The sequence below is a fragment of the Sulfurospirillum tamanense genome, from assembly GCF_016937535.1.
Taxonomy (GTDB): Bacteria; Campylobacterota; Campylobacteria; order Campylobacterales; family Campylobacteraceae; genus Sulfurospirillum_B; species Sulfurospirillum_B tamanense.
Genome location: NZ_JAFHKK010000021.1, coordinates 1 through 45,893, shown reverse-complemented (window position 1 = coordinate 45,893; position 45,893 = coordinate 1). Strand labels below are relative to the sequence as shown.

Sequence of the window (45,893 nt, the reverse complement as noted above, 5' to 3'; positions counted from 1 at the left end):
GAGTTTGTGAGCAAAAAATACCTTGGTTTTCGCATCAAGTATGCAAAAGACAATGAGATTTCCCAGATTGTGCAGAGCTTTAACAGCTTGATTGAGACCTTGGAACATACCATCACCGACGCCAAGCACTCTTCCAATGAAAACGCGTCGGTTTCCCATGAGCTGAGTTCCACGAGCATGCAGATTGGAAAAAATGCGGAGCAAAGCAGTGTGATTGTGGAAAAAACCATCCAAGACATCGAGGCGATTAAACGGTTTGTGGAGGAGAGTGCGACCCTTTCAACCCAAAGTAAAGAGACCATGAACACCGCCCAACGCCAACTCGAAGGAGCGAAGGGCGAGATTACAACCCTGCGCGATGAGATGGAGCAAGCCAGTGTCGCCCAAACGTCTTTGGCGGAAAAATTGGAGCAAATGAGCGTGGATGCGGAGCAGGTGAAGCAGATTTTGACCGTCATCAGCGACATCGCCGACCAGACCAATTTGCTTGCGCTTAATGCGGCTATCGAAGCGGCACGCGCCGGAGAGCACGGGCGTGGGTTTGCCGTGGTGGCGGATGAGGTGCGAAAACTCGCAGAACGGACGCAAACGAGCCTAAGTGAGATTAACGCGACGATCAACGTCATTGTCCAGTCCATCGTGGACTCTTCGGGCGAGATGACCCATAACGCCAAGGGCGTGCAAGGGTTGCTTGCGGTGTCAAATGGCGTGGAGACGACAATCTTGCAAACGGCAAAACTCATGGAAGAAGGGGTAGTTTCTGTGACAAGCAGTGCGAGCAACGCGGTGAAAATCGCCAAAGATACGGACAAAATCGTCGGCATGGTAGCCAACATCAACACCCTCACAAGCCAAAATGCGCGCAGTGTGGAAGAGATTGCCTCTGCAGCAGACCACCTTTCGCGACTTTCTGAAAACCTCAACACCAAGCTCAATCAGTTTCAAAGCTAAGTTTACATGTAAGGGAATTCCCTTACATGTAATGGGTTTATTTTTGCAAGAAGTGTCCATTTTTTAGCACCTTTTTTACCCCTTTGGCGTGCTATACTTCGCCTTATTTTAAAGGAAATACATGCGCGTTGGAGTCATCGGAGCGGGTGGGGTTGGGGTTGAACTGGTGAATTACTTGTTGACGTTGGGCAATGTGCGAGAAATCGTCCTAGTCAACCGCAACAAGGAAAAAGCTCTTGGTGAAGTGGCGGATTTTTCGTACGTGGAGTCTTTTACCTACGCGCGCAACACCCATTTGCACAGTGGGAGTTACGCAGACTGTGCAGGGTGTGATGTCATCGTCATTACCGCGGGCGCACAGCTCAAAGGCAACCAAACCAGAGACGAACTCTTGGGTGAAAACGCCTTGCTCATCCGTGAGATTGTCCGCACACTCCACACCCACGCACCCCACGCTATCCTCGTCATGGTGACCAACCCCGTGGATGTGCTGACACACATCGCCTACAAAGAAGGGCTGTATCCAAGGGAGCGGCTCATCAGTGCGGGCACCTTGGTGGACACAGCGCGGTTTATGAAGATTGTCAGTCAAAAAGTGGGCATCGACCCTAAAAACATCAACGGCTACATCCTCGGCGAACACGGCAAAGGAAGCACATTGCCGTGGAGCATTTGCAACATTTGCGGGCTGGATGTAGACACCTTTTGTTCCCTTAATGGCTTGCCACCGCTTGATCGCGCGCAGATTTACCGCGATGTCATCAACGCGGGCTACGAAGTCTTTCACAAAAAAGGCAACACCAACCACAGCACCGCCGCAAGCGTTTTTCGCATCATCCGTGCCATCACCAACGACGAACACTCCGTACTTCCTTTGGGCGTTTATCTGGAGGGCGAATACGGCTTGCATGACGTGGTGCTCAACGTCCCTGTGGTCATCACCCGCAAAGGGGCAAGTAAAATCCTCAACTACAAACTCCTCCCCGAAGAACTCGAAGCTTTGCATGAGAGTGCTAAAAATATGCAAGCCATGGCAGCAGGAGTGTAAAAAACGCCACAAAACACCCAATCTCAATGAAATTTCATCCTACATGTATATAATAGACTTCTTACAAAGCCCAGTAAAAAGGTGCCCATGCTTAAAGTGATGATTATCGAAGATGAGCCTCTTATCGCTTTAAATCTGACCAAAATGTTGGAGAATAAAGGGTTTGAAGTGACGGGTCATGCGGGGAATTTTGACGAGGCTTGTGCGCTTTTTCGCGCTAACAAACCCCATGTTGTCTTAAGCGACATCAAGCTTGAAAACAACGAATCAGGCATAGACGTGGTCAAGCACCTCAAAAAAATGGGCGATTTTTGCGTCATCTACCTCACCTCGTACGGGGATGATGAGATGGTCGAAAAAGCACTGGACACCCATCCTGCCGCGTATATCACAAAGCCGTTTAAGGAGATCGACCTCAACGCCGCGCTCAAACTTGTTGCTACGAACCTTAGGAACAAAAACGTAAATCCGGATTTTACCTACAACAAAGAAACGCGGATGCTTTTTTACAAAAACCAACACATCATCCTCTCCAAACAAGAGTCCGACCTCTTTCACCTGTGCTACCTTAGCAAAGGATTTTTCGTCTCCATGCCTAGCATAGAGTACTACATTTGGGGCGATGCGCCTACGAGCACCTCCACCAGAAGAGGGCTGATTCACCGCTTGAGAAAAAAACTAAACCATGCGATTTTTGAGCACTCTAGCGGGCTTGGCTGCAAAGTGGACGGGCTAGCATGAGAACCCTTCTTTGCCTGTTGCTTCTGTGGGTTCACGCGTATGCCGCCACCTCCCTAGCGGAAAAATCAGCCCAACTGCACCTTAGCGAAGAGGAAAAGCAATGGATCGCCGAACATCCTCGCATCGTCGTGGGGATGGACCCTTTGTATGCGCCCTATGAGTGGGTGGACAAAGAGGGTAATTATATTGGCGTAGTGGTAGATTATATGCGTGAGCTTGAAAAAATACTTGGGTTACGTTTTGACATACTGAAAGATAAATCTTGGGAGGAGGTATTGGCGCTGGCGAAAAAAGGGGAGCTGGATATGATTACAAGTATTGTAAAAACGCCAGAACGTTCAACCTATCTGACCTTTAGCGAACCTTACCACAACGCGTCTACTATTATTGTCGACAACGGGAAAGGGCCGTTTGTTGGGAGTTTGAGACAACTCGCCAACAAACGTGTTGCCATTGAGCGGGGCTATTTTATGGAAGAATTTATGAAAAATAAATACCCCACCATCCTCCTGGTACCTGCGTCTAGCACCAAAGAAGCCCTAGAGATGGTAGCGGGTGGATTAGCCGATGCGTATGTGGGCGACGCAAACCTCGTGGATTACGTCATCAAAAAAAACCATTTGAACACCCTGCGTTTTTCGGGTCAAACCGAATACGTTAGCCACCAAGCATTTGCCCTTACCAAAGGAAACGAACCCCTTGCTCCCATTTTGACAAAAGCGATGGCGACTATCCCCAAAGAAGAATTTGACGCCATGTTTGAGCATTGGTTAAGTCTCGACCACGGGATAAGCGGTGCAACACTGACGAAATATGGCCTGTTTATTGCACTAGCATTTGCGCTGGTGGGGTATTGGATTTACCTATTGCGGCGGGAAGTTCGCCAACGCAAACACGCAGAGGAAAAACTCAAAACCAGCGAAACCCTTTACCGTGAGCTTACCGAAGATGTCACCGATGTGATTTGGAAAACCAATAGCGACCATTTTCTCACCTACATCAGCCCTTCCGTGGAAGAAAAACTGGGCTTTAAACCCGAAGAGTTGGTAGGCCGCCATGTTTTTGAAATGTTTACGGATGAGGGCATCGCTATCGTCATGGAGCGCATCAAACAAAGGCAAGAGAGCAAAGAAGCGGCGGTCAATGACCTCCACTCGATCTTTGAAGTGCAACACAGGTGCAAAGACGGTTCGTTCATCTGGGGCGAAGTGGTCTCAAAAGCCGTGTATGACAAAAACAATGCCATCGTCGGCTACCACGGCGTCAGTCGTGACACCACGGCGCGCAAAGAAGCCGAAAGAGAAAAAGAGCTTTTGTATCGAGAACTTGACCATCGGGTTAAAAACAACCTTCAAGTGATTGCGAGCATCGTTTCGTTGCATTCCTTGCAAAAAGACACCTCCCAGTCCTTAGAAGACATCCACAACACCATCGCCGCCATCTCCCTAGCCCACGACAAACTCCGCCAAAACGAAACCCACAAAACATTGGAAGTCAAACACTATGTCACCGCTTTGCTAGACAACCTTTTGGCAAGTTCGGTGCTAGACATACAAAAAGAGGTGCATTCGCCTGAATTTTACCTAGGCGCCCACCACTCCATCACCCTTGGCATCATCATCAACGAGTTTGTCAGCAACGCCATCAAGTACGCTTTTAGGGGCATAGCTTCACCCAAAATCACCGTAACTATCAGCCAAGACGAGGCGTGCATCCGTGTTTTAATCTCAGACAACGGCATAGGTTTCAACGAAAAACCGCAACGTTTGGGCATCGGGATGGACATCATCACTACCCTAGTCAAAAACAAATTCAAAACAGACGCGAAGTTTTTTCACAACAACGGAACCTCTATGGCACTAACAATCCCTTACATGTAAGGGATTTGTGTAGCCTAAAGCTCACCCACAAGCTTTTCTAAAATCTCTCTTTTTGCATCATTTTTTTAAGCCCCACATCGGCGCTTGAACCATTTTCAAAATTACTTATCGTGGCTCTTGAGATGTGCAAATGGGTCGCCATGATGGGTTGGGAAATATTTTTGCTTTTGCGTAGTCGTGAGAGTTCTTGGGCTAATTCTTGAAAATCCATACAAGGCCTTTTTGTATAAAATAGTAGTCATTTTATCAACAAGTAGGCACTATGTAAAGTATTTTATACAAAAATAAACGCAACGTAACTGTTTAGCCTTACATGTAAAGAGTTATGAACATTTACATGTAAGGCTAACATTACACCGAAAAAGGCATCGTGGCTATTTTGACGTCATATTTAAGCAAATCCTCAGTTTCATCAAACGCGCTTCAAACGCGCGTGTATTATAATTGTTGCAATAATCACTAAAGGCGTTGCGATGAAATTTTCTCTGGACTACAGCTCTCGCTTTCGTATCTTAAAAGGTGGCAAGATAGCACTGGTGGTGAGTGCTGTTGTTGCTAGTGCTTCTTTACTCCAAGCCGCTCCAAGTGGCGGTGTGGTGACCAGCGGAAGCGCAAACATCACCCAAAGCGGTGCTGTGACGACCATCACCCAAAGCACCCAAAAAGCCGCCATCAACTGGACAGATTTTAGCATCAAGGCAAATGAAACCGTCAACTTTGTGCAACCTAGCGCCAATGCTATCGCCCTTAACCGTGTTGTTGGCAATGAACGCAGTGTCATCGACGGTGCACTGAGCGCCAACGGTCAAGTGTGGCTTTTAAACAGTAACGGCGTGCTCTTTGGCAAAAACGCTTCCATCAACACCGCAGGACTGTTAGCCACTACCTCTTCCTTGAGCGATGCTGATTTTAACGCAGGAAACTACACTTTTAGCGGTGCTTCTAACAACGCCATCCTCAACCTAGGTACCATCACCATCTCTAGCGAAGGCTATGCCATCCTTTCAGGCAAAGAGGTGCAAAACCAAGGAAGCATTCATGCCCTAAGGGGTGATGTGCATCTTGTGGGTGCTGATACGGTGAGCATTAACCTCAACGGCAACTCTTTGCTTAACCTCACGGTAAACAAAGGAGTCCTAGACGCCCTTGTTAAAAACAGCGGCTCCATCCAAGCAGACGGCGGAGAAGTGTACCTCACTACCAATGCAGTGGACGAACTGCTTAAAGGTGTGGTAAATAGCACAGGCATCATCGAAGCTAGGTCGCTTGAGGATGCTAAGGGGAAGATTGTGTTGTTTGCCCATGGGGGAAGTGCGCATGTAGATGGCACTCTTGATGCCTCTGGTGGGTTTATCGAGACTTCGGGAAAATCTTTACATGTAGAAGATAGCACTATCATTAAAACCGCAAAATGGCTCATTGACCCAGATAATATCACTATCGAATCCGCAGGCGGAGGCGTAGGTGGCGAAAGTGTGAGTGCAACAGCCATTCAAAATGCACTAAGCACAGCTGATATAGAACTTCAAGCAGTTTATGACATCACCGTCAATGAAAACATTACATGGGCAACGGCCACACAACTTAAACTCACCGCAGGGGATGAGATTTACGTCAATGCCGCCATTGAAAACACCAACACCACGAACGGCGGTGTTTACTTTAATGCCGCCAATGTCCGAGATAAAGTCATCTTTAATGCAAACGGTAAAGTCATCATCCACAATGTCAACCAACTCCAATGGATGAATCAAGCACTGGCTGGAAAGTACGAACTAGGAAGCGATATAGACGCAAGTGTGACTTCTGGCTGGAATGTTGGAGATCATGATAATAATGCTGGCACAGCAAATGTTGCAATGGGTTTTGTGCCTATCGGAGATAATGTCAACCGTTTTTCAGGAAGCTTTAATGGGTTAGGACATACTATCGCGGGCTTATTTATCAATCGCCCAACCACAAGTGGTGTTGGATTCTTTGGCTATATAAATAATGGTGCCACGATACAAAATGTTGGCGTTACTAGTATAGATATAACAGGCATATCGAGCGTCGGTGGGCTTGTGGGGTATATTCATTCTGGAACCATCAACAACAGCTATGCTAGTGGAAATGTTATGGGTAAAAATCCTAGTTCTTATGCTGGTGGGCTTGTGGGATATATTCTTTCTGGAACCATCAACAACAGCTATGCTGGCGGAAGTGTTAGGGGAGATGGTGGGGGTATCGGCGGGCTTGTAGGAGGTGGTTCTGCAACCATTACAAATAGCTATGCCACTGGGAGTGTTACAGGAACTGACTACCTTGGTGGACTTATGGGGTTAACTGCTAGTACTGTAACCATTACAAATAGCTATGCCACTGGAATGGTTACGGGAAATGAGGGAGCTTCCCATGTCGGTGGACTCATGGGAAGAAAAGAAGGTGGAGTTATCACAAACAGCTTCTGGGATACACAAACCACAGGGCAAGCTACTTCAGTAGGAGGCGGTGTGGGTAAAACCACTGCGCAGATGCAAACATTGTCCACATTTGCGGGTTGGGATATAACAGGCACCGATGGAGCCTATCCAACGCTCACCTTGGGTGGGGCGACCATTTGGACAATGTCTCCTATAAATCTTTCCTATTCCCTAAGCACCCAAAACCACACTTATAATGGCAGTATTTATAATCTTGCAGATTTTTGGAGTGCCTCGTCCATCTTTGGTGCAAGTTACGCTTCATGGGTATTGGGAACTGACTACACCTTTATCTATGATAGCAGTAGCACAACAGGGTTTAAAAATGCAGGAACCTACAGCAATATCACTATCGATATTCTTAAAAGCGGGTACACAGAAGCGGGCATTGGGAATACCGCAGGAGCGCTTACTATCGCTCAAAAAGCACTTACCATCTCAGGAATCACCGCAAGTAATAAAACCTACGATGGACTCTTAACAGCAACAGTTAATACTGCCAGTGTTGCCAAAACTGGACTTATTGATGGGGACACATTAACCGTCTCTTCATCGGGAGTCTTTACTGATAAAAATGCAGGAACAGGGAAAACGGTCACGCTCACCAACACTTATGCAGGAGCTGATAAAGATAATTACATCATCACCGACCAAACAACTGCCACAGCAGATATCGCCCAAAAAGCACTTACCATCTCAGGTATTAGTGCAAGTAATAAAACCTACGATGGACTCTTAACAGCAACAGTTAATACTGCTAGTGTTATCAAAACTGGACTTATTGATGGAGACACATTAACCGTCTCTTCATCGGGAGTCTTTACTGATAAAAATGCAGGAACAGGGAAAACGGTCACGCTCACCAACACTTACGGGGGAGCAGATGTCAATAATTATGCCATCACCGACCAAACAACCACCACAGCAGATATCGCTCAAAAAGCACTCACCATCTCAGGTATTAGTGCAAGTAATAAAACCTACGATGGACTCTTAACAGCAACAGTTAATACTGCTAGTGTTATCAAAACTGGACTTATTGATGGAGACACATTAACCGTCTCTTCATCGGGAGTCTTTACTGATAAAAATGCAGGAACAGGGAAAACGGTCACGCTCACCAACACTTATGCAGGAGCTGATAAAGATAATTACATCATCACCGACCAAACAACTGCCACAGCAGATATCGCTCAAAAAGCACTTACTATCTCAGGCCTTGTAGCTGATAATAAAATCTACGATGGCACGACCAGCGTGGTGATGACCAACTGGGGAAGTTTATCTGGGTTGGTTGGAACGGAAACCCTTACGCTAGGTCACGGTACGGCTAGTTTTGAGAATGCTGAAGTGGGAAATAGTAAAACCGTCACAGCCATAGACTACACGCTAAGCGATGGAGACAATGGAGGAGTTGTAGGTAATTATCTGCTAGCACTTAATACAGCTACTACGACAGCAAATATCACTAGTGCGACACCAACACCACAACCTAATCCACAACCAACACCACCCACACCCGACGTATCCCATATTGAAAACGGTACCGCTAGCCTTGTCTCTACTGCCTTTGTGCAACAGATGCAACAAAGTCCCCAAGCCTTTGCACCTGTAGTAGCGGCGAGTGGCCCTTTGCCTTTTTGGGGAAATGGAAACATTGCTATCATCAACGGGGGTGTACGATTGCCTGATTATGTTGACCAAGAGGAAACAAGATGAAACCTACAACTACCCTATTGCTTTGTGTAACCACCGCCCTTTTGGCCGCGCCTCCGCGTATTGGGGACATTGAAAAACAGCTCATCGTGCCTAAGATTGTCCAAGAAAAAGAAGGGGTCAATAACGAAATCCCTGACCTCTCCCCGACCCCTTCTAGGACCACGCCCACAGCACAACCTAGCGGGGAAGCGACGGTGTTTATCGCGCGCATTGTGTTTGAGGGCAATGCGCACATCCCAAGTCAAGAGTTAGAAACCTTAGTGCAAGACTCTCTTGGAAAAGCACACACCTTTGAAGGGCTTAAAAGCATCGCTTCGACGGTAACTGCGCACTACAGAAGCAAAGGGTACTTTGTCGCAAGGGCGTATGTTCCCCAAGATGCCATTGCCGAGGACACCCTTACGCTTGCGGTGATTGAGGGAAACTATGGTGCCTTTACCCTCTCCAACACTTCCCTAGTCAACGACACAAACGTCCAAGGGCTGCTTGATGCAGTCAAAGAAGCCAACATCATCAGTGTCAACACCCTAGAACGCGCCATGTTACTCATCAACGACACCCCCGGTGCCAAGGTCACCAAGGCAGACATCATGCCAGGAGCGCTTGTAGGCACCAGTGACTTTTTAATCCAAGCAGAAGCGACTGCTCCTTACACAGCCTATGCCATCGGGGATAACTACGGAAGTAGATACACAGGAAAGTACCGCCTCAACCTTGGGCTTAACGCCCTTTCACCCTTTGGGTATGGCGATAAGCTAAGCCTCAATGGCGTGCTTTCCTCCACAAGTGATTTGAAAAATGGCAAAGTGGCGTACAACTTTCCTCTTATGAACAATGGCTTAAGAGGAGAACTGAGTGCGTCGCACACCACTTACTCCTTAGCCAAAGAGTACAAAGCCCTGGATGCCCTAGGCCATGCCACCACCCTTGAAGCAAAGCTTTCGTATCCACTCATCCGCACCCGTCAAGAAACACTCAACCTCTCCATGGGCTTTGCCCACAAAAAGATGGAAGATGAGATACAAAGTGCCAATGTCAAAACCCCCAAAGAGTCCAATGCCCTCACTCTTGGCGGAGACTATACCCGCACGGGACTTTTCTTGGGGCTTAATGCTAACACGACGGTTTCGCTTGCCCTTACTCATGGGCGTTTAAACATCAATGAGACCATCGCCAAAGCCCAAGATGCGGCGGGAGCCAAGACACAAGGGTCATACTCAAAACTAGCAGGAAGCATCGAACAGTCGGTTTACTTTAACCCAACCTACTCCCTCACCACCAGCCTTCGGTTTCAACATGCCCTAGGCGGCAAAAACCTTGATGGGTCAGAAGACTTTTCCTTGGGAGGTGCGTACGGGGTGAGAGCCTTTCCTGATGGCGAACATAGCGCGGAAAATGGCTACATCTTGGGCGCGGAACTCTTCTACGCACTGCCAAGTGTGCAGGGCATAAGCCACCGTGCTAGCCTCTTTGCAGACACAGGCTACGCCAAGATGCAAAACAGCCTCAGTGGTAGCAAAAGTTCAAGACACCTAAGTGACATAGGCGTAGGGTACCAAGCGGCGTTCAAAGAGTTTTTCACTAGAGTCCAAGTCGCTAGAGTCATCGGGGGAGAGAAAGTGCAAAGCGAACCTGAACGCAATACTAGGGTGTTAGTACAGGTGGGGTGGATATATTAGGGGGCTTTACATGTAAGGAAAAAGCCTTACATGTAAAGGGTTTGCTTAAAGCGTAGCAGGCCCTTTACTGCTTGTGTTTTTTTGCTTTGAAACGAGGTGTATTAACGTTCTTAAGGCTTCGTTGACTGATTTTGTGTCTGGAAATATTTTGCTCACATCGCTGTCGAGCTTGACGATATTTACCCCTTGTTCATACGCTTTCACGTATTTGCCTCTTACGCCTTTGCTAAAATCATATTCGTCAAGCATCTCTTTTTGTTTTTTCATTTTAACACTCCTCGTAAAAGAATTTCTCTTTGCTTGTTGCTCTTCTTGCACTGATAATCCGAATCGACGCACTTTTTTCCAAATGGACGACAACCAAGGTGTTGTTGATTGCTGATTTGCCTATCAAAATCAGTCTATTTTCGTCGTCGCTATGGAGTGGGTCGTCGATAGTGATAGAGAGCTCATCCCCAAAAGCTGTACTTGCTTCTTCAAAAGATATGCCATGTTTTTTCAAATTTGATTTTGCTTTTTTATCATCCCATTCAAAATTTATAGCCACATTCATACCTTGTCTGTTGATGCATTATTATAATGAGTTTTCTCTTAATACACCAGCCAAAACACATTTTGCACCACAATCACCCTTACATGGTAACCCACACCACCCCTGCTCCAATGCCCACAAGCCAGACCATCAGCACGCTTGCTAGTAAAAAGGGTTTTGCGCCCATGTGGCGGAGGGTTTTGGTGTGGGTGTTTAGTCCAAGAGCGCACATGGCGATGCTAAGTAGCATCGTATCCACCTCTAAAAGCACCTGTTTAAAAGGCACCTCTATCGCCGAATTTAGCGCCACCATCCCTAGGAAAAAAAGCGCGAACCACGGAAACGCCTCCCGCACACCGCCGTTTTCGCCCTTGCTTTTAAAGACGAACAACAACACAAACAGCACAGGCACCAAAAACATCACCCGTATCATCTTCACGATGACCGCTACCTCGGCGGCTTCTTTAGGGAGTCCCGCCCCCGCACCCACCACGTGTGCCACTTCGTGCAAGGTACCACCCGTTATAAGCCCTTGGACAAAGGGATTTCCCACGCCAGAGAGCGCCCACGGGTACACAAGCATCCCTAACGTCCCAAACAGCACCACCGTCGCCACAGCTGCCACCACTTTTTCACTCTGGCTACGCATCACCGACTGCACCGCCAAAACCGCCGCGGCACCGCAAATGGCACTCCCCGCCCCGATGAGCAAGGCACTGTGTCTGTCTAGGCCCATTTTTTGCCCCAAAAACCACCCAAGGCTTAGGGTACTTGTCACCACCAAAAGAGCCAACCCTGCCCCCGCAAAACCCACATGCCACACTTGCTCAAGGCTAATGTGAAGCCCGTACAGCACGATACCAAGGCGCAACAACTCTTTGGTGCCAAGTTTTAGCGCCCCACTTTGCCCTAGCCACGTGCCAAGGCGCGGAAGCACCGCACTTGTAGCCATCCCGCCAAGGACCGCAGTGATGAGCGGGCTAACGTGGTAGCCTTGCGCAGTGAGCACAAGGGCAAGTCCACCCCAAAGGCCGCTTAAGAAAAATAACACTATCAAACCGCGCCAAAACATTCTTGTTTTCCTTTACATGTAAGGAGGTGAGACGTTTTCCAACACCCGCAAGAGAGACTTTATCCCAATGGGCCAAAGCGTTAGCTTTGGGGTACCCATTGTGGATAACGCGTCTCGAAATAGGGTGAATCCAAACGTCTTTTGAAAGGCAATTGTAGCACTTGGGATTTTATAAGTAAAATATATTTATTTTGTTAAAATCATTTAAAATATAAATGGAAATTCTTATGACCCTCAAACAGATTGACCACTTTCTCACCCTTGCGAACCTTGGGCACGTTACCCACAGCGCGCAAGCCCTTGGCATCTCCCAATCTGCCCTTTCCCTCTCCCTCAAAGAGTTAGAGCGCGACCTTGGCGGGGCGCTGTTTGAACGCCAAGGCAAGCAACTGTTTCTCAACGACCGAGGGCGTCTTTTTCATGCCCAAGCGACCCCACTCCATGCCAAACTTTCCGCGCTTGCGGCTACCTTGCGCCAAGGAGATTTTTTTCATTTGCGCCTTGCGGTGAGCCAAAGCATCGGGACTTATTTGCTTCCTTCCATGCTCTTAGATTTCTCCCACACCCATCCCAATGCCCGCTTTGATTTGCGCATCGAGAACTCTGAAACCATCATCGCCAAGCTTCTTGCCCACGAGAGTGACGCGGGGTTTGTGGAGGGCAAGGTTCCCCAGGGAGACTTTTGTGTAACACCTCTTGCCACGGATGAGCTCATCGTGGTTTGCGGAGACAAAACCCTTGCCAAAACTCCCGTGTTCATCGACACGTTAGCCTCTTTACCGTGGATTTTGCGCGAAAAGGGTTCGGGCACCAAAGAGGTCTTTGAAAACGCACTTCCCCAAGGAGTACGGCCCAAAGTTGCCCTTGAAATCAACAGCAACGAAGCCATCAAGGAGGCCCTCAAAGGACGCAAAGCCCTCTCGTGCCTCTCCCGCTTTGTGGTGCAAAACGAACTCAAACAGGGCACCTTATTTCACGTGCCCCTCATTAACCTCACCATTTCGCGCACCCTCTCCCTCCTCTTTCACCCCACCCAGAACCCCCGTTTTTTGGTCTGGAAAGCGGCAATGGAGGCTGCTTTTAAAAGCAAATTTCAGCCAAGGTAAAGCATTTTTGCCGCTCTTTATCTTTAACGCGCTACAATCTCCCATCACAAATCACCCCAAGGAGTTACCCATGAAGGTTTTTAAACCCCTTCTTGCGTGTGCTGTTTGCGCCCTCGCGCTTGGCGCGAACGCGAGCGAACGCATCACCCTCAAAGCCGCCAAAGCCGCCTCTTCTTACTACCAAATGGCCGTGCAAGTGGGTGAAACCATCACCCAAGCCACCAACAACGCCTTTTCTATCACCATCGAAGAGAGCCAAGGTTCTGTGCAAAACGTCAAAGAAGCGCGCCGACGGGGCGGAAACTACCTCTTCACCACACCTCCGGGTCTTGTCAACCTCGCTCAAGCGGGAAAAGGCATGTTTGAAAAAGACACCCCCAGTGACTACGCTTCCATTCGCTCACTCTTTCCTTTTCCTTTCATCACCATGCACTTTGTCGTCGCTAAAAAATCAGGTATCCAAACCTTTGAAGCACTCAAAGGCAAATCGCTACTCATCGGCAAAGGCAGTTTTGGTGCCAATGAAGCACAAAAATACATCGAACTTTTTGGGCTTAAAGAGGATGTCAAACTCATCGACGCTGAACTCTCAGGCGCTGTAACTGCCCTTAAAAACGGTCAAATCGACGGTTTTGCCACGTCGGGTTCCTACCCCGCACCCAATGTCATCGAAGCGGCGGCGAGCATGGACATCCACATCCTCTCCATGAGCGATGCGCAAATCGCCCTTACCAAGCGCGACAAACTTGTCATCCCCGCTGGCACCTACGCGGGTGTTGAAGAAGACTTTAGCACCACCACCTTGCCTGTCGTGCTTTACACCACCACTCAAATGAGCGAAGCGACAGCCTATGCCCTCACCAAAGCCTTTTGGGAGTCCAAGCCTCGCCTTGAGCACCAAAACATTTGGTGGAAAGCCATTACACCTGAGTTGCTTGGCACCTTTTACGCCCCCTTGCATCCTGGTGCGCTTAAATACTACCGTGAAATCGGTGCAACCATCCCCGAAGGACTCTACTAGTCCATGCGCTTTTCACTTAAAACGTGCGTGGTGGCAACCCTCGCATTTCTTACCGTTGGGTTCCACCTCTACATCATCTTCACAGGCTTGCTTCCCAACCTCGTCACCCGCCCTTTGCACCTCGCACTGGTGCTTCCGTGGGTCTTTTTACTCAGCGAACAGCCCAGCTCCGCCGTTGCGCGTTACAGCGGCTACGGGTTGCTGACTCTTGGGCTTGGGGCGAGTTTTTACATTGTCTTTTTTCACGAAATGCTCAGCGACCAGTACGGGTATTTGGAAACGCCTTTGCAGTTTGGCATTGCCCTTGTGTTGCTCCTTGTTGTCCTTGAAATGGCGCGGCGTGCCATCAAGCTTGCCTTGCCTCTCACCGCCGCCATTGCGTTGGCGTATGGGATTTGGGGGCACCATATCCCTGGGCAGTTTGGGCATCAGAGCATCCCTATTGAGAGTTTTTTAGGCACTCTTGTCATCGCTGAGGGCGGCATTTACGGTTCTTTAACAGGCGTTTCTGTTAATGTGGTCGCCATCTTTGTCATCCTTGGCGCCTTTGTGGGCGCGGGGGAAGGCGGGACAGCCTTCATGTCCATGTCTACCAAACTCGCGGGCCGTTTGCGTGCGGGCGCGGCCAAGGTCTCGGTCTTGGCTTCTGGGTTTTTTGGCTCCATCTCAGGCTCCGCCTCGGCCAATGTCGCCTCCACGGGTGCCTTTACCATCCCCGCCATGAAACGCCTTGGCTACCCGCCCTCGCTAGCAGGTGCAGTGGAAGCAGTGGCCTCCACGGGTGGGCAAATCATGCCCCCGCTCATGGGCGCGGGCGCGTTTATCATGGCCGAACTTTTGGGCACCAAGTACGCCAACATCATGGCCGCGGCCATTTTTCCTGCCTTGTTGTTTTTCTTCACGGTGTGGATTGGCATCGATGTGTTTGCCAGAAAATACAACCTTGTGGCCATGAACAAAGAAGACATCCCCCAAACACGCCTTGTTTTACAACTAAGTCCTTTTTTCATCCTCCCTTTTGGCGTACTCCTTTATGCCCTTTTGGGGCTAGGAAAAACCCCGCAACTTGCCGCGGCTTACGCTATTTTTATTAGCGTGGCCTTGCTACTCGTGGACCGCGCATGGCAACCTTCCCTTGCGCGTTTTTGGAGTACTTTTGTGGAGGCGTGCATCACCGCGTCACGGCAGATTGCCACCATCGCTTCGGTCATCATTTGCGCAGGGATTATCATCGGGGTGCTTAACATCACAGGTTTTGGGGTGAAAATCACTTCTGCCATCTTGTACCTCTCCGATGGCCAATTGTGGCTTGCCTTGCTACTCACCGCCCTTGCTTGCCTCATCTTGGGTATGGAAGTGCCCACCACCGCGGCGTACATCATCTGTGTCTCTGTAGCTGGGCCCATCTTGGAAGATTTTGGCTTAGCGCCTTTGCAAGCCCACTTGTTCATCTTTTGGTTTGCCTTACTCTCCACCATCACGCCACCCGTGTGTGGGACGGTGTTTATCGCTTCAGGCATGGCCCAAACCCCGTGGTTTGGCGTAGCGGCAAAGGCCATGAAACTGGGCATTGGGCTGTACATCATCCCCGTGGCGTTTTTACTCAACGACGCACTTCTTTACCCTCAAACCCATTTTTGGCTCGCCTTTGTCTCTTTTTTGAAAATCGCCCTTGGCCTTGCCTTGCTCTCCCACGCCCTTGTGGGCGAACGTCACACGCTCTTTGTGCGCCTTGGTTTAGCCTTTACGGGACTAACCATCATCCTCTCTCCACTGCGTTACATGTAAGGGATTTTCCTTACATGTAACGCAGTTCGTATTTCTTTTTTTTCTTTTTTTAAAAAATCTTAAACCTTAAAAGTCATAAAGATGTCTTTTTGAAGGTTTACACTTTCCGCCTCTTTTGCCCTATTGGGCTACTGGCGGGGTTGCTTTAGACCCTAAACCCTCAAGCGCTAAAAACCTTGGTGCGCTTGCAATATCAGGAGAATCACAGTGCATTTAGGGTTTAAAACAAAAATATTTCTTAGTGTCGGCGTTTTATTGGGATGTAGTTTATTTATTCTTTCTGTCTTTAATTACCTGCAAAATGAAAAAAATATCACCGCTTTTAGCGACACCGAACACACCCTTTTGGTTGAAAATCTCCAAGAAAAAATCGATACATGGATCGAAGGCAAACAGCAAGCCGTTACCGCCTTTAGCCATGAACTCACCTCGCTCAACCCCCATGCCGACAAAGAGGCTATTGTCAACTTACTACTACTGCTTAAAGCCAGCGGGGGCTTTGACCATGTCTCTCTTGGCTACACAGATGGCACCATGCTTGACCATGATTTGCGTAACCGAGAAGGCTTTGACCCCCGCACCCGCGGATGGTTTAAAAGCGCCATCCAAACATCTGAAATGTTCATTACTGAGCCTTACATTGGCGTTAGTAATGGAAAACTGCTTATCACTTTCGCACAACGTTTCAGCGACGCCTCAGGCACTCCCCTTGGAATCTTGTGTGGCAATATTTCCCTTGACACCATTCATGAATCCATCATGGGTGTTGCACTGCTAGAGGGTGGCTACAGCATGGTTTTAAATAAAAAATTGCAGTCCATCCTTGGAAGCGACGAAGCAAAGAGTGCTGCTTTTTCCGCTATAAGTAACTCTCTTCCTAGCTTAGCCTCTGGACAATACCACAAGCAAATCTTTAAACAAGACAGTACCACCAAGGTACTTTTTTCCGCTCCACTTAAAACCCTTGACTGGGTAGTCGCTGTGGTTTTGGATGAAGTAGCTATTTACAAAAGCGCTAAGGAGGCCCTTGTTTCAAGTATTTTTCTTCTTTGTCTGTTTATCGCCCTAGCTGTAGGTTTAATGGTAGGACTTCTGAAAACAATGATGCGACCCATGGATGAGTTATTTGCCACCGTTAAAGACCTTTCTCGAGGAGAAGGCGACCTAACCCAACGTTTACATGTAAAAGGGGATGATGAAATCGCACGTATTTCCAAAGAAATCAATCTCTTTATTGAGAAAATTCAACAACTCATCACTCAGGCCAACCAAAGCAGCAGTGAAAATGCAGCTATTGCCAACGAACTTTCTTCCACCACTACCTCAGTCATCACCCTTTCTAGCAACCAAGCCACACTGGTGCATGATGCTACCACCTTAAGCCAGCATATCTCCGAAACACTCAATCATGCTTCAAATGCCACGCAAAACAACGAAGAGCGCCTGCTATCCACCAGTCAAGCACTCAATCATATTCGAACCAACATGGACACCCTTAACTCCACCCTCTTGCACACATCTCAAAACGAAGAGGAGATTGCGGAAAAACTTAATCGCATTAGCATTAGTGCCAATGACGTCAAAGAGGTGCTTACTATCATCTCCGACATTGCCGATCAGACCAATCTCTTGGCCCTTAACGCCGCCATTGAAGCAGCACGTGCGGGAGACCATGGACGCGGGTTTGCTGTCGTGGCTGACGAAGTACGAAAACTTGCCGAACGCACACAAAAAAGCCTTACAGAAATCAATGGCACCATCAATATTGTTGTTGAGTCTATTGTTGAAACAAATGGTCAAATGCTTCGAGCCTCTAAAAATTTGCACACCCTTTCTTCCCAGTCAACTTCCATCAACGATACGCTAAAAGAAAGTGTTAGGATGATGGATGACAATATCCAAGAAACAAGAACAACCCTCTCTGGTTACTTAGAAAGCACCAAGCAAGCCGCAAAACTCACTGAAAATCTCAAAGAGGTGTCTCGCATCTCCCTTTCCAATACCCGCAGCACCAAAGAAGTAGGAAAGGCTAGCGAACATCTCTCCCATCTGTCTGAAAACCTTAAACATCACCTCAGTCAATTTAAAATTTAACCCTCAGCTTGAGATATTTTTTTTAAGAAAATATCTCAAGCCTTCTTTTTATACAAAATTTCTTACAAAATAAGATTAAAATATATAAATAAGTATTTTTTAAATTGAAAAAACACAATACCGCCATTTTAAGCCTAAAAAGTCATGCCAAAATCCTTTTAACGTTCTAAACTTACCTCACTTAACTGCCAAATACATTTCCAAGGAGACCCCCATGTCAACCCGACTCGAACACGATCTCATCGGTGACAAAGAAATATCCAATGACTGCTACTACGGTGTACAAACCGCACGTGCGATGGAGAACTTTCATATCACTGGTGTAACCTTAAGTAAATTTCCTACTTTTATCATTTCTCTTGCCAAAGTAAAAAAAGCAGCCGCGTTAGCCAACTTTGAACTAGGGCTGTTAGCAGAGAAAAAAAAGAATGCTATCTGCCATGCGTGTGATGAACTCATCGCGGGACGTTACCATGACCAGTTCATGGTCGACATGATTCAAGGAGGGGCTGGCACTTCGACGAACATGAATGCCAATGAAGTTATTGCCAACATTGGTTTAGAGTTTATGGGATTTGCTAAAGGAGAGTACAAACACCTCCACCCTAACAATGACGTCAACCTTTCCCAGTCTACTAATGATGCCTACCCTACTGCCCTTCGGGTGGCTTTGTATGAAAAGCTTGGAGAACTTAACGAATCCATGGCCATCATCAAAGGAGCCTTTGCTAAGAAAGCTACCGAGTTTAAAGATGTCATCAAGATGGGACGCACCCAACTTCAAGACGCCGTACCCATGACATTAGAACAAGAGTTTCGTACTTATGCAGTCATGATTGGCGAAGACATTGAGCGTATCCGTGAAGCCCAACAGTTAGTCCGTGAGATGAACATGGGAGCAACAGCTATTGGGACAGGGATTAATGCCCATCCTGAGTACACCAAACTCGTAGAGAGCAAACTCCAAGAAGTGACAGGACGTCCGTTTGTGACAGCGGGAGATTTGATTGAGGCGACCCAAGATACGGGCGCGTATGTGCAGATTTCTGGGGTGCTTAAACGGGTAGCGACTAAGATGTCTAAGATTTGTAATGACTTGCGCCTTTTAAGCTCAGGCCCCCGTACAGGGTTTAATGAAATTAACCTCCCTGCCATGCAACCGGGAAGTTCCATTATGCCAGGTAAAGTGAACCCTGTGATTCCTGAGGTAGTCAACCAAGTGTGTTATCAAGTGATTGGCACCGACGTGGCTATTACCATGGCGTCTGAGGGCGGGCAGTTACAGCTGAATGTCTTTGAACCGCTCATTGCCTACAACTTGTTTAACTCTATCAACATGATGAAAAATGCTTTTGAAACCTTGGCTACTTCGTGTGTGTGTGGGATTACGGCCAATAAAGAGCGTTGTTTGGAACTGGTGCTTAATAGCATTGGGTTAGTCACCGCCCTTAATCCTTACCTTGGGTATGAGAACTCTACCATCGTGGCCAAAGAAGCCTTACAGAGTGGACGGTCAGTGTATGACATTGTGTTAGAAAAAGGGTTCTTAGAAAAAGAACAATTGGATGAGATTATCAAACCTGAGAACATGATTCGACCCAAGAACTACGGGTTGTCGGAGAAACATAAGATTAAGCCGGTGGTGTGAAGGGTTACATGTAAATAAATTAGTTACTACATTTTTAGGAGGAATTATGGAGACGTTACGCATTGTGGTTGCCCTTTTGGCGACTGTTGCTGTGGTGTATTTCTTAGTCAAGAAATACGATACAAAGTTGGTGCTTTTGGTCGCGGGTGTGTTTATGGCGACTTTCGCCCTAGAGCCCATGAAAGCCTTTGATGCTTTTGCAAAAACGATGGTTTCGGGTGGCCTGATTCAGGCTATCTGTTCGGTTTTAGGCTTCGCGGCGGTGTTGAAGATTACCGAGTGCGACAAACACTTGGTCAACATGCTTGGTGGCGTGCTTAAGCGCGCGGGTATCTTCTTGGTGCCAGCGGCCACATTGCTGACCTTTGCCATTAACGTTGCGCTTCCCTCGGCAGCAGGATGTGCCGCGGCAGTTGGGGCGATTTTTATCCCCTTGCTGATTCACTCTGGCGTGCGTCCAGCCATGGCAGCCGCGGCGGTATTTAGCGGAACGTACGGCAGTATGCTTAACCCTGGACTTTCCCACAACCCTTTCATCGCTGAATTGGCTAGTGTGTCGGTGCTAGAAGTCATCAACACCCATAAAATAGCGACGATTAGCAGTATTGTGGTGGCGGCCATTGCCCTTGGTTTGCTTGCTGTGTACCTCAAAGAGCACAAAGGCTACGTGTCTGATGATAAAGATTTTCAGATGGATACTACCTTTAAAGTTAACCCACTCTATGCCCTTGTAAACATCATTCCTTTGGCTATCTTGGTGGTTGGCTTTGCAGGTTGGGTTCCTGCACTTAAAATGGGTGTGCCTCAAGCGATGCTCATCGGTGTTTTCTTGGCGGTACTTGTCACACGCACCAGTCCTGCGAAAGTATCTGATGGTTTCTTTAACGGCATGGGTGGCGCGTACGCACAGATTTTTGGGATTATCATCGCCGCAACCGTGTTTGTATCAGGTCTTCAAGCCTTGGGTGCGGTGGATTCGTTCATCTCTGTACTTATTTCTAATCCAAGTATGGCGTCCATTGGTGCAACTGTTGGTCCTTTTTTGCTCGCAGTAGTTACAGGTTCTGGCGACGCGGCGGCATTTGCGTTTAATAAAGCCGTCACACCATTTGCGGTAGAGTTTGGTACAACGATTGAACGCATGGGATCGCTTTCGGCTCTTAGTGGTGCCATCGGCCGTACTATGTCACCCCTTGCGGGCGCTGCGATTATTTGTGCAGGATTTGCAAAAGTTACTACGATTGAAGTGGTTAAACGTACTGCTTTGGGCATGATTTTAGCACTTTTTGCTGCTTATTTTGTCTTAGCATTTTAAGGATTGGTGATGATTAACGCACAGCGACTCGAACACGAAATGCAAATGGTGAGCACCTTTGGCGCACTGCCAAGTCGGGGCATCACACGGCTTGCGTTTTCTGAGGAAGAAGCACAAGCGAGAACCTATGTGAAAGGGCTTATGCAGGACATTGGCATGACCATCCGTGAAGATGCTATTGGCAATATTTACGGTAGATTGGAGGGGGAACTTCCCCTCTCTCCTGTTACGGTGGGCTCACACCTTGACAGCGTTCCGCAGGGAGGTTGTTATGATGGCACGCTGGGTATTATGTGCGGCCTTGAGGCCATGCGTGCCATCAAAGAGCATGGCATTGGCCACAAACGCCCCCTTGAGCTCATCATTTTCTCCTGCGAAGAATCCAGTCGGTTTAACATGGCAACCGTGGGAAGTAAGGTCGTCAGCGGAAAACTGGGCCTTGAAAAACTCAAAACCCTCAAAGATAAACACGGGGTCAGCGTTTACGACGCAGCCAAAGCCTTTGGGTGCGATGTGGACGCGTTAGAAGAAGCAAAACTGGGCAAAAATGCCTTGTACAGTTACATCGAACTGCACATCGAACAAGGGCCTGTTTTGGAGAACAAAGGAATTCCTGTGGGCATTGTTACGGGAATCGCCGCGCCCATTCGCTATGAACTTGTGGTCCAAGGCAAAGCCGACCACTCTGGGGCTACGCCCATGAGTATGCGCCAAGATGCCCTTGCGTGTGCGGCGGAGATTATCTTGGGAGTAGAGAGCATTGGTGGCACAAAAGCCGGAGAAACAACCGTTGCTACCGTAGGGTTTGCCAACGCAACACCTGGTGTGCTCAATGTCATCCCAGAGACCGTTACCCTTGGCATCGACATCCGTGACATCGACAAAGATAATCTCGAAAAAGCGGCCACGCTCATTTGCAATATGATTGAATGTACTGTGGCAAAACGGGGGCTAACCTACACGCTTAAAGAGCTTACACACGATGCGCCCACAGCACTAGATAAAAAAATCATCGACCTGCTTACTGAAGAAGCGGAAAACTTGGACATCGACGCACTGTTGCTTCCTAGTGGGGCGGGGCACGATGCCATGCACATGGGCGAGGTTGCAGAATTTACTGGAATGCTTTTCATCCCTTGCAAAGAGGGCATCAGCCACAATGTGGCCGAAGAAATTACCATGGAAGACGCCTGCAAGGCCACCCATGTGTTAGCAAAAAGTTTGATCACCTTAGCCAACGAAGGATAACCAATGGATACAATTGCGACAAAAGCAAATAGCTTACAAAACGAACTCATCGCTTCACGGCGTTTTTTTCACCGTCACCCAGAAACAGGGTGGTTTACCTTTTTCACGACCGTGCAGATTATTAAAAAACTCACCGCTTATGGATACACGCTCAAACTTGGGCGCGACATCATCGTCCCTGAGGCTAGGCAAGGGGTAGGTTCCCCTGAAGCTTTAAAAGAGGCACTAGCACGCGCTAAAGCGCTCCTAGACCCCGAAGAACACGGGCTTTTGGAGGTCATGGAAGATGGTCTTACGGGCGTAGTTGCCGAGCTTGACTCAGGGCGTCCTGGCCCGTGCCTTGCCTTTCGCTTTGACATCGACGCGGTGGATGTCACTGAGAGTAAAGACCCAAGCCACCGTCCTGCGAAAGAGGGCTTTCGCGCTGACATCGATGGCATCGCCCACACGTGCGGACATGATGGGCACATCACCATCGGGCTTGGGCTTGCAAGACTTATCAGTGAAAACATCCAAGATTTTAAAGGGACGTTTCGCTTCATCTTCCAAACAGCCGAAGAAGGCACGCGTGGGGCTGTGGGCATGGAACCTGCGGGCATTTTAGAAGGGATAGATTACCTTCTTGGCGCGCACATCGGCTTTCAGGCCAAAACCAGCGGTGGCGTCATTTGCGGAGTGAACAATTTCCTCGCCACGTCCAAATTTGACGTGACCTTTACGGGCAAAGCGGCTCACGCGGCGGGTGCTCCCCAAGAGGGTGCCAATGCCTTGCTTGCCGCGGCGGAAGCGGCCACGCAAATGCACGCTATCACCCGCCATGCCGAAGGAGTCACGCGCATCAACGTGGGTGTATTGCGCGCGGGCGAAGGGCGCAATGTCATCGCGCCAAACGCCTTTATGGCGTGCGAAACACGGGGTGTGACCACAGAGTTAAATGACTTCATGAAAGAAAAATGCATGAACATCATCAAAGGCGTGGCAATGATTCACTCGGTGGACTACAACGTCACAAAAGTAGGCGGCACCAGTGGCGGCGACAGCAGTAAAGCGGTCACGGAGTTGTTTGAAAAAGTCGCCCTCGCTTCGCCTTTTGTGGAAAGCGAAAAAATCGTCAAAGAGCTAGACTTCGGGGCATGCGAAGACTTCGCCCACTTCATGCGCGCCGTACAACAAGCCGGCGGCCAAAGCGGCTACATGATGATCGGCGCCAAGCTCGATGCAGGCCACCATAACCAAGGCTTCGACTTCGACGAAACGTGCTTAGTCACGGGCGTCGACCTCTTCTTGCGCGCGGCGTATGAGCTAAACGGAAAGTAAGTAAAAACAAAAGGGGAGCTTTTATGGCTCCCTTTACATGTAAGGGTAGAAATCATGCGAAAATACATTTTCAGGTGAAGAATTACACTGCCTCCTTTAGCCACTCATCATAATCCGTTGCATGGCTCAAGAAAAAAGCTCCAAACAGTAATACCACTGTTCCAAAGATGGCGATGTTTTCTTTAAAAATCCACAGCCCCATCACCCCCACAAGAACTACAAACCAAAAAATAGCCCTTTTCTTTTTGGCAGATTTTGTTTTTTTCATCAAATGTAGCTTCAATGCTTTTGCCCGCACATTAATACCTCTTAACGCCTCCGCCTCATGGCTTCCCTTGACGTTCTTTTTGCCAATATTGGCGGCTTGCCCTTGAAAATGATGAATAGTGTAATAATACGTTCCTTTTCCAGTGCCTGATTCTGAGCCTGTTGTTTTATGGTACGCTACCCTCAAAAGCGCGTTGGCACCTATGGCCCTTGCGCCTTTTAGCATTTCATCTTTGGCATCATCAGGAGAGTGGCGTGATGAGCCATGGACAACCCAGCAAGAAAGGTCCACAACTTCCCATCCTTTTATTTTTTCATCTTTGCTCACGTAAACAGTATCTGGCACTTGGTAATAAACAGGTGCATTGGCATCTACCAAATGTACCTGAGCGGCACTGTATCCTTTGGGTGTAGCTTTTTGCTCAAACTCCACACGCGAGCCTTCGCCTAGCTTTAAAATTTCTTGTATATCTTTAAAATTTTTGCAATGAAAAAAATAATCCTTGCCATCATCTCCTTTGATAAATCCATACTGCTTCTCAGGCAAATAGCTAACAACCTCTCCTTGCAAGGCTCCTCCTTGTTATTTTCTTTGCATTGTAAAAAACTTTTGCTGATAGGCTTATTTTTATTAGGACTTGAAAAAGAATTTGATAACATTTCTTACATTTTTACAAAAAGGGTACAAATTATGGGAAGATTAAGACACGTTGCAATGGCCTCTGTCGCCTTTGCCTTGTTGCTAACAGGATGCGCCACCACGCAACTGCAAACACAGGCGAAAATGACACGGACGATTTCGCTTGCCCCTCATGTGCTTGAAGACAAGCAAGTGCTTTTAAGGGTAACTGGTACGGAGGCGAGTGTGTTGGAGCTTGAAGCACCGTTGCGCCAAGCCCTAAAAGAGCGGGGTGTGACCTTAGTGGACAAAGAAGACGAGGCAAAAATAGCCTTACATGTAAACACGCTCTTTGCCAACAACCTCAAAGAGGCCGCAAACTACAGCAATGCCGTAGGCGTAGGCATCGTAGGCGGTGCGCTCTCTAAGGCTTCTGGAAACAGCAGTGGGGACAGCATCTTAGTGGGTGTCGGTGTCGCGCTGGCCATGGGTATTGCAGACCGTGCCTTGGCAGATGAAACATACCGCGCCATCATTGACATTTCTTTACGCACTAAAGACAAAGAAGCACAAACGTGGCTTGATGAAGAAAAAACACGGGTGATTGTCGAAGCGGTACGCATGGGGCTTAATGTAGAAGAAGCCAAGCCCATCATGGAAGAAAAAGCGATTTATCAGATTGCTGAAATTTTAAAATAGCAAAAAGGGAAGACAGATGAAAAAACAACTTATGATTGGACTCATGGCACTTGGGATGGCGGTTTTGTTTAGCGGATGTACGGTAAAGACTGAATCGTGCCCACTTGAACAGTCCAGACATCAAACAGGATACAAGGATGTGTATGCAGTTACTGGAAAAAATACATTCCTTGGCCCTTCAGATGGGCACAATAAGCGAACCCGAAATCTTCACGCTCTCCAAAATGCAGCAGATTTCACAATGCAGAAAGGATTTAAGTATTTTTCAATTTTAAATTGGGGACATGAGGTAAATAATGCCGCTGGAAGTATGATGAATACAGCAGAGGAGTTTGTTCAAAAATGTCTTCCTAGTTCTGCAAATGCCCTTACAGTCGGAAATCATCGCTGTGGAATTGCAACAGATAAGCAGTTTCTAGTGTTCTGGCTCGCCCTTTTTAATGAGCAACAGGCAAACATTATGACATATAAAGCAAGTGACGTTAAAGAATATTTAGTAGAAAATGGACTTTGGCGAGAAGATGGGATAGAGGTTGAGCTAAACATGTGTGATAAGTATTTGAATTTAGAAAAATGACGCTTTTATGAAAAATGCACCATCCAACTCTTAAAACGATAAAACAGCAAAGGAATAAACCATGAACAAAACACTACTTTCACTACTGGCGTGTTCAGCGCTCACCGTTGGCCTTTGGAGATAGTGGTGGGATTAATACGTTTGTATTGATTTTTGAAAAGTAGGGTACAAAGGCTTTACATGTAAAGAACCTTACATGTAAAGCCAACTGCGTTTTATTGACGGTTTTGCATATGTTCTTGTATCTCTTTTATGCTCTTTAGATTTGTGCCGTGTTGTTGGTTAAATTTTTGAACGATAGCAAATTCCATGGGGTCTTGCTTGGGGGTGCTTGTTGTCACGTTGCTTACTGGCGCATTGGATGGCTCTAAAATCTTAGCCTTTTCTAGTGCATACTCTTCTTCGCTCAAAGCACCCGCCTTGTAAAGTTCAAAAAGTTCTTTTATTTTTTGTGCATTGGTCGGTGCGCTAGGAGTAGATTGGGGTGCGGCTTGGTACATTTGATTTGCTTTTTGAGGCATGTTAACACGCTTGTACTCAAGGGCGGCAATGGCATCGTTGTTAAGCGTTAGTTCGGCTTCTTTTACTGCTGGTTCAAGAAGAAGGATTGCGCGGTGATGAATACTTACAGCGGGGTCTTTGTCTCCCATCTGTCGCCCAAGTTGACTTGGCTCAATTTCAACTTGGCGTAACAGGGCGCTTTTTTTGTTGCCTTCCTTGTCGTATTCAACAATGGCAAAATCAGAATCGTACGCAAAAACCGAAGTGTCGGAGCTTCTTCTTGGGTTTCCACCTGCATAGGCCGACATAAGCATTTCATTGCCACTTCCATTGTAAATGACGTAGCCACTTCCTCTTTTAATAATTGTTTCCATGTATGCTTTGGCCACATCGTCATTTAAAAAATCGTGCGCCAACCCTCTGTAAAAACTCCGTGATTTACTGTAGCGGATAAAACTATCGGTCTCATACAACCACTTTTTTTCCAAAATAATTGTTTTTGAGCCGTGCTCCACCGCGGTGACTTTTTCAAAAGTGTTGGTTAAAAAAGTCTCTGAAAGTTCTTTATCAGGACTTTGCTTGATGATATCCTCATTGGAAACCTTAGGAAGAAGCATTTTTTGTACATCTTTTGGCGAAGGAAGAAATATTCCACTATCGGAAAACTTTGATGTCCCTGTCGCACATCCACCCAAAAACAAAGCTGTTGCCACGCTCAAAACCCATTTTGCACTGTTCATTATTCCTCCAATTAAATGAATATTAAACGGCGATTATAACAAATAACGGGAATAAAATTGTGATATTTGTTGCAAAAAGTAGTGCGAGTTACGCATAAACCCTAAAACCAATCTTCCACCAAAAGCCCCTCGACCCTGCTAAATTCACTGGTATTTCTGCTCACAAGGGTGAGGGCATTTGCCTTGGCGCACCCTGCGATGAGGGTATCAAGGGGGCCGATGGGCGTGCCCTTGTGCTCTAGCTCTGCCCTGATGCGCGCACTGGCTTTGGCTTCTTTTTGGGTGAAATCTAGGACGTTGACACTCTTTAGCAGCGTTTGGAGTTGCTCTTGGCGCTTGAGGCTGTTGGTCGATTTGGCAATGCCAACTTCAAGCTCAAAAATCACCACCGTGGGGATAAAAATATCTTTGGGCGCAACACCAAACAAGCGCCTTGCCACCTCGCCTTGCCCTTTGAAAAAATAAATGAGCGTATTTGTGTCAAGCACATACATCACAAACACTCTCTTTGGGTATCGCGCGCTTCGCCCCTTATCTCTTCGATGCTAGGAAAATCCCCCCAGCTTCCGCTAAGGCTTTTCACCTCTTCGTTCCACGCGTCTTGAACCTTTTGTTCCAGCACTTTAGCGATAAACTTACTCAAGGAAACGCCGCTTTTCTTGGCCGCTTCTTTGACTTTTGCTTCGAGAGAATTGTCTATATAAAAGGTCAGTTGTGCCATGTGTTCATCCTAGTATAAGTGTACGTATAAGTGGATTATAGCATGTTTGATTCTTTACATGTAAGCACAGAAATGTAAAAATCGGTAATTTTAATAAGTTCCCCTTAAAGGAACTATCGTTAAGTTTATAGGCACCCATAGCGAGTACGATAAAATAAAGGCAAAGGAGGTTTAAGATGAACATACATCCCATTCGGACAGAACATGATTATGAAAAAGCACTAGAGCGTATTGACGCGCTGATGGACCTAAATCCCGAACTAGGAACGCCACCAAGTGACGAATTGGAAATTTTAGTATTGTTGGTGGAAAAATACGAAGAAAAACAGTGGAAAATCGACACACCCGACCCCATCGAAGCCATTAAATACCGTATGCAAGAGATGGGGCTGAAACAAAAAGACCTTATTCCACTGTTTGGCAGTAAAAGTAAAGTTTCTGAAGTGCTCAATCGAAAAATCGGACTCTCTTTGGCGATGATTTCAAATATTTCTTCAAAACTCCATATTCCCCTTGAAGTGCTTATCCCAAAGGCGTCTTAATTAGCACGACAAACACATCTTGCTGAACAGATTTTGATTACGTTTTAGTCTAGATAATAAAGCCCCCGCAACCGCAGGGGCTTTACATGTACACTTACAAACAATTGGGAAAATCAAACACCACGCGGCCGCTTTTGAGTGTTTTTACGGCGGCTCCTGTGAGGGTTTGGTTGAGGAGTGGGGAGTTTTTGGATTTGGATTTGTTAAGTTTTTCATCGTACACGTAGGTCATCTCAGGGTCGATGATGGCGATGTCGGCAAGCATGCCTTTGGCGATTTTGCCTTTGTTGTCTAGGTGCAAAATCTTCGCAGGGTTAGCGGAGGTAAGTTCCACCATGCGCTCAAGGGTGATGACCCCTTCTTTCACGAGTGCCAAAGTCAAGGGCACCAAGGTTTGAAGGCCTAAAATCCCAAAAGGCGCCTTGTCAAACTCTACAAATTTCTCATCCGTATGGTGCGGCGCGTGGTCAGTAGCGATGACATCCACAAGCCCGCTTCGCAACCCCTCTTTCATGGCCTCCACGTCGCACTTTGAGCGCAAGGGCGGAGACATTTTAAAGTAGGTATCGTACGTGAGCAAGTGTTCGTCTGAGAAGCTAAAATGGTGGGGCGCCACTTCGCAGGTGATGCTCACGCCCTCTTTTCGCGCCAATTCGATGAGTTTGAGTGACCACGCCGAGCTCACATGGGCGATGTGAATGTGCCCTTTAGTCAGCTTGGCCAGCAACATGTCCCGCGCTACGGCGATCTCTTCTTTTTCAGAAGGCATCCCTTTGAGACCCAAAATAGTCGAGGTTGGCCCCTCATTCATGACCCCATGACGGCACAAAGAGCAATCTTCTGAGTGGCTAATGACAAAGGAGTTGAACCCGCGCGAATACTCCAACGCCGCGCGCATCACCGTACTGCTAGACACGGGCAAGCCATCGTCCGAAAACGCCACCGCGCCCGCTTCTATCATGTCGCCCATCTCCACGATGCGGTCACCCTTGAACCCTTGCGTCACCGCTCCGATGGGCAACAAATCGATGAGTCCTCTCTCTTTTGCCTTAGCAATCATGGCGCGGGTAATGGACGCGTTGTCGTTGATGGGCGTGGTGTTGGCCATGGGCAAACACGTGGTCACGCCCCCTGCTACGGCAGTTTCACTCCCTGAAATGACGTCGTCTTTGTACTCTTGGCCAGGGTCGCGAAAATGCACGTGCATGTCGATAAGACCGGGCATCACAAGCATCCCTGTGGCGTCGATGACCACGTCGGCTTGCACCTCTTCGGTGGTAATCTCAACGATGGTCTCACCTTCGATGACCACGTTGGCGTTGATGCGCCCGTCGGCGTTGATAATCGTTCCGTTTTTAATGAGTGTTTTCATGGTGTTTCCTAACTGTTTCGGTTGCGATTAAGGATGTCAAGCACCGCCATGCGAATGGCTACGCCGTTTTCCACTTGGTTCAAAATGACCGACACTTCGGGGTTTTCTACCACATCGGAGTTAATCTCCACCCCGCGGTTAATGGGGCCTGGATGCAAAACGATGGGGTTGGGGTTCGCCAGTTTGATGCGCGTGGAACTCAGCCCAAAAAACTTGGAATATTCACGCGTCGAAGGGAACGGGGTACTGCCATCTTGCCGTTCTAGCTGAATGCGTAGCATCATGATGACGTCAGAACCCTCGATGGCCTCTTCCATGGTCTTGCACACGTGGCATCCAAACACATCCACATGGGCGGGCATCATGGTCGGTGGCCCAAAAAGCTTCACCGTCATGCCCAGTGTTTTCATGGCCCAAATGTTCGAGCGCGCCACCCTGCTGTGAAAAATATCGCCGATGATAACGACCGTTAGCCCTTCCAAACGCCCCTTGTGCTCTTGGATGGTCATGAGGTCTAAAAGCGCTTGGGTGGGGTGTTCGTGCAAGCCGTCTCCCGCGTTGACGATACACGCATCCGAGTGCTGTGCCACAAACTGTGCCGCGCCAGAATTGGGATGGCGCAAGACAAAGATGTCCGTTTTCATGGCTTCCATGTTATGGATGGTGTCAAGGAGGGTTTCGCCTTTTTGGGCGCTGCTTTGGGAGGCGGAAAAGTTGATGGCGTCCGCACCTAAGCGCTTTGCTCCCGTCTCAAAAGAGACGCGCGTGCGGGTCGAATTTTCAAAAAAAGCGTTAATCACGGTCTTGCCGTGCAACGAACGGGTTTTTTTAACCTCGCTGTTATTGAGGTCTTTAAACGCTTGTGCTGAGCTCAAAAAAAAGAGGATTTCTTCTTTGGAGAGCTCCCTGAGGCCCAGTAAATCTTTGTGTCGATACGCCATGAAGCACACCTTGGGGAGGAATTGACGGGTTAAAATGCAGCTAACCGAATCTGCGAATTTTAGCAAAAATTCCCTTAAGCACTGAGTGGGTGCGCCTGTGAGCGGTTTTTTGAGGCCACTAAGCGCTCAGGACGAGCGCTGGCCGAAAACCCTCGGAGATTTGCCAAGGATGGCAAATCGAGAATGAGCAAATAGGCGCGCCCGCTCAGTGCTTTACATGTAAGGCTTTGTCTCTCATTCCTGTAGTTTTATTACTAATCTTTATTTTTCACTTTTATCTAAAAAAGTCTCCAAAAAGCCTCTTTTGCATCCTACACTTCTCCAAATACATTTTAAGGAGACCCCCATGTCAACCCGACTCGAACACGATCTCATCGGTGACAAAGAAATATCCAATGACTGCTACTACGGTGTACAAACCGCACGTGCGATGGAGAACTTTCATATCACTGGTGTAACCTTAAGTAAATTTCCTACTTTTATCATTTCTCTTGCCAAAGTAAAAAAAGCAGCCGCGTTAGCCAACTTTGAACTAGGGCTGTTAGCAGAGAAAAAAAAGAATGCTATCTGCCATGCGTGTGATGAACTCATCGCGGGACGTTACCATGACCAGTTCATGGTCGACATGATTCAAGGAGGGGCTGGCACTTCGACGAACATGAATGCCAATGAAGTTATTGCCAACATTGGTTTAGAGTTTATGGGATTTGCTAAAGGAGAGTACAAACACCTCCACCCTAACAATGACGTCAACCTTTCCCAGTCTACTAATGATGCCTACCCTACTGCCCTTCGGGTGGCTTTGTATGAAAAGCTTGGAGAACTTAACGAATCCATGGCCATCATCAAAGGAGCCTTTGCTAAGAAAGCTACCGAGTTTAAAGATGTCATCAAGATGGGACGCACCCAACTTCAAGACGCCGTACCCATGACATTAGAACAAGAGTTTCGTACTTATGCAGTCATGATTGGCGAAGACATTGAGCGTATCCGTGAAGCCCAACAGTTAGTCCGTGAGATGAACATGGGAGCAACAGCTATTGGGACAGGGATTAATGCCCATCCTGAGTACACCAAACTCGTAGAGAGCAAACTCCAAGAAGTGACAGGACGTCCGTTTGTGACAGCGGGAGATTTGATTGAGGCGACCCAAGATACGGGCGCGTATGTGCAGATTTCTGGGGTGCTTAAACGGGTAGCGACTAAGATGTCTAAGATTTGTAATGACTTGCGCCTTTTAAGCTCAGGCCCCCGTACAGGGTTTAATGAAATTAACCTCCCTGCCATGCAACCGGGAAGTTCCATTATGCCAGGTAAAGTGAACCCTGTGATTCCTGAGGTAGTCAACCAAGTGTGTTATCAAGTGATTGGCACCGACGTGGCTATTACCATGGCGTCTGAGGGCGGGCAGTTACAGCTGAATGTCTTTGAACCGCTCATTGCCTACAACTTGTTTAACTCTATCAACATGATGAAAAATGCTTTTGAAACCTTGGCTACTTCGTGTGTGTGTGGGATTACGGCCAATAAAGAGCGTTGTTTGGAACTGGTGCTTAATAGCATTGGGTTAGTCACCGCCCTTAATCCTTACCTTGGGTATGAGAACTCTACCATCGTGGCCAAAGAAGCCTTACAGAGTGGACGGTCAGTGTATGACATTGTGTTAGAAAAAGGGTTCTTAGAAAAAGAACAATTGGATGAGATTATCAAACCTGAGAACATGATTCGACCCAAGAACTACGGGTTGTCGGAGAAACATAAGATTAAGCCGGTGGTGTGAAGTTACATGTAAAGACCTAAACGGGTGCGCAGCAGTGCGCACCCACACTTAAAACAAAGGAGTTTCTATGTTATGGCTTGAAGTCATCGTTGTGCTAGGCGCCATCTATTTTGGTGCAAGACTTGGAAGTATCGGTATCGGTTATGCAGGGGGGATTGGTATCCTTGTGCTTACTCTTGGTATGGGCTTAAAACTTGGCTCTATTCCCATTGATGTTATCCTCATCATTATGTCTGTTATCGCGGCCATTGGTGCCATGCAAGTCGCGGGTGGGCTTGATTATATGGTCAGTATTGCGGAGAAAATCTTACGCAAAAACCCCAAACAGATTGTTTTTTTGGCGCCCATCGTGACCTACATCATGACCTTTTTTGCAGGCACTGGCCATACGGCGTTTTCTACCTTGCCCGTCATTGCTGAAGTGGCCAAAGAGCAAGGCATCCGTCCTTCACGCCCCCTTAGTATCGCGGTTGTTGCTTCTCAGATTGCCATCACTGCTTCGCCTATCTCAGCGGCAGTTGTTTTCCTTAGCGGTGTGCTTGAGCCTTTAGGGGTGGGGTATTTGGAAATCTTAGCCGTGTGTATTCCTTCGTCCTTTTTAGCGTGCATGGTTGCGGCGCTTGTTTCTGGCTTTTTGGGCAAACCCCTCAAGGATGACCCTGTGTACCAAGAGCGTCTTGCTAAAGGTTTGATTAAAATGCGTGGCGAAACCAAGCTCGAAATCAAGCCTGGCGCAAAACTTTCCGTGGGCATTTTCTTGTTTGCTATCCTCGCCGTTGTCACCTATGCTACGATGATTAGTGGTAAAGTTGGCCTCATCGAAAACCCTGTCGTAGGGCGAGATTCTGCCATCATGCTTTTCATGCTTACTGCTGCGGCACTCATCGCGTTTTTTACCAAAATCGACTCGGCCCAAGTGCTTAACTCTTCTACCTTTAAATCGGGCATGAGTGCGTGTATTTGTGTCCTTGGTGTTGCATGGCTTGGCTCTACTTTTGTGGTGAACCACATTGATGCCATTAAAGTGTTTGCGGGCGATTTGCTTAACCACTATCCGTGGATGCTAGCCGTGGTGCTTTTCTTTGCTAGTACCTTGCTCTACTCCCAAGCTGCCACTGCTAAAGCGCTCATCCCTGCGGCGATCGCCCTAGGTGTTGCCCCTGTTTCTATTGTCGCTTCTTTTGCTGCGGTCAGTGCACTTTTTGTCCTTCCTACTTACCCTACGCTCATCGCGGCCGTGGAGATGGACGACACAGGTTCTACACGCATTGGCAAATTTGTCTTTAACCATCCCTTTATCATCCCTGGTGTGATTGCTATCGCCCTGTCTGTTGCCTTTGCCTTTGTTATTGGTGGGCTGATTCTTTAATACCCAAAGGAGTTACGATGCATATTCTCAAATTTTCTCTTATGGCATGCGTGGCGGGAGCCTCTTTACTTATGGCTAAACCCAACATCACCATCCTTGCCACTGGCGGAACCATTGCGGGCTCTGGAGCTACGGCCGTTTCAAGTAGCTACACCGCAGGCGCGGTAACGGTAGATAAACTCCTCGCCGCGGTGCCCTCCATCAATGAGATGGCACTTATCAAAGGGGAACAAATCTCTAGCATTGGTTCTCAGGAGATGAACAACCACGTCTGGCTCAAACTCTCCAAGCGCGTCAATGCCCTGCTAGCTGACCCAAAAGTGGACGGCGTGGTCATCACCCACGGCACCGACACCATGGAAGAAACCGCTTACTTTTTAACCCTCACGGTTAAAAGCGACAAACCCGTCGTGCTTGTGGGTGCCATGCGTTCAGGCACCTCCATGAGTGCCGATGGTCCGTTAAACCTTCACAACGCCGTGAGCGTGGTCACCCACAAAGAAAGCAAAGGCAAAGGCGTGCTTGTGGTCATGAATGACGAAATCCACAGTGCACGGGAAGTGACCAAAAGCAACACCTCTTCGGTCAACACGTTCACCTCGCCCAACGCAGGGAAAATCGGCACCGTTTATTATGGCAATGTAGAATTTTTCATGCAGCCCTTACGCAAACACACGCTTTCTTCAGAGTTTGACGTGAGCGGGCTTGAAGATTTGCCCCGTGTGGATATTCTTTTTGGACATCCACACGGCACCAAAGACCTCGTAGAGGCGGTGGTTAAAGCGGGGACCAAAGGCATCGTGTATGCAGGCATGGGCAATGGTAATCCTTTCCCAAGCACCCAAGACGCCCTTGGTGACGCGGTGAAAAAAGGGGTTATCGTCGCACGCTCTTCGCGCACAGGAAGCGGTAGCACAGTACAAGAAGGGGAAGTGGATGATGCCAAATACGGTTTCATTGCTACCACAAGCCTTAGCCCTCAAAAAGCCCGCGTGCTGTTGATGCTAGGACTTACCAAAACTACCGATAAAGAGGCACTCCAAAACCTTTTCTTGACGTACTAATGCTTTGGGCTAGGGCATTGCTCTAGCCTTCTCACCTCTTGTAAAGGACTTCTTATGACTCTTAGCTTTAAAACAAAAATCTTTCTTAGCGTTGGCACCCTCTTGGGTATCAGTTTGTTTCTTTTGGCGGTTTTTAACCACCTCCAACACAAGCAAAGCATCACCCTTGCCACTGACACGGAGTACAAGATTTTAGCCACTTCCTTGCAAGAAAAAATCGATACATGGATGGAGACAAAAGCCCTCTCCGTAGAAAGCTTTGTGCAAAAACTTACCCACCATGACCCCCATTTAGAAAAACAAGAAATCTCCACTTTGCTTCTTTTGGCAAAACAAAGCGGTGGGTTTGACCATGTGTTTGCAGGCTTTAGTAATGGCAAGACCATCGACCACGACAACCGTAACCGCGAGGGCTACGACCCCCGCACCAGAGGGTGGTATAAACAATCCATTGGGCACCAAGATGTTTTTATTAGCGACCCTTACATAGGTGCGAGCAGTGGAAAATTGCTCATCACTTTTGCCAAGCGCATTCTTGATGCTTCGGGCAAGCCTATCGGCGTTTTAGGAGCAGATGTTTCCCTGGAAACCATCACCCGTTCCGTGCTTAACCTTGCACTTCCTGAGGGAGGAAGAAGCATGATTTTAAACACCGACTTACTCGCCATCATCGGCATTAAAGACAAAGAAGAAGCATCATTTTTTAGTAAAAACACCCACTTTGATGCCTCGGCTATCGCGTTGGCGGCTCACCACAAACAAACGTTTACCCACCAAGAAACACCCCAAATCTTTTTTTCAGCTCGCCTACAAAGCCGCCCATGGATTGTCGCTCTTGTTGTGAGTGAAGCGGCAATCTACCAAGGCGCTACGACCGCTTTTCGTTCTAGTATGGGACTTTTTTCGGTTTTTGTACTGGTGGCAACTGCGTTGATGTATGGCCTTTTAACGACCCTCATGCGCCCTTTGGACGCACTGCATGAAACCGTAAAAGACCTTGCAGGGGGCGAGGGCGATTTAACCAAGCGCCTTGCTGTCAAACATCACGATGAGTTTGGGTGCATTAGCCATGAAATCAACCGTTTTATTGAAAAAATCGCCAACCTCATCCGCGAAGCAAGTCTCAGCGGGAGTGAAAACGCCGCCATTGCCGCCGAACTCTCTTCAACCACTGCTTCAGTCATCACGCTTGCTCACCAAGAAGGCGCACTTTTGCAAGATGCAACAGCCCTTGGGCAAACCATCTCTGTTTCTTTGGATGAGGCTTCGCACACAACCCAGGCAAACCAAAAACGCCTTCTTGGTACCAGCGAAGAGCTAAACCGTGTGCGTTCACGCATGGAAACCCTCAACACCACCTTGCAAGAAACCTCTTCGCGGGAAGCGTCCATCGCCCAAAAACTCTCAGAAATTAGCGAAAATGCTACAGATGTCAAAGAGGTGCTCACTATCATCGGTGACATCGCCGACCAGACCAATCTTTTGGCCCTCAACGCGGCCATCGAAGCGGCGCGCGCGGGAGACCACGGGCGTGGGTTTGCCGTGGTAGCCGATGAAGTGCGCAAACTCGCCGAACGCACCCAAAAAAGCCTCACCGACATCAACGCCACTATCAATGTGGTCGTCCAATCCATCATTGAAACCAATGCGCAGATGCTCCAAGCTTCCCAAAACCTGCACGGGCTCTCGGACGAATCCACGCAGATTAACCACACCCTCTCCCAAAGCGTTACCCTGATGAACGAGGCCATCAAAGAGACCCAAACCACCCTCTCGGGCTACCTCGAAACCACCACCAAAGTCACCCAGCTCACCCATAATTTAGACGCCATCGCAGACATCGCTCAGCGCAACATTCACAGCACCCAAGAGGGGGCCAAAGCCAGTGAACACCTCTTTCAACAATCCGAACAACTCAAACTTTCCCTTGGGCACTTTAAGATATAATGACGTACTTTTAGGGAGGTCGTAATGAGACTTTGGGTAATTGCGGCACTGTTTTTTTTAACGTGGTGCACCTGTGCGTCCCTTTGGGCAAGCGACACCAAACAAATTTTGGTCATCAACTCTTACCACAAAGGGTTTCAATGGAGTGATGACATGCTTAGTGGCATCGAAGAAGTGCTTTATGAACACCCCGACATCACCACCAATATCCTTTACATGGACTCCAAACGCATCAGTTCCGAAGAGTATTTTGCTACGCTGCGGGAGCTGTATAAACTCCAGCTCAAAAACCAGCGCTACGATCTCATCGTCGCCATTGACACCTTTGCGTACAATTTTTTGCTTAAATACTACCATGAGATTTTTACCGATGAACCTTTGCTTTTTACGGGTCCTGAGCAGTTTTCCCTTGAGGCGGTGCAAAAAGTTGGGCTTGAAGATCGTGTGGTGGGGCTTCTTGAAAAACGGGCTATTGAGGAGTCGATTCCGCTTATTTCCAAGATGATGCCTTCGTTAAAAAAACTCACCATCATTAATGACGGAAGTACTAACGGGGACGATTCGGATCTTTTTATTCGTCAGGCCATTTTAGACAACCAAGACACCTTTGAGGTGGAGTATATTCGCCACTCTTCCCTTGAAGCGCTCGAAGCACGTTTTAGCACCCCTCGCCCCAATGAAGCTATTTTTTTCATCCGTTTTTACAATGCCCATGATGGAACTTTTTACAAAAACAACCAAATTGCCGCCATGATTGATAAAAGCGCCTTACCTGTGTTTGTCACCGATACGCTTTTTATGGGGAAAGGGGCCCTTGGCGGGAAAGTTGTTCCTATTCGCGCTTTGGGAGAAAACACAGGAAAACTTATTTTACAAACCCTCAAAGGCGAAATCACCCCTTTACATGTAAGCACCGATGAGACTTACGAATACCAATTTGACGTGCAAAAACTTGCCCACTTTGGCCTCTCGCCCCATCCTCATGTGGGCTCTTACACACGCTTAAACGCTCCTCTTGGGTTTTTTGACAAGCATCGGGTGTTTGTCGACACCATCTTTGTGGCTTCACCCTTGTTGGTGCTGCTCATCCTAGGCCTTGGGCACAACATTTACATGCGTGCGCGTAACGAAGCCAAACAGCGCGCCATCGAACTGCAACAAAACAAACACCAACAATTCATCGTCCAACAAGCCAAATTGGCCGAGATTGGCGAAGTGTTTTCCTCCATCGCCCACCAGTGGAAAAGCCCGCTCATCGAGATTGCCGCCATCGCCCAAGAGCACGTCTATACATGTAAAGACCAACCCCAGGAAGAAAACAACCAATACGTCAACGACATCATGGTGCAAGTGCGCTACATGACTGACACCATCAATGACTTTCAAAAGTTCATCATGCCCTCCGTTGACAAAAGCGTTTTTGACGTGGCCGAGACCATCGAAGAGATGTTAAAAATTATCAATCACACCATCAAATACAGCTACATCGACATCACTGTGCGCAAGCAAGGCACCCAGCGCCTTTTGGTCAATGGCTACAAAAACGAGTTCATGCAGACCCTTTTAAACATCGTCAACAACGCCAAAGACCAAATCACGCTTGCCCGAGAACGCGGAGCCATCAAGCGCGGAGAGATTAGCATCACGCTTTCGTGTGACGCAGATAAAATCATCCTCGCCATTTGCGACAACGGCGGGGGCATCCCTGAGGGAAAATTACCCCAAGTGTTTGATGCCTACTTTACTACCAAAGAAGAGGGGCATGGGATTGGCTTGTACATGACGCGGCTGATTATTGAAGAGAAAATGGGAGGCAAGATTTGGGCTTCTAACACCCCTGTGGGGGCATGTTTTACGATTTTATTAGGAAGTGCAGCATGAAAATTCTAGTTCTTGAAGACAACGAACGCTTGGCAAAAGTTATTAAAAGCGCCCTTGAGCAGCAAGGGTGGCGGGTGGATCTGTTTGGGGATGGGGACGAGGCGCTAGATGCGCTTAATAACGGGTACCATTTTTTCATCCTCGACATCAACGTCCCTTCCATTGACGGGATTTCGGTGCTTGAAACCTTGCGTATTTACCATAAAGGCACCCCCGCTATCATCATCAGCTCCAACCACGAACTGGAAAAAATCCAACTCTCTTACGAGCTAGGATGCGATGATTACCTTAAAAAACCTTTTTTCATCTACGAACTGGTCCAAAAAATCAAAAAACTCTCCCAAAGTGACGAGGGCATCACGGCCCTGTGGAAGGGCTACACCTACGATTGTCCCAATCACCGCTTGATTGACCCTTTGGGTGCGGAGATAAAACTGGCTAAAAAAGAGATGGAGTTTTTAGAACTCTTTGCCAAAGACCCCAGGCGCGTGGTGAGTTTTGGTGAGCTTGAAGAGTACGTGTGGGAGGGCGAAGAAACCTGTATGCTCAACATCCGCGCACTAGTTAAGCGCCTGCGGAAAAAACTCCCCGAAGGCGCCATTAAAACTGTCAACAAAATCGGCTACAGTTTGGGAGAGATTTAAGTGTTACATGTAAAGAAAAAAGGCCTTTTTTAGCTTTAAATTACGTAAAGTTAGTTACAATATTTTTTTGCTATGAAAAAGGGATTTAATGAACATTTATAGGCTTTTTGGAAGTCTAATGCTTTTGGTGTTACTCTTTTTTTCACCGCTTTTTGCCCAAGAACCCCAACGGGTGTTGATTTTAAATTCTTATCCTAAAAACTTCCAGTGGAGTACGGAGATTATCACGGGGATTCAGGAGGTTTTTATCGCCAATCCCAACGTTCAAGCCGATGTCATTTACATGGATGGCAGACAAGCTGCCTCTGAGACCCACTACCAAAAACTCCGCGACGCCATTACTATTAAGCGCAAAAAAACCACCTACGACCTCATCATCCCCATTGACCGCCATGCGTACACGTTTGTGCTTCATTATTACGACGAACTTTTTGCCCATGAGCGCATTTTGTTTGCAGGGATGGAACATTTTTCAAAGGTGCAAGCAGACAAAGCAGGACTATTTGAAAAAATCTCAGGCGTGCTTAAAACCCGCCCCATTAAAGACAACATCGCCATCATTCATACCATGATTCCTAGCCTCAAAAAGCTTTATATTCTCAACGAAACCAGCGCTCAAGACCTTGAATCGGGGCTTTCTATCCAAGCCATTATAGACACTTTGGATGTAGACTTTGAGGTGGAGTACGTGGGAGACTTGGCTCTGGATGAACTGGAGGCGAGGTTTTCTACCCCTGCCCCTGATGAAGCGATGCTGTTCGTTCCTTTTTACAGTGGCAACTACGACCAGTTTTACCGCAATTACGAAATCGCTTACGTTCTTAATTCCCTTGAAATTCCTGTTTTTGCCACCGATTCGCTTTTTATCACCAAGGGCATCGTCGGAGGAAAATCAGCCCTCATTAAAGACATCGGTTACACCACAGGGGAGCTTGCCATCACCTTACTGTCTAACCCAAGCGCGCCAAATCGCATCATCACAGACATCGAATACGAATACATTTTCAACTACGAAAAAATCAAAAAATTCAACCTTGAGCCTTTTTTACTCAACCAATCGTTCCGCTTTGTGAACTCTCCCGTGCGTTTTTTAGATAAGCACAAAAAATACGTCGATGCTCTCTTTCTTGTCCTTCCCTTGCTCATCTTGCTCATTTTAGGACTGGTACACAACATCTACATGCGCATCCAAAACGAGAAAAAATGGCGTGAGGCGGAGCTTCAAAAAAACAAACACCAGCAATTCATCGTCCAACAATCTAAGCTCGCGGAAATTGGCGAAGTCTTTTCCTCCATCGCCCACCAGTGGAAAAATCCCCTTGTGGAAATCGCCACCATCGCCCAAGAGCATCTCTTTACATGTAAAGAAACCGAAAAAGAAGCGGGCAACCGTTATGTGGATGACATCATGATACAAGTCCAGTACATGACCGATACCATCAACGACTTCCAAAAATTCATCATGCCCTCCACTCAAAAAAGCATTTTTGACGTCACCGAAGCCATCGAAACCATGATGAACATCATCCGCCACACTATCAAATACAACTACATCGACGTCACCATCGACAAGCAAGGCTCCAAACGCCTCATGGTCAATGGCTACAAAAACGAGTTTATGCAAACCCTCTTAAACATCGTCAATAACGCCAAAGACCAGATTGGAAAACGGCGCGAACAAGGCGAGATAAAACGTGGCGCTATCACCATCAACATCTATAGCGACGCTTCCAAAATCATCATCGCCATCTCCGACAACGGCGGAGGCATCTCCAAAGAAAAGCTCCCCCATATCTTTGACCCCTACTACACCACCAAAGAAAAAGGGCATGGCATCGGACTTTACATGACCAAACTCATCATCGAAGAAAAAATGGGGGGCAAGATTTGGGCCTCCAATACCCCCTCAGGGGCGTGTTTTACCATCATCTTAGGAAGTGCTACATGAAAATTTTACTCCTTGAAGACAACGAACGCTTGGCCAAACTCATTAAAAATACCCTAGAGCAAGAGGGTTATAAAACCGACATTTTCACAGACGGCGAAGAGGCCCTTGAAGCGTTAAATAACGGCTACCAGTGTTTTGTTTTGGACATCAACGTCCCTTCCATAGACGGGATTTCCGTACTTGAAACCCTGCGTCTTTACCACAAAGAAACCCCTGCTATCATCATCAGTTCCAACCACGAACTGGACAAAATCCGCGTCTCTTATGAGCTGGGGTGCGATGATTACCTCAAAAAGCCCTTTTACGTCTACGAATTGGTGCATAAAATCAAAAAACTCTGCCATGTTCCTTCTCAAATGGTCGCGTTATGGAAGGGGTATGATTACGACTATGCCAACCACCGCCTCTTTAACCCTTGTGGCGAAGAGATAAAACTGGCCAAAAAAGAGGTGATGTTTTTGGAGCTTTTTGCCAAAGACCCCAAGCGGGTCATTGGCTTTAGCGAACTGGAAGAGTACGTGTGGGAAGGCGAAGTGACGTGCATGGACAACATTCGCGCCTTACTCAAACGCTTGCGCAAAAAACTCCCCGAAGGCGCCATCGAGACTATCGTCAAAATAGGCTACCGCTTGGGGGAGATTTAGGCTTTACATGTAAGGCTACAACACCATCGCAGCGACCCATCCAAAGAGGATGAGCGGGATGTTGAAGTGGATGAATGTAGGCACAACGGTGTCCCAGATGTGGTCGTGTTGGCCGTCAATATTGAGCCCCGAGGTTGGCCCAAGCGTGGTGTCAGATGCGGGCGAACCTGCGTCTCCAAGGGCCGCGGCTGTTCCCACGAGCGCGATGGTCGCCAAAGGCGAAAAGCCAAACTCCATACACATAGGCACATAAATGGCCGCGATAATGGGAATAGTCGAAAACGACGAACCGATACCCATGGTGATGAGCAAGCCCACGACGAGCATCAACAGCGCTGCCAACGAGCGGTTTTGGCCGATGGTTTCACTCACAAAGCTCACCAGCGTCCCCACGCCGCCCGTGGCTTTCATGACTTCTGCAAACCCCGAAGCGGCGATCATGATAAACCCAATCATCCCCATCATTCCGATGCCTCTAGCAAACACGTCTTGGGTTTGGTCGGGCTTAACCACGCCAAAGGCCACAAACACCGCAAGCCCCGCCAACGCGCCTAGGATGATAGAGTCTGAATAGAGCTGCAACCACAACGCAAGGACGATGGCGCCCACAGCGGCCACCAAAAACAGCGGTTTGATTTCCACCGACTCAGGCTCGGCAGCTAAGAGCTGTTCCAAAGAATATTCGCGGGGTTTGCGGTAGCTCACCAAACCCGCTACCAGTAGCCCCAAAAACATCCCAAACACAGGGATGGCCATGCCTACGGGCAGTTGCGCCGTGGTGACCTGTACGCCGTTTTCTACGATGTTTTTGAGCAAAATGTTGTTGAGAAAAATACCCCCGAAGCCCACAGGCAAAAGCATATACGTAGCCGTCAAGCCAAAGGCCAGCGTACACGCCACCAAGCGGCGGTCAAGTTTCAAGGTCGCCATGGTGTGCAAGAGTGGCGGGATGAGGATGGGGATAAACGCGATGTGTACAGGGATGAGGTTTTGCGAAGAGACGGCCGCGAGCAAGATGATGCCCAAGAGCACCCCTTTAAAATACAGCTGTTGTAACGCTGTGGCCTCTTTGCCAAGGCTTTTGATGACTTTTTGCGCCAACACATCGGTGATGCCTGAGCGGGAAATGGCTACCGCAAAAGCACCCAACATGGCGTAACTGAGCGCAATAGTCGCACCCCCGCCAAGCCCGCCATTAAAGGCTTCGATGCTTCCAAGCACCCCAAGACCCGCCAACATGCCCCCCGCCAACGCGCCAATCACAAGCGCGATGACTACATTTATGCGCAACAAACTCAACACCAACATCACCAACACGGCAATTACCACTGGATTCATCTTTGCCCTTTAGTAAAAAATCAAAGCCGAAGTTATACCATGTTTGTGCTAAAGGGGCAGTTTAATGTTTTACATGTAAGCCACTCATGGACGGTGTGCTTGAGAAATAGAGGCACTTTTGTGCCATATAAGGGAGCTGTAAGAGGCTTTGGATTAGTATTAACCTGGACTTATTACATGTATCTGCCTGCTTTAAATAGGGAAGGGGATCCCATGCAGTTGCAAACCCTCGCTCCATCGGTTATGGACTATTTTCGCCGTAGTGATTTGGCTATGGTGTTGATAGAATCCCACAGTGGCAAAATCATTGATGCTAACCTTTCTGCTTTTTCACTTTTTGGCTCCGACACACTTTTTTCCATGACATTTCAGACTTTTGTGCCCTCATTTTCTTCTCATTTGTCTGTGGATGTGCTGGCTAATGCCTGTCAAAAGCAAGAGCGTTTGTGTCTTGAAGCTTGTGATGCTAAAGGGACAACCAAAAGGCTTCAGGTGGGATTTTTAAGTACCGATAGCCCCTCAAAAGTGCTATTGCTACTGCGCGATATGACCAAGAGCCCGTGCATTGAAGAAAGCCTTGCGGCGCAAAAACAGACACAAGCCGCGCTTGCACAAAGCGAAGCGCGCTTTAGGGAGCTTTTTCAAAACATTCCTTTTGTGGCAATCCAAGGGTACAGTATGAAAGGAGTGGTCCAGTACTGGAACAAAGCTTCGGAGCATTTTTATGGTTACACCCAAGAAGAAGCGTTAGGGAAAAACCTCCTTGAGCTTATCATTCCCTTATCAATGAAGAAAGAGGTAAAAGACGCCCTTAAAACCATGGCCAAAACGGGGCAGGCTATTCCCTCTTCGGAGCTTACATTGTGCCACAAAAATGGCGCTAAGGTAGAAGTGTTTTCTAGCCATGCTGTGGTGAAAATCCCTCAGCAAAACCCAGAGTTTTTTTGCATCGACATCGATATTACTGAGCGCAAAGAAGCCATTATGCGCCAACAGCTCGCTGCAAGCGTCTTTACCCACGCGCGTGAGGGGATTCTCATTACCGATGCTAAAGGGGTGATTATCGACGCTAATGCGGCTTTTGTTAAAATTTCAGGCTTTAGCCTTGAGGAGATTATTGGTACAACGCCAGAGGTGTTTTATTCTTGTGCGCACTCTTTAGAATTTTTTGCAAAGATAAAAGAAGTGCTAAAAGCACAAGGGTACTGGTGCGGCGAAGTTTGGAGTCAACACAAAAACGGTACTGTTTATCCTCGTTTGTTGACGTTGAGTGCGGTGCGAGACACCAAAGGGGTTGTGCAGCATTATGTGGCACTTTATGCAGACATTTCCCACATTAAAGCTCACGAACAAGCACTGGAAAAAGCTGCGTATTATGATTATCTTACGGATTTGCCAAACCGTGCTTTTTTAATGGAAAAGCTCACAACTGCCATCGCCAAAGCACAAGAGGAGCAAGCCCTCATGGGCGTTATGTACATTGACCTTGACGGCTTTAAGGCAATCAATGACATTTACGGACACGCGGTGGGCGATGAGATTTTGAAAATTATCTCTAAGCGGTTGCAGGCCCAACTGCGCCAAGGCGATACTCTTGCCCGCTTGGGGGGCGATGAGTTTGTGGCGATTCTAGAAGCACTAAAAACCCCAAAAGAGTACAAGCAAACCGCGCAACGGTTATTAGAAGCAGCAAAACAACCTTTACATGTAAAGGATTTGGCCTTGGAGCTTTCAGTGAGCATTGGGGTGGCGCTTTACCCCTTGGGAGCGCAAACCGCGCAAGAGTTATTGCGCCGTGCAGATCACGCTATGTACCTTGCTAAAGAAACGGGTAAAAATCGCTGTGTGTGCGACTAGGTTCCGTTACGCTTCAAACTCACCCATTTGTACGCACCCAAGGAGAGAATGAGCAAGGAAATCCCACCGATAAGGTAGAGCGCGTAGAGCATGTTGGAAAAATCACTCAAGGTGATTTTGAAGACCACCATGAGTGCTTCGATGGAAAGGGCGATGATGATGGAGGTGAGAAACTTGCTTAGCACTTTGTCTTCTACTTCTTCAGACTCGCTGTAATTTTTGTAAAACACTTCCCGTTCTAAAATGGTGCGCGCCAAATCAAAAATGGCCAAAGCGAGGGTGATGGCAATGATGGGGGTAAAAATGGAGCCGATGTCGTGGAGTAAACTGCCTGAGATGAAAGAACTGATGCTTACTTTTGCTCCAAAAGCAAGTAACACAAGCGCCATGAGTAACAAAGCAAACCCAATAAGCCCGTAAATAAGTTTAGAGACATGATTAAAAGGTTGGTTGAGCTCAATCAGTGAAAGGCTTTTGAGAATGTCAAGGAGTTTGAAATCCAAGATGAGGTACCCGCCCTCCACGGGGCGCGCGGCGGTGATGCACATGTTGCCCGTGTGGGAACTGATGTACGGGTTGCTGATAAAAATGCTATCGGGGTTGAGTTTGATTTTGGAAAACAGGTGGCCTTTGGAGAGGCCAAGGGTGATGTCATCGCGCTTTTCTTTGTAAAAGTACGAGGTCACTTGGCGAAACTGCGTATCTACCATGTAAACAAGTTCCAACGAACGCAAGAGGTTGAAAATAGATTTAGCGTTGGTCTCATCCACATGGGTAAGGTCGTTGAGTTCGATAGTGGAGCGCATAAAGTTTTCGATGAT

General features: G+C 47.8%; 38 protein-coding genes. 26 read left to right on the top strand and 12 right to left on the bottom strand.

The genetic code is table 11. From position 1 onward, the window contains the following. The 4 genes from JWV37_RS09480 to JWV37_RS09465 all read left to right on the top strand — a co-directional run. Nucleotides 1-951 (top strand): methyl-accepting chemotaxis protein (locus JWV37_RS09480; protein ID WP_205459556.1); only part of this gene is annotated, 951 nt, incomplete at its 5' end. 121 nt (nucleotides 952-1,072) lie between these two features. Then, a complete protein-coding gene (locus JWV37_RS09475) occupies nucleotides 1,073-1,999 on the top strand; it encodes a lactate/malate family dehydrogenase (RefSeq protein ID WP_205459555.1) in 927 nt (308 codons plus the stop codon). 87 nt (nucleotides 2,000-2,086) lie between these two features. Beyond that, entirely contained in the window at nucleotides 2,087-2,740 is a 654-nt protein-coding gene (locus JWV37_RS09470) for a response regulator (RefSeq protein WP_205459554.1), read from the top strand. Beyond that, on the top strand, nucleotides 2,737-4,620 hold the full coding sequence (locus JWV37_RS09465) for a transporter substrate-binding domain-containing protein (RefSeq protein ID WP_205459553.1): 1,884 nt from the start codon (nucleotides 2,737-2,739) through the stop codon (nucleotides 4,618-4,620). The genes JWV37_RS09470 and JWV37_RS09465 overlap by 4 nt, the downstream gene beginning before the upstream one ends. Nucleotides 4,621-4,657: 37 nt before the next feature. Here the strand turns inward: JWV37_RS09465 and JWV37_RS09460 are convergent, their stop codons facing one another. Further along, complete coding sequence (locus JWV37_RS09460; RefSeq protein ID WP_205459552.1) at nucleotides 4,658-4,831, bottom strand: helix-turn-helix domain-containing protein; 174 nt, start codon at nucleotides 4,829-4,831, stop codon at nucleotides 4,658-4,660. Nucleotides 4,832-5,093: 262 nt separating this feature from the next. Here JWV37_RS09460 and JWV37_RS09455 point away from each other — a divergent pair, with 262 nt between their 5' ends. Further along, on the top strand, nucleotides 5,094-8,801 hold the full coding sequence (locus JWV37_RS09455) for a YDG domain-containing protein (protein ID WP_205459551.1): 3,708 nt from the start codon (nucleotides 5,094-5,096) through the stop codon (nucleotides 8,799-8,801). Continuing rightward, complete coding sequence (locus JWV37_RS09450) at nucleotides 8,798-10,480, top strand: ShlB/FhaC/HecB family hemolysin secretion/activation protein (RefSeq protein WP_205459550.1); 1,683 nt, start codon at nucleotides 8,798-8,800, stop codon at nucleotides 10,478-10,480. The genes JWV37_RS09455 and JWV37_RS09450 overlap by 4 nt, the downstream gene beginning before the upstream one ends. Nucleotides 10,481-10,525: 45 nt before the next feature. On the opposite strand, the gene JWV37_RS09445 is transcribed toward JWV37_RS09450, so the two are convergent. From JWV37_RS09445 to JWV37_RS09435, 3 genes are all read right to left on the bottom strand, one after another. Beyond that, nucleotides 10,526-10,747 carry a hypothetical protein gene (locus JWV37_RS09445; RefSeq protein WP_205459549.1) on the bottom strand — a complete coding sequence of 74 codons (222 nt, stop codon included), beginning with the start codon at nucleotides 10,745-10,747 and terminating at the stop codon, nucleotides 10,526-10,528. Between the two features lies 1 nt (nucleotide 10,748). After that, nucleotides 10,749-11,027 carry a BrnT family toxin gene (locus JWV37_RS09440; protein WP_369407674.1) on the bottom strand — a complete coding sequence of 93 codons (279 nt, stop codon included), beginning with the start codon at nucleotides 11,025-11,027 and terminating at the stop codon, nucleotides 10,749-10,751. A gap of 85 nt (nucleotides 11,028-11,112) precedes the next feature. Beyond that, complete coding sequence (locus JWV37_RS09435) at nucleotides 11,113-12,084, bottom strand: YeiH family protein (protein ID WP_205459547.1); 972 nt, start codon at nucleotides 12,082-12,084, stop codon at nucleotides 11,113-11,115. A gap of 215 nt (nucleotides 12,085-12,299) precedes the next feature. Between JWV37_RS09435 and JWV37_RS09430 the strand changes: the two genes are divergently transcribed. The 8 genes from JWV37_RS09430 to JWV37_RS09395 all read left to right on the top strand — a co-directional run bounded on the left by JWV37_RS09430 (nucleotide 12,300) and on the right by JWV37_RS09395 (nucleotide 23,621). Further along, nucleotides 12,300-13,190 (top strand): LysR family transcriptional regulator, encoded by an 891-nt coding sequence (locus JWV37_RS09430; RefSeq protein ID WP_205459546.1) that lies wholly within the window; start codon nucleotides 12,300-12,302, stop codon nucleotides 13,188-13,190. A gap of 70 nt (nucleotides 13,191-13,260) precedes the next feature. Continuing rightward, complete coding sequence (locus JWV37_RS09425; RefSeq protein ID WP_205459545.1) at nucleotides 13,261-14,211, top strand: TAXI family TRAP transporter solute-binding subunit; 951 nt, start codon at nucleotides 13,261-13,263, stop codon at nucleotides 14,209-14,211. Between the two features lie 3 nt (nucleotides 14,212-14,214). Beyond that, the gene (locus tag JWV37_RS09420) at nucleotides 14,215-15,999 is read left to right on the top strand and encodes a TRAP transporter permease (RefSeq protein ID WP_205459544.1); all 1,785 of its coding nucleotides are present in this window, start codon (nucleotides 14,215-14,217) and stop codon (nucleotides 15,997-15,999) included. A 207-nt stretch (nucleotides 16,000-16,206) separates the two neighbouring features. Further along, on the top strand, nucleotides 16,207-18,093 hold the full coding sequence (locus JWV37_RS09415; protein WP_205459543.1) for a methyl-accepting chemotaxis protein: 1,887 nt from the start codon (nucleotides 16,207-16,209) through the stop codon (nucleotides 18,091-18,093). Nucleotides 18,094-18,307: 214 nt separating this feature from the next. After that, nucleotides 18,308-19,741, top strand: a complete 1,434-nt coding sequence (aspA, locus tag JWV37_RS09410; protein WP_205459531.1) for an aspartate ammonia-lyase — start codon at nucleotides 18,308-18,310, stop codon at nucleotides 19,739-19,741. Nucleotides 19,742-19,787: 46 nt separating this feature from the next. Further along, nucleotides 19,788-21,056: a C4-dicarboxylate transporter DcuC gene (gene dcuC / locus JWV37_RS09405; protein ID WP_205459542.1), complete on the top strand. Its 1,269-nt coding sequence runs from the start codon at nucleotides 19,788-19,790 to the stop codon at nucleotides 21,054-21,056. Between the two features lie 9 nt (nucleotides 21,057-21,065). Further along, a complete protein-coding gene (locus JWV37_RS09400) occupies nucleotides 21,066-22,304 on the top strand; it encodes a Zn-dependent hydrolase (RefSeq protein ID WP_205459541.1) in 1,239 nt (412 codons plus the stop codon). Between the two features lie 3 nt (nucleotides 22,305-22,307). After that, nucleotides 22,308-23,621 carry an amidohydrolase gene (locus tag JWV37_RS09395; protein WP_205459540.1) on the top strand — a complete coding sequence of 438 codons (1,314 nt, stop codon included), beginning with the start codon at nucleotides 22,308-22,310 and terminating at the stop codon, nucleotides 23,619-23,621. An 82-nt stretch (nucleotides 23,622-23,703) separates the two neighbouring features. Here the strand turns inward: JWV37_RS09395 and JWV37_RS09390 are convergent, their stop codons facing one another. Next, the gene (locus JWV37_RS09390; protein ID WP_205459539.1) at nucleotides 23,704-24,459 is read right to left on the bottom strand and encodes a cold-shock protein; all 756 of its coding nucleotides are present in this window, start codon (nucleotides 24,457-24,459) and stop codon (nucleotides 23,704-23,706) included. Nucleotides 24,460-24,579: 120 nt separating this feature from the next. Here JWV37_RS09390 and traT point away from each other — a divergent pair, with 120 nt between their 5' ends. Both traT and JWV37_RS09380 read left to right on the top strand, forming a co-directional pair. After that, nucleotides 24,580-25,206, top strand: a complete 627-nt coding sequence (gene traT / locus JWV37_RS09385) for a complement resistance protein TraT (RefSeq protein WP_205459538.1) — start codon at nucleotides 24,580-24,582, stop codon at nucleotides 25,204-25,206. A 16-nt stretch (nucleotides 25,207-25,222) separates the two neighbouring features. Further along, nucleotides 25,223-25,783, top strand: a complete 561-nt coding sequence (locus JWV37_RS09380; protein WP_205459537.1) for a hypothetical protein — start codon at nucleotides 25,223-25,225, stop codon at nucleotides 25,781-25,783. A 215-nt stretch (nucleotides 25,784-25,998) separates the two neighbouring features. On the opposite strand, the gene JWV37_RS09375 is transcribed toward JWV37_RS09380, so the two are convergent. The 3 genes from JWV37_RS09375 to JWV37_RS09365 form a co-directional block, all read right to left on the bottom strand. After that, nucleotides 25,999-27,024, bottom strand: a complete 1,026-nt coding sequence (locus JWV37_RS09375; protein WP_205459536.1) for an SHOCT domain-containing protein — start codon at nucleotides 27,022-27,024, stop codon at nucleotides 25,999-26,001. Between the two features lie 101 nt (nucleotides 27,025-27,125). Beyond that, the gene (locus JWV37_RS09370) at nucleotides 27,126-27,518 is read right to left on the bottom strand and encodes a type II toxin-antitoxin system VapC family toxin (protein ID WP_205459558.1); all 393 of its coding nucleotides are present in this window, start codon (nucleotides 27,516-27,518) and stop codon (nucleotides 27,126-27,128) included. Continuing rightward, on the bottom strand, nucleotides 27,518-27,745 hold the full coding sequence (locus JWV37_RS09365) for a DUF6364 family protein (RefSeq protein WP_205459535.1): 228 nt from the start codon (nucleotides 27,743-27,745) through the stop codon (nucleotides 27,518-27,520). Before JWV37_RS09365 ends, JWV37_RS09370 begins: the two co-directional genes overlap by 1 nt. 176 nt (nucleotides 27,746-27,921) lie before the next feature. Between JWV37_RS09365 and JWV37_RS09360 the strand changes: the two genes are divergently transcribed. Continuing rightward, nucleotides 27,922-28,287 carry a helix-turn-helix domain-containing protein gene (locus JWV37_RS09360; protein ID WP_205459534.1) on the top strand — a complete coding sequence of 122 codons (366 nt, stop codon included), beginning with the start codon at nucleotides 27,922-27,924 and terminating at the stop codon, nucleotides 28,285-28,287. Between the two features lie 94 nt (nucleotides 28,288-28,381). Here the strand turns inward: JWV37_RS09360 and JWV37_RS09355 are convergent, their stop codons facing one another. Beyond that, nucleotides 28,382-29,659 carry a dihydroorotase gene (locus JWV37_RS09355; RefSeq protein WP_205459533.1) on the bottom strand — a complete coding sequence of 426 codons (1,278 nt, stop codon included), beginning with the start codon at nucleotides 29,657-29,659 and terminating at the stop codon, nucleotides 28,382-28,384. 8 nt (nucleotides 29,660-29,667) lie between these two features. Next, nucleotides 29,668-30,600 (bottom strand): aspartate carbamoyltransferase catalytic subunit, encoded by a 933-nt coding sequence (locus JWV37_RS09350; RefSeq protein WP_205459532.1) that lies wholly within the window; start codon nucleotides 30,598-30,600, stop codon nucleotides 29,668-29,670. 346 nt (nucleotides 30,601-30,946) lie between these two features. On the opposite strand from JWV37_RS09350, the gene aspA (JWV37_RS09345) reads away from it, so the two are divergent. The 8 genes from aspA (JWV37_RS09345) (at nucleotide 30,947) to JWV37_RS09310 (ending at nucleotide 41,877) form a co-directional block, all read left to right on the top strand. Beyond that, nucleotides 30,947-32,380, top strand: coding sequence for an aspartate ammonia-lyase (gene aspA, locus JWV37_RS09345; protein ID WP_205459531.1), 1,434 nt, complete (start codon nucleotides 30,947-30,949; stop codon nucleotides 32,378-32,380). A gap of 67 nt (nucleotides 32,381-32,447) precedes the next feature. Further along, complete coding sequence (locus JWV37_RS09340; protein WP_205459530.1) at nucleotides 32,448-33,749, top strand: anaerobic C4-dicarboxylate transporter; 1,302 nt, start codon at nucleotides 32,448-32,450, stop codon at nucleotides 33,747-33,749. Between the two features lie 41 nt (nucleotides 33,750-33,790). Beyond that, nucleotides 33,791-34,813, top strand: a complete 1,023-nt coding sequence (locus tag JWV37_RS09335) for a type II asparaginase (protein ID WP_205459557.1) — start codon at nucleotides 33,791-33,793, stop codon at nucleotides 34,811-34,813. Between the two features lie 54 nt (nucleotides 34,814-34,867). Further along, entirely contained in the window at nucleotides 34,868-36,760 is a 1,893-nt protein-coding gene (locus JWV37_RS09330; RefSeq protein ID WP_205459529.1) for a methyl-accepting chemotaxis protein, read from the top strand. A gap of 24 nt (nucleotides 36,761-36,784) precedes the next feature. After that, the gene (locus tag JWV37_RS09325) at nucleotides 36,785-38,641 is read left to right on the top strand and encodes a sensor histidine kinase (RefSeq protein WP_205459528.1); all 1,857 of its coding nucleotides are present in this window, start codon (nucleotides 36,785-36,787) and stop codon (nucleotides 38,639-38,641) included. Next, nucleotides 38,638-39,285: a response regulator transcription factor gene (locus JWV37_RS09320; protein ID WP_205459527.1), complete on the top strand. Its 648-nt coding sequence runs from the start codon at nucleotides 38,638-38,640 to the stop codon at nucleotides 39,283-39,285. Before JWV37_RS09325 ends, JWV37_RS09320 begins: the two co-directional genes overlap by 4 nt. A gap of 88 nt (nucleotides 39,286-39,373) precedes the next feature. Then, a complete protein-coding gene (locus tag JWV37_RS09315) occupies nucleotides 39,374-41,233 on the top strand; it encodes a sensor histidine kinase (RefSeq protein WP_205459526.1) in 1,860 nt (619 codons plus the stop codon). Further along, on the top strand, nucleotides 41,230-41,877 hold the full coding sequence (locus JWV37_RS09310; RefSeq protein ID WP_205459525.1) for a response regulator transcription factor: 648 nt from the start codon (nucleotides 41,230-41,232) through the stop codon (nucleotides 41,875-41,877). Before JWV37_RS09315 ends, JWV37_RS09310 begins: the two co-directional genes overlap by 4 nt. Nucleotides 41,878-41,892: 15 nt before the next feature. On the opposite strand, the gene JWV37_RS09305 is transcribed toward JWV37_RS09310, so the two are convergent. Beyond that, nucleotides 41,893-43,215, bottom strand: a complete 1,323-nt coding sequence (locus JWV37_RS09305; RefSeq protein ID WP_205459524.1) for a Na+/H+ antiporter family protein — start codon at nucleotides 43,213-43,215, stop codon at nucleotides 41,893-41,895. Nucleotides 43,216-43,428: 213 nt separating this feature from the next. On the opposite strand from JWV37_RS09305, the gene JWV37_RS09300 reads away from it, so the two are divergent. Beyond that, entirely contained in the window at nucleotides 43,429-45,072 is a 1,644-nt protein-coding gene (locus tag JWV37_RS09300) for a sensor domain-containing protein (protein WP_205459523.1), read from the top strand. On the opposite strand, the gene JWV37_RS09295 is transcribed toward JWV37_RS09300, so the two are convergent. Next, nucleotides 45,069-45,893 (bottom strand): PDC sensor domain-containing protein (locus JWV37_RS09295; RefSeq protein ID WP_205459522.1); only part of this gene is annotated, 825 nt, incomplete at its 5' end. The two genes, JWV37_RS09300 and JWV37_RS09295, sit on opposite strands and share 4 nt — an antisense overlap.

What these genes read in the sequence shown, in the direction of transcription:
- JWV37_RS09340 (WP_205459530.1), top strand. Translation starts at nt 32,448, where the DNA reads ATGTTATGGCTTGAAGTCATCGTTGTGCTAGGCGCCATCTATTTTGGT.
- JWV37_RS09315 (WP_205459526.1), top strand. Translation starts at nt 39,374, where the DNA reads ATGAACATTTATAGGCTTTTTGGAAGTCTAATGCTTTTGGTGTTACTC.
- JWV37_RS09470 (WP_205459554.1), top strand. Translation starts at nt 2,087, where the DNA reads ATGCTTAAAGTGATGATTATCGAAGATGAGCCTCTTATCGCTTTAAAT.
- JWV37_RS09360 (WP_205459534.1), top strand. Translation starts at nt 27,922, where the DNA reads ATGAACATACATCCCATTCGGACAGAACATGATTATGAAAAAGCACTA.
- JWV37_RS09365 (WP_205459535.1), bottom strand. Translation starts at nt 27,745, where the DNA reads ATGGCACAACTGACCTTTTATATAGACAATTCTCTCGAAGCAAAAGTC.
- JWV37_RS09380 (WP_205459537.1), top strand. Translation starts at nt 25,223, where the DNA reads ATGAAAAAACAACTTATGATTGGACTCATGGCACTTGGGATGGCGGTT.
- JWV37_RS09445 (WP_205459549.1), bottom strand. Translation starts at nt 10,747, where the DNA reads ATGAAAAAACAAAAAGAGATGCTTGACGAATATGATTTTAGCAAAGGC.
- JWV37_RS09430 (WP_205459546.1), top strand. Translation starts at nt 12,300, where the DNA reads ATGGAAATTCTTATGACCCTCAAACAGATTGACCACTTTCTCACCCTT.
- JWV37_RS09310 (WP_205459525.1), top strand. Translation starts at nt 41,230, where the DNA reads ATGAAAATTTTACTCCTTGAAGACAACGAACGCTTGGCCAAACTCATT.
- JWV37_RS09350 (WP_205459532.1), bottom strand. Translation starts at nt 30,600, where the DNA reads ATGGCGTATCGACACAAAGATTTACTGGGCCTCAGGGAGCTCTCCAAA.
- JWV37_RS09460 (WP_205459552.1), bottom strand. Translation starts at nt 4,831, where the DNA reads ATGGATTTTCAAGAATTAGCCCAAGAACTCTCACGACTACGCAAAAGC.
- dcuC (WP_205459542.1), top strand. Translation starts at nt 19,788, where the DNA reads ATGGAGACGTTACGCATTGTGGTTGCCCTTTTGGCGACTGTTGCTGTG.
- traT (WP_205459538.1), top strand. Translation starts at nt 24,580, where the DNA reads ATGGGAAGATTAAGACACGTTGCAATGGCCTCTGTCGCCTTTGCCTTG.
- JWV37_RS09450 (WP_205459550.1), top strand. Translation starts at nt 8,798, where the DNA reads ATGAAACCTACAACTACCCTATTGCTTTGTGTAACCACCGCCCTTTTG.
- JWV37_RS09335 (WP_205459557.1), top strand. Translation starts at nt 33,791, where the DNA reads ATGGCATGCGTGGCGGGAGCCTCTTTACTTATGGCTAAACCCAACATC.
- JWV37_RS09475 (WP_205459555.1), top strand. Translation starts at nt 1,073, where the DNA reads ATGCGCGTTGGAGTCATCGGAGCGGGTGGGGTTGGGGTTGAACTGGTG.
- JWV37_RS09425 (WP_205459545.1), top strand. Translation starts at nt 13,261, where the DNA reads ATGAAGGTTTTTAAACCCCTTCTTGCGTGTGCTGTTTGCGCCCTCGCG.
- JWV37_RS09320 (WP_205459527.1), top strand. Translation starts at nt 38,638, where the DNA reads ATGAAAATTCTAGTTCTTGAAGACAACGAACGCTTGGCAAAAGTTATT.
- JWV37_RS09355 (WP_205459533.1), bottom strand. Translation starts at nt 29,659, where the DNA reads ATGAAAACACTCATTAAAAACGGAACGATTATCAACGCCGACGGGCGC.
- JWV37_RS09395 (WP_205459540.1), top strand. Translation starts at nt 22,308, where the DNA reads ATGGATACAATTGCGACAAAAGCAAATAGCTTACAAAACGAACTCATC.
- JWV37_RS09455 (WP_205459551.1), top strand. Translation starts at nt 5,094, where the DNA reads ATGAAATTTTCTCTGGACTACAGCTCTCGCTTTCGTATCTTAAAAGGT.
- JWV37_RS09420 (WP_205459544.1), top strand. Translation starts at nt 14,215, where the DNA reads ATGCGCTTTTCACTTAAAACGTGCGTGGTGGCAACCCTCGCATTTCTT.
- JWV37_RS09300 (WP_205459523.1), top strand. Translation starts at nt 43,429, where the DNA reads ATGCAGTTGCAAACCCTCGCTCCATCGGTTATGGACTATTTTCGCCGT.
- JWV37_RS09305 (WP_205459524.1), bottom strand. Translation starts at nt 43,215, where the DNA reads ATGAATCCAGTGGTAATTGCCGTGTTGGTGATGTTGGTGTTGAGTTTG.
- JWV37_RS09375 (WP_205459536.1), bottom strand. Translation starts at nt 27,024, where the DNA reads ATGAACAGTGCAAAATGGGTTTTGAGCGTGGCAACAGCTTTGTTTTTG.
- JWV37_RS09435 (WP_205459547.1), bottom strand. Translation starts at nt 12,084, where the DNA reads ATGTTTTGGCGCGGTTTGATAGTGTTATTTTTCTTAAGCGGCCTTTGG.
- JWV37_RS09330 (WP_205459529.1), top strand. Translation starts at nt 34,868, where the DNA reads ATGACTCTTAGCTTTAAAACAAAAATCTTTCTTAGCGTTGGCACCCTC.
- aspA (WP_205459531.1), top strand. Translation starts at nt 30,947, where the DNA reads ATGTCAACCCGACTCGAACACGATCTCATCGGTGACAAAGAAATATCC.
- aspA (WP_205459531.1), top strand. Translation starts at nt 18,308, where the DNA reads ATGTCAACCCGACTCGAACACGATCTCATCGGTGACAAAGAAATATCC.
- JWV37_RS09370 (WP_205459558.1), bottom strand. Translation starts at nt 27,518, where the DNA reads ATGTATGTGCTTGACACAAATACGCTCATTTATTTTTTCAAAGGGCAA.
- JWV37_RS09465 (WP_205459553.1), top strand. Translation starts at nt 2,737, where the DNA reads ATGAGAACCCTTCTTTGCCTGTTGCTTCTGTGGGTTCACGCGTATGCC.
- JWV37_RS09325 (WP_205459528.1), top strand. Translation starts at nt 36,785, where the DNA reads ATGAGACTTTGGGTAATTGCGGCACTGTTTTTTTTAACGTGGTGCACC.
- JWV37_RS09400 (WP_205459541.1), top strand. Translation starts at nt 21,066, where the DNA reads ATGATTAACGCACAGCGACTCGAACACGAAATGCAAATGGTGAGCACC.